Origin of the sequence: Cupriavidus sp. DF5525 (assembly GCF_040149425.2) — a bacterium.
Classification (GTDB): domain Bacteria; phylum Pseudomonadota; class Gammaproteobacteria; order Burkholderiales; family Burkholderiaceae; genus Cupriavidus; species Cupriavidus pickettii_A.
Map to the genome: position 1 here is coordinate 2,934,022 of NZ_CP168265.1, position 57,671 is coordinate 2,991,692.

Below are 57,671 nucleotides of genomic sequence, written 5' to 3' on the forward strand. Positions count from 1 at the left end.
ATCATATTTTCCTATTCCGGGCACGGCTATTCTGATCAAAGAAGCCGATTTTATCTCGTTCCATCTGACTCAGGCCTGAGCGATAACGTCGATCTGCGAAAGTTGATTTCGGCGGACGACATCGCTACGTGGACAAAAGATATTGACGCCGGAGCAATCATAATGATAATCGACGCCTGTTACTCAGCGGCAGGAATCCCCAAAGAATTCAAACCTGGTCCTATGGGCGATCGTGGCCTCGGTCAACTCGCCTATGACAAGGGCATGCTGATTCTTGCGGCGACGCAGGCAAACAATGTGGCTCTCGAGAGCGCGCAACTACAGCATGGATTGTTGACTTACGCTCTGGTTCAGGAGGGGCTGAACAACAGACTCGCGGCAACAGATGGCACCGACCGCATTACATTAACAAATTGGTTGCAATACGGCGCGAAACGAGTGCCAGAATTGTACGGCGACATTGTTTCAGGCAAGCTACGGCCCCTGGAAGCGCAGCCTCAGTTAGCTGGAAGAGGATTGACACTAGATCAGACAGCGATCTTAGAAACAGTCCGACGTGCGCAAACCCCTGCAATTTTTGATTTCCGAAAATTCAGCGATAACGTCGTTTTGCGCTGATATGACACTGTTTCAGCTTCGATCTCGATAGCGTGAACGCGTTTGTGAAAGAGCAAGCAGGCCGCTCCCGCATTCCCCATCAGCTATCGATTCCGCTCGGGACGGGTTGCCGATCGGCGCACTATGTAGGATGCTGCAGGCGGGGTCGGCAGGGATGCGCCTGACGCTGACGATACTCGACCCGCCATCATGGCTGCGGCGCATCGGTCCCCCCGAACTCGATTGCGCGGTCGAGCTGCGAGCGGTACCGAGTACTTCGCAGTGATCGACGCGCAGCGCGGACCGAATTGATCTCTTGGCCCAGGCATTACTACATCGGTTGAATGGGTGCGACGGGAGCCATCGGCACCAGATGTGGACTCTGTAGGGCCAAAGCCAGCAACTGCAGCACAAAGTTCTCCAGTACCGGATTTCTGATGTCCGTATGCCCCGCACTGACGTCTTCGGTGGTGCGAATGTTCATGATCGGCAGTCGATATGGCACATAGCCTTGCGCCATGAGTCCCCTGCGGATGTAGTGATCGCCGGCGACGACCGCGCACTGGCCGGGTTCGTCGCAGCGTTGAAGCTGCAAGGGAATCGCCCCATCGATCATGGCCAGAGCCGGCACGCACCAGGTGGGTTCGTTCTTGTCGATCAGCGCTCGGGTGGAATTTGCAATCATTTCAGGCGCGGTGGGCGATTGCAGTTGCGGTGTGGGCGGTATGTCCGTGCGCGCCTTGGCGCCGTCGCACATGCCGCCCTGCGGCTTCGTCAATTGGTGCGTCACATACGGGATGTAGTGGCCGAGCGCGGTCGTGTTTTGGGACGGGGCTTGTGCATCCGCGTAGGCATCGAACAGCGTGCCGAACGCGCGCCCCAGCGGAAAGGCGCTCGCGGTCGCCCAGTCCGCCTCGGTGGTCACAATGACCAGTCGCGGCGGGTTATCCAGCAGATATTCCTGGCTGCGTGCCAGATCCATCTGCGGTCGTAATTTCATCGCCTCGAAGGCCGGATTGACCAGGAGGACGAGATCCGCCACGCGCGGTGGCGTGTCCGGCGATGCGACCCGGTCCAGTCGGATCTGATCCATCAATGTATGGGACAGCGTAGAAAACACGACGGCCGCGCCAAAGCTGTGGCCGTGGATCAACAGTCGGGACTGGCCGTGTGTCTCGCGCAAGGTACTCAATCTCGAAAGCAGATCGTACACGCCGCCGCTGGCACCGATATCGTGCGCGGCGCTCTTGCGATTCCAGAACGTCAGCAGATAGCTTAACGGTGTCCAGAACCCCGTGCTTGGAATCGAATCTCCGCGCCATCCGACATAGATGCCAAGGATCTTGCCACTCCCATCGTGATTGGGGCGGAAGTTCCGGTCGATCTTCGAAGCGCGCTCGATCAATTCCTTGAAACCTCCGACGTTGGGAGCCTTGTCTTGTGCATCGTTATGCCAACCATGTACGTAGACAAGTACCGTGCCACCCGCACTTGCGAACTCGCTGGCTGCATCGACAGCCCCCAGCATTTGCGCACGATTGAGGGGATTGCCGTAGTCGTCGAATTCGACGAAGACCACGCATGCATCCGTAGTGGGGCAGAACCGCTTGTGTTCGGCGGGTGCCGGCGGCGGCAAACGTCCATCCACCGCCGGCAAAGAACCCTGCGTCGTCTGATAGCTGCGTGCGCCGACACATCCACCAAGTAGCAGGCATAGTCCAAGTCCGAGGGCAGCCAGCGAGGCTAATGTTATCCGCATGTTCTTCTCCTTTTCGTCTGCCGCGTGCGGCCACATCGCTTTGCGTCCGGGACTTTCGGCATGTTTTCACGCTTCTATGAGGCCCGGTGATCACTTAAAGCTTCCGCACCCACTTGTGGGCAGCTAATTCCCCCAGGCAGGATCGGCAAATTATGAGCCGGCTTTCTTAGAAACAACAGGCTTGGTAGCGACCTCTTTAAGGCGGTGGCTCTTGCCTTCGATCTCAAAAGGAATCATCGTCACCTCCACCCGCGCGGTGCAGGACCGGGGGCGGTACCTCTGCGACAACACCATGGCTACCACCGTCCTTGACCGCCTGATGCGGCGCTCCACCGGACGAATGGTTCGGATGACAAGTGTCAATCCAACCGCGTTCGTCAACTTCAAGCTCGGGACGGCTCGACCGCAGATGAAGAGCTATGTCTCTTGCCGAGAGAACGGCTGCCCATAGTGAATCACGCGACCTATCGAACAACTTTCGAGCGCCTCGTGCTCTCAATTCGTTCGGAGGGAGAGTACGACCGCTTAGGCAACAATGACCGGCCATCTACCTTAGAACTTCTGAAGGACGCAAACGGGTCGACTTCTGCCTCCCGCGATCAGTTCGTCGAACCGCCAGGTGGATCAGGCGCTTACCGGCTAGAAGCGGACTTCACGGACGGGCGGCGGGCGACCGCCCCAGGTTCAAATGCAGTTGTCGCGTGACCGGCAACTCCCAACCCAACAGCTTCAGTCCCTATTACGCTTACCCGCCTGATCGGGGGTACAAATGCGCATGATCACGTCGATATCCTCTTTCATGGCGTCGAACTACATATTCACCCTGTGCTCGCACGGTTCGAGCGAAGGCAGCCTTCCGTCTATGCACAGGGGACAACGATTGGTCCGGAAAGAGCAGACTGCCTGCCTCCTTAGGTGCGGAGACATCAGGGAAGCCTGCCGTCCCAGAAAACGATGCTCTGCCGGGACCATTACCAATAATTGCCGTCAAACAGGTTTGCAAAGGTTAATTCTGCTGGCGATCGACGAGTTCTCGGATCGACCAATGGCGTCATTTGGAGGCGTGCCCCACCAACCTGCGCCAGGGTCCTGGTCCTCTGTTTGACCGTCCATCGCTATTGATAGAAGCGGTTATCAATAGCGCGATCGACGTAACCCCGGCCCTTCAGGAGCACCCTCCCCGGGACCGACTGGATCGACCAGCGAAGGTTGGTCGAGCCCCCAGCCTGCGGCAGACCGCGTCGAAGCAAACTGCCGAATTGACAGTTGATTGCCTGGCGAACAAACCTCGCGATTGCCCCCTGGGTTTGACCGACCTTCCCGCGCACCACTTCTTCGGATCCCACATTTCCCGACGACACCATGGGCACGGTGCGGACACATTCTTGCTTGCAAGACCAAACTCGATACAGTCATGTCACGTGGCATGACCGGGAAACTTACCTCGGTTGCCTGCAGCAGTCCTTCAGGATTGGAAAATGTCTGACGCCCGGCCTCCCACACGCACGCAGTCAATATGTCATGCCGAACTCGATCTCGGTCCGCGACTCACCGCCGCCCGGTTCCACGAGCTTGCCGCGGCACCGCTCACTGTCGAGTGGTTCGCGAACTTGGGCAACCTACGCACGCGCCGCGCCTACCGACTTGACCTCTCTGAGTTTATGGCCTACACGGGCATCGCGGAAACTGGGGAGTTTCGGCTGGTCACGCGCGCTCACGTACTCGCGTGGCGGGCGTCCCTCGAGGCCCGCTCATTGTCGGGATCGACAATTCGTCGCAAATTAGCCGCTTTGTCCTCCCTATTCGACTACCTGTGCGATCGCCATGCGGTGTCCAGTAATCCAGTACGAGGTGTGCGCCGCCCGAAAGTCGACTGCACCGAAGGCAAGACGCCAGCACTGGCTGACCACGAAGCGCGTGCCCTGCTCGACGTGGCGCCGATCGATTCAGCCAAGGGAACGCGCGACCGCGCACTGCTCGCGGTGCTCCTCTTTCACGGGCTGCGCAGAACTGAACTCTGTGCGCTGCGTGTGCGAGATGTCCTTCTGCGTAGCGGCCTACTTCACTTCCGTGTCCATGGCAAGGGCGGAAAGATACGTCATTTGCCGCTACACCCGCAGGCCGCCGAACGTCTGTACACCTATCTGGAATTGGCGGGCCATGGCAGCACCCCTGACGCACCTCTGTTCCAGTCCTTGCGTACCGCAGGTGCAACGCTGACACCGGATGGGGTATACAAGATCGTGCAGGCTTGGTCGGCACGGGCCGGCCTGTCCGTATCCGGCCTAGGCGTACATGGCCTCCGTGCAACCGCCGCGACTTGTGCGCTTGAGCATGGCGCCGACCTGGCTCAGGTCCAGGCGTGGCTTGGGCACGCCAACATTTCCACCACGCGCCTCTACGACCGCCGGCACCAGCGGCCTGAGAACTCACCGAGCTTCAAAGTGAATTACTGACACGCCATCGGGGAGGTGCCAAGTGGCGTTGGCACCGGCGCCGGGGTTATGCGAGGCGCGACCTGCCGCATGCCTTCGCCGGGAGCTTAGCCAGCGGCGCGTCGCACTCCATGCCGCGCAATGACCACTTGATCGGATAGGAACGTGCTGCCTGCCCACCTTCGGCAACGCAAACGGCAACACTGAGCATCATCCTCGCCTCCAAGCTCTAGCACCTGACTGGAAGCATCGCACTGACATTCCCGAGCGGGCGAAAGTACCGCACGAGTATGTCTGCGGGACGTCAATGAAGTGACTGCAAGGGGTTTGACGGTCAGTTTCCAGGCCGCGCGTCCAGTTGACGTCCTATTGCAGTACTTCTCGCGCCTTGGGCAGCATAACCGGCGCAATCCCGCCACGTGATTGATGTCTTTTTGAAGTACTTTCCCGCACTGGAGAAGTACAGCGCCGCGACTCCAGCGCTGGCTGGCCGGCCGAGGATGGTCGGCCGGCCATAGAGATGAGCGGCTTTGAAGAGACGCACACCAAGTGCGGCTCGAAGGCCCTTGGCGGCAAGCTCCACGCGGAGCTCGGACTTGAAACCCCGAGAATCGCCGTCGCGGATTCGCGTCAAAGGTCCATTTCGGCCGCTACGCGCTCAAACGCTTGCTTGAAGCATGGAATGAGGACACCTTTGTCCAGGTTGTACGCGGTATCCTCGCGAATCAGTCGCATGTAATTTCGTACATCCAGATCGAAGCCACACGATTCGAAATACCGTTGCGTTTCGGCGACCAGGAACGCGACGAACCGAGGCATCCGCGAGACAGCTTCCTTTGTATCGATTAGCCCATCTCTTTCTGGCGCCCAGAGCAGGTACAGGGGGTTCTCATGATGAGGGCCGAATCCGCTCCAGCCAAACTTCGGAAATCGCGTCCGTGCTCGCCACTTCGGATACAGGTCACGCCGGTACGTATAGAGGCACTGGTCCGTCAGTGTGATCATGAAAAGACTGTGGACAAAGTTCGTACGATGACCCCGTGGAATGCCCGCCAAATCGGTAACCACGCTGGCCCATGCCTCACCGCCGAAGAAGAGGGCATGGTTGTCCTCCATGATCTCGCGCGCGACGATCCCACTCGGACGACGCAACGTGAGACGCGCGAGCTCTCGAGGAAACGCGTTGTGGAAATATTCTTGCATGTCTGTGGTAACGTGCTCGGCGGTCATATTGGTTACCCAATGGGTGACTCCAGATGGCGGTCGACGTTGCTAACGGCACGCCGCGAACCTTCTTGAACGGAAAGGTGGCCATTGGGACAATGCTTGCTGGTTGGCGGAACGGCCACCTCGAAGCCCTTTGCATTCACTGCCGCAAAGAGTTGGCATTCCTTCTTCAGTGCGGCGGATATTTTCTCCAGATGTGCTCGGCAAACGATTCGTCGACAGCGTCAATGCCAACGTCCCAAGAAGGGAATCGAGCCAGATCATCAGCGAGCTCCGCTATAACGTCGCGTAGCTCAAGCTGCTCGAGCCACGCGGGTGGAATCGCCTCCACGCCAAGTTGGGCCCCCAGCAGATTGCCGGTAATTGCACCTGTGGAATCCGAGTCGCCATCGTGATTCACAGCCAGTATTACCCCCTGACGAAAGTCCCGGGCAATCAACGCGCAATATATGGAAATGGCCAAGGCTTCCTCCGCAACCCATCCTTCGCCAAGACTGTCGACGGCGCTAGCCGGCGACACATTGGAAGCGGCCAATGCCTCTGCGTGCTCGATCGCCTGCAAGGTCTCCTCGTGGCCAGCATGCTGCATCAAGTTAGATTTGGCGACCGCCAGCGCGGCGCGTAGCGTGGCCCCATTCGCCAGCTCGTAGATAAGTACGGCCAGTACGCCTCCCGTCAACGATCCGGTCGGGTGCCCATGCGTCAGGGCAGCGAGTGCGGTGCCCAAGCGAAACGCCTGCCTGGGCGATCTCATCGAAGGCCACCGAAGTGTGAACAGACCGACGGGCGCGACGCGCATCACGCCGCCGCAGCCCTTGCTTTTGTTGGTCGCGGGGACGCCCCGGCGCTCCATGTCGCGCAATGCCGATAGACAAGTATTGCCGGGCGCGCGCCGACTGTGCAGTAGCTTCTGCTCGAATAGCCAGCCAAGTCCACCAGGGCCGGGGGTCATATCGCACGTGGGCTCAACTTCTTGCGTTTGCAGCCATCGTAAATACGCGCCGGCGACCGGGCCTTCAAGTCGGCCCATGCCCCGCGTGACGCCCCGCACCCAGCCACCTATCAGTCCCGACGCCGTGAAGAGCGTCATCTGTGTGTCGTCGGTGATGGTGCCAATGCCACCGTAGGCCGGTGCGAATTCGGTAATTCCGTCAGGCCCGAACGTGCCAAGGATTTCCTGACGCGACATGAATTCGACCGGCGCCCCCAGGGCGTCCCCAACCGCGCCGCCCAGCAGGCACCCGCGATAGCGGCTGGTCATACTCAGGTCGGCAGCGTTCGCAGCTTGGTTTGGCGTTTCGTTCTTGATGGCAGTCGTCATATGATCCCAAATTGAGCCGACCGGCGCCCGGTCGGCTGTGTCTCATAAGGCAGTCGAGGGATGCGGATTGAGGCGCTAGATCACGGCCTCCCAGGGCAGATCAAGATCTTCACGGCCAAAGTGGCCGTACGACGCCGTGGGATAGTAAATGGGGCGGAGCAGGTTCAAGGTTTCGATGATCCCTTGCGGCCGCAGGTCGAATTCCTGCGCCAGTACAGCGGCGATGTCGCGCCGGCCGGAGGCTTCGGTGCCGTATGTCTCAATGGAGAAGCTGACCGGATCCGCCACGCCGATGGCGTAACCGACCTGCACAAGGGCTCGCCGCGCCCAACCACGGGACACAACCTGCTTTGCCAGGAAGCGGGCCATGTATGCTGCCGAGCGGTCTACCTTGGAAGGATCCTTGCCGGAGAACGGGCCCCCGCCATGCGGCGCTGCGCCGCCGTATGTGTCCACGATGATCTTGCGGCCGGTCAACCCGGCGTCCCCTTTTGGGCCTCCCGTCACGAAGCGTCCCGTCGGATTGATCAGGCAGCGCAGGTTTCCAGCGCGCAGGTGTTCAGGGATAACCGGCGCAATGATGTTCTTCCACACCTCGGCGCGCAACTCCTCTAACGCGATGTTTTCGTCGTGCTGAGTCGAGAGCACGACGGCCTCGATTCGCGTCGGTTGACCGTCGACATAGCGGAAGCTGACCTGCGACTTCGCATCAGGCTGCAGCCAAGGCAATGTGCCGACCTTCCTCACTTCAGCCTGTCGTCGAACGAGACGGTGTGCATATACGATTGGTGCGGGCATGAGCTCCGGCGTCTCGTCCGTGGCATATCCGAACATCAGGCCCTGGTCTCCCGCGCCGAGCACGCCATCCGCACGATCGACACCTTGATTGATGTCCTGCGATTGCCCGTTGAAGCGAATCTGGATCTCGCAGCGCTGCGGGTCAATGCCCGTCTCGGCATTCGTGTACCCTGTCTCGTACAGTACCTCACGCACGAGACCCTCGGCGGACTCGCGCACAGCGGTATAGTCAGCCGAATCTTTGGTCCGAAACTCGCCAGCAACGATCACGCACTGATCCGCGAGAAGCGTCTCGCAGGCAACCCGAGCGTGACGATCGCGTGCCAGGAAGGCATCGAGAATGCGGTCGGAAATGCGGTCAGCAAGTTTATCGGGATGACCCTCGGAAACGGATTCCGAGGAAAACAGACCATTTCGGATGGACATGCCTATCCTCCTGTGTGCAAGCAAGCCGGGTATGGGGCGGGGGACAACACTCTCGGCTTTGCATCAATTGAGCAAGGCCGCTGCCGGTTCCCTTCTGTACTTGTCAAAATCGATGAGCTCATCGTCGTTCTGCTTTCTTACCAAGAAGTCAAGCATGGCCCCGAATCGACGAGCGATGGCCGCAAACTGACCGGCAATCAATCCGTGGTGGTAAGGCAGCATATACGACACACCCAAGTCGTCATCGTCATCGAGACGGAACGACGGCAAGAGAATATGGCCGTTCAGACCATGCGCGTAAGCTACCTTTTCATCTTGACTTGCATCAGCCCGTAGCGGCAGATACGCACGCAGAAGCAAAAACTTCTGGTCCTGCAGCACTTCCAGGCAATAGGCAAGCCCGCCTTCGGTGCGCAATTCGATGCGATCCGGGTCCGGCGCCTGCATCGAGAAACCGCTATCGCTCAGATGCTGCGAAAGTTTCTAAATGGAAACTTCGTCTTCACACCAAATTAGTGCCATGGGCGTGTCTCTTATGAAAATGGGTGTCAAAGCTGATGCAGTGACATGGCGCCCATACGCATACTACGGCCGCTACTCCCGAGTCGGTCGGAGCGCTTCCACCGTTGGTATTCCTCATTTGCGAGGACAGTCGCGATGCGACAAGCAAGACGCCGTTGTCGAACGTCGTGTTGATCTAGCGAAGAAGAACTAGCTCGGGCACAGCATCGGCACCCGCCCAAACGATGGCATTCTGGCAATATTCAACGCCCAGTTGCCGTGCTTCGCTCGATGACAGGCCAAGAACAAGGAAGCTTGCTTCACCTGGCCAGCCATTGGAGGGATGTTGGCCAACCCCTGCCAGAATGGTGAATCCGCGCTGCCGCAAGCCTTGTTCGAGTGCGGCGTGGCGCTGCGCATTCGCAGCGTCGTCCAGTTGTTCACTAAATGGATTGCACGCGGAGATGAACGCGCTGCAATCCACCTCGGCGGCGCGGTGCAAGACAAGAAGCGCCGAGCAGAACTCTCCCACTTTCAGCGTCGCCAATGGATCTTCACCGACGTGATAGTGGGTTTCCCGATAAGCCTCGATCGTATCGAGCGGAATTGCTGATGCAGAAAACATAAAACCCTCCTTAAAGGAGGGCCGACGCGTCGCCCGATTGGTTGCTCTTTGCAGAGCCACATTCGCTTTCGCGATCCACCTTGCCCGGGAGGCAGGTTGGCATGGGCGTCGACGTCGACCCAATTCTGAATGCAGAATTCATTAGATCACACGGGGTTGACCCATGTCAAGAGAAGGCAGGCTCAGCGCCCCTTGATCAACTGACCGAGGGCGCTTTTCTCTAAATTCAATGGGCATCATGGCAGGGTGTCCAGACTAGAGACATGCAGGCCCGAGATCCAAGTGCCTGCCTGGGCCACAGCTCAACAGCTTCGGATTCCGCAGGAACGACCGTGTGACCGCTTCGCCCAGGTGAGCGGACGCCTCGCTTACGTTGCGCATTTCGTCGTCGGCCTCAATCAGTCGTATGATAATGTTTGTTTCGCGTCGAGTAGCGGCAGGTGTCTAGTGCCCCGCAGACCGCGGCCCCTACGGGACGTTCGAATTGGTAATCGTCGATCTCGACCCCTCATCGCGCCAGCGCGGTGTTTGGCGATTTTGAAGACCTGGACGCCAAAAGTTTGACAAGCTAGCGCACCAAGTCACAAAAAATTGGCAGGGATCGGGGTGGTCGGGCCCTTGACGGCCAGAAGCGGAAGCTCATCTGCCTGGCTCACGCATCCAGGTATTTCGATTTACCGCACAATGTACGCCGCAGCCCCGCCAGCATTAAGGGCATTTCACAAAGCCTATAACGTATTGTTTCTGAGTAGCCTTGACCACCATGAAGATCACCCCAACCACGCTCACGCTTAAGCAGTTTTTCTCAGTAGGCAACGAGCAGTTCCTTATCCCCGCCTACCAACGCCGCTATGCATGGGGCCAGCGCCAGCAGCGTGAGTTGTTCGATGACCTGCGGCTGCTTGCCTCAGGAGACACGCACCTTTTGGGCACGGTGCTGTTCCTCTCGGACACCCACAAGCCCGACATCAACCAGCTCGAACTCGTGGACGGCCAGCAACGCGTCACGACCATCACAATCTTGATGAGGGTACTGGCGCGTCGATTTGAGCAAGAACAGAAGGAGAACACTGCGCAGAAAATTGCGGAGTTGCTGCAGTGCGAGGACGTTGAAGGGCAAGTGATGCCGAAGCTTCAACTGGGCGATCTGGATCATGGTGACTACGTGCGCATCATGGATGGAGGCGATATCTCGGAGGTCGAGAACTATTGCCTGGCAGGCGCTCACGAGTACTTCACCGAATGGGTTGGGCAGTTGTCCGTGGATGAACTGAATGCGTTTTTCCACAAGCTCATGAACAGTGCGTCAATCATTCGGTTGGACGTTGGTGCAGCCAAGGATGCCTACAAGCTGTTCGAGACGATCAACAACCGGGGGTTGCGGCTGAAGCCAACAGACATCATCAAGAACTTCCTGCTGGGGCATGCATCTTCCCTGCCCGCTGGCACGCTGGACAAGGTGAAGGGCGACTGGCGCAAGTTGATCGTGGCGCTTGACGGGCTGGACAGCGATGACTTCTTCCGCCAGTGGCTGGCGGGCAAGTTGCACCGAAAGGTCACCAGGAGCAAGCTGGTGACCGACTTCAAGGCCTACTACCTGCGTCATGTGCAGGAGGCCGAGAGCATGACCGAGTTCATGTCTTCCACCATAAAGGACGACGAGGACGAGGAAGACTCCGAGGATGTGGCTATCCTCGGTGAGGAGGATGAGGCCACGGAGACACCAGTCAAGGTCAAGAAGGTCAAGCTAACGGTGTTTGCCACGGCATTGCGCCAGTCGGCCGAGCTGTACTCCAAACTGCTGTGGGGCACGACCACGTCCGCCAAGGTCAATCGGCACATTGGCAACCTGTGGCGAATCAAGGCGTTCCCTGCCTTCACGTGGCTGCTGGACATGTTCGGACGCAAGAGTTTGGACGAGAAGGCTCAAGTTCGATTGCTGAAGGCATTGGAGGCCTTCATGATGCGCCGGCATATCTGCGAGAAGCGCACCAACGAGTTGGAGACGATCTTCGCACACCTGAGCAGCATTGCCGACAAGGACTACGAGAAGGCCGTCTTCGAGATTCTGAGGGGACACATGCCCGAAGACGATGAGTTCGAATCCTCCTTCGCCTCGTTCCCTTTTGTGCCCGCAGTGATCGACCGTGCCCGCTATGCGCTGGAGATGTTCGAGTACAAGGCTATCAGGCACAAGAACGAGTACTACCTAGCCGATCCGGATGATCTGGAGCTTGAGCACATCATCCCGAAGGCAGCCGACAAGGCCAGCACCAAGAAAGACCTCGGCGACTGGCCAAGCTACTTGGGCGACGGCTGGAAGGCCAAGCACGCGAAAATGCTTCACCGCATCGGCAACATGACCTTGTTGGCCGACGAACTGAACGTGGTGGCGTCGAACAACCCGTTCCTGGCCAAGCGCACGGAGTACGCCAAGTCCAACATCCGGCTGACCAACCAACTGTCGACCCTCAACCAATTCAAGTTCAAGCAGGTGGACGACCGATCCAAAGAGTTCGCCGAACACGCCGTGCAGATGTGGAAGGTCTAAAAACACCCCCCTATATTTTTGGTTCTTATATGAACGCGCCTCGTCTTGCTAGGTGAACGCCAGGGTCAGGCTCGACAGAGGGTTGGTTGCAGACTTATATCCGGCCTCATCGCGCAGGCCATGCCTGCGGGCCCTGATGGAATTCGCCAAGAGCGCTCTCATCTTCGCCACGTGCTCGAAGCACCAGAACCAAAGCAGGCTTGCGCTCTTGCGGTCCAACCTGTCACGCCATCATCTATACGCTTACCATCGCAACTTGCTGACGAGGATTCGTCACGTTAAACCAATAGCCACGTGTCAGAGGAGCCGGCGTACGAGCTACGCCGGCCTCACTGACACGTGGTTCTTTTCGAATGCAGTTCCGTGCACCAGCAGCGCCCAAGCAGTGCGAACCATTTTGTTGGCTATGGCCACGGCGGCGACGTTAGTCGGTCGTCTCTGGCGCAGACGGTCGCACCAGATTCCCTTCTCTTTCGATCGGAATAGCACCGTGCGCGCTCCGTGGATCAATAAGGTGCGCAGGTAGACATCGCCGCGCTTGCTAATGCCTCCGAGCCGAACCTTACCCCCTGTGCCGGTTTGGCGAGGTACCAGGCCGAGGAAGGCGGCCAGCTCTCGTCCTGACTTGAAGGCTTTGGCGTCTCCGACGGTTGCAACCAGCGCAGTGGCCGTGAGCATGCCAATACCCGGGATGGCGGCGACCGTTTGACAGTCCACCTGGCGCTTCTGGCAATCAGTCAATTGCCGTTCTAGGCCGGCAATCTGCTTGTCCAGGTCATCGATGCGACTGAGTTGGTCGCGCAGGGGGTCAAACAGACAGCCGGGCACCACTTGTTCGATCTGATCAAGGTGCTGCCGGATCTCCGCCAAGCCAGCTCTGCGCCCGGTCTTGAAATGTGTGCCGTACTCGTACAGTAAGCCCCGCAGTTGATTGACCTGCATGGTTCGCATCTTGACCAATAGTGCGCGCATGCGATGCAGAGACAGGACGGCTTGCTGATCCTCGGTCTTGGGCTCCACCGTTCGCATCGCTGGTTGCTGTGCCGCGGTCCAGATCGCATGCGCGTCAGCAGCGTCCGTCTTGTTGGTCTGGACGAACGGGCGAACGAATTTGGCATGCAGTAACTTGACCTCGTGACCCAGCGACGCGATTCGGCGAGCCCACCAGTGAGCGCTGCCGCAGGCCTCCAGCGCCACCTGACCTGGCTTCCGCTGGCTGAGGAACTCGATGAGTGCCTGTTTCCCAAAGCGCCGGCTCCCGATCTCACCGGTCTCGGCTTCAACCCAGTACAGGTGGAATACCCGCTTTGCGATATCAAGGCCGTATGTCGTAGTATTCATTTTGGGTCCCTCCGTTCCTCTAGTGGTGGCGACACCTACCACTCTGGCACATCGATGCCGTTCGGTCCTGGAGGGGCCCCATCAGATTCATGAGGCCTCAGCCTTCTCGCTACGGCTCGGGACGGAGCGCGTTCATACCATCTTCGCCGATCTGCGTGATCGTTTAGAAACAAAAAGGGCCAACCGCCCACCGCTGGTATCTTGGAGTTGCGACACAACAAGAATCAGGAAGGTGGAGGTTGGCCCCACGCGATTGTATGGCCCGGCTCGGCTGCTGGGAAGGCTATCGCTTGCGCGATAGCTGGGAGGAGACCCGTAATGGGCAGCGTTTTTGCGTCATCTGGCTGGAACCCAAGGCACGTCGGAGGCGGTGCTGCGATGGCTGTGGTCGAGGTGTTAGCGGTATCCACGACCGAGTGGAGCGGCGCGTGCGGGATCTTCCGGTGTTCGAGATTCCGGTAGAGCTGGTCGTGCCGCGGCTTCGTCTAGCTTGCCGGCGATGTGGCCCGAAGCTGGAGCGCCTGGACTGGCTCGCACCCTATGCACGGGTCACGACGCGGCTAGCGGCCAGCGTAGCGCGACTGTGCAAGGTTATGTCATTGCGCCATGTCGCGGGTTTCTACCGGTTGGCCTGGACTACGATCAAGCGCATCGATCTTCGTCATCTGGAGCAGGAACTGGGGCCGGTCGACCTACGTGGCATCACGGTGATTGCGATGGACGAGTTTGCTATCCAGAAGGGCCATCACTATGCCACGGTCATCGTCGAGCCTTCGAGTAAGCGGGTGCTCTGGGTTGGACGCGGGCGCTCGCGTGAGGAAATCCGGCCTTTCTTTAAGCTGCTTGGCCCTGAGGGCTGTGCCCGACTGCGCGCCGCGGTGATGGACATGAATACCGCCTACGATCTCGAAGTACGGATGCATTGCCCGCAAGCCGAGGTCGTTTGTGACCTGTTCCATGTGGTGGCCAAGTACGGCAGGGAAGTCATAGACCGAGTCAGGGTCGATGAAGCCAATCGGCTGCGCGGCGACCGGGCCGCCCGCCAGGTGGTGAAGTCATCTCGCTGGTTGCTGCTGCGCAATCGGGAGAATGTCACGCGTGAGGCCGATCAGATCCGGCTTGAGGAAATACTGGCTGCCAATAAGGCACTGATGACCGTCTACGTGCTCAAGGACGACCTCAAAACGCTTTGGGCATATCGGCATCCCGGCTACGCCAGGCGCTTCTGGCATGACTGGTACGGCCGGGCCATGGCCAGCGGCATCGCCCCGCTATGCCTCTTCGCCAAACGGCTCAAGCCATACCTGCCAGGCATCCTGGCCCACAGCCGCTGGCCACTGGGGACCAATCTGGTGGAAGGCATCAACAACCGGATCAAGGTAATCAAACGCATGGCCTACGGCTTCCGCGATGACCACTACTTCTTCCTGAAGATCCGGGCAGCCTTCCCCGGAAATCGGTGAAGAACCATATTTTTGCGCCCTACAGGCCAAAATATCGGGGGGCACTAGTCCGCTGCGTCATTGAAATGGCACCGGGCGAATTCGTCGCGATGGATCGTCGTACTTCCACTTGATTGGCTTGGGATCCTTGTTGTGTTGACGGATATAGCGCATGAGCTTGCGAGCCAGATCATTCACCGAGGTGAAGATCCCACGTGCGATGACATCGCGCTGAATGCGCGCGAACCAGTTCTCCACTTGATTAAGCCAAGACGTGTAAGTCGGCATGTAGTGCAACCGGACGTTGGGATGCTCACTGAGGAAGGTACGTACGAGATCCGTCTTGTGGCTGCTAACGTTATCGCCGATCAAGTGGATTTCCTGCTCCGGCCCTTGACTGACGACAACGTCAGTAAGGAACGCCACGAATTGCTCGCTGGTATGGCGTAGTGCGGTCTTGCCGATCACCTGCCCATTTGTCGTATTGAGTGCGGCGAACAGGCTGAGCGTGCCGTTACGTTTGTATTCAAAGCCGTGACTCTCGGCGCGCCCTGGCGACAGCGGCAACATCCGGTCCTTGCGATCCAGGGCCTGAATTGCGGTCTTCTCATCCACGCAGAACACCACTGCATGCGCTGGCGGGTTCAGATACAGGCCGATGACGTCCGCGGCCTTGATCTCGAGTCCGGATCGTTGGAGATCATGTGCTTGTCCAATCGATGCGGGCGCAAGCCATGTTTGCGCCAGATGCGCTGCACGGCCGTGACCGACACATCTCCCAATTCCGCCGCAAGCTTGTAGCTACTCCAATGCGTGGACCCATCCGCAGGCTTGCGTTTGAGCGGGTAGTTCAGCACGCGCGCTTCAAGTTTCTCGGGCGGCTGCAGCGGCGCTCGTCCAGGGTGGCGCGCGTACAAGCCGGACAGTCGCTCGGCCAAAAACCGACTCGACCATCGCGAGATGAAGCGCGAGTCGCAACCGAGCCGTTGCATGATCGCCTCACGCGATGTGCCTTCGTCAAGCAGCAGGATCAGCCTTGCTCGACGCGCATCTGCCGCACGTACGGTGCGGCTCCGAGTCGCCGCCTGCAATTGTTCACGCTCAGACTCGGTCAAGTTCATCTTTTCCATGCACCTAATTCAATCACAAACGGGTGCTTTTTCAATGACGCAATGGACTAGTGGATCGTCTGACCCATCTTTTCGATCTTGGCCAGGAGTTCCTCGCCCGTCATAGCTTCCGACCACTCGCCAGCGCGTTCCGCTTCAAGAATCTGCTCGGCGAGCTCAGGGTCGACCCAGTCATCGTTGTTATCGGATTCCATACCTTGTCCCCTCCCGTTAAAAATCCTCCGCCCGCTTTTCCCAGTAGCCCGGGGCGTCATGGTGGGCATTGCGCATCGCGAACCCAATCGACAGCGCCCAAAACCTCATCTTTGGCAGCCGGAGCGTGCCGTCCGGGTTCTCCAGAAAGTGTTCCAGCTTCAGATAGAGGGGGTCATCGCGATCGTACGCCATGTCGATGTAGATCGTGCCGCGATAGCCCATGACCATCCAGTCATTACTGGCAATCTCCCCGCATTTCTTCCAGGTGTACCCGTTGGCATCCAGCCACCCAATCACCTCTTTGCGAGATTCGTTCTCCTCCCAGTGCTCACGGACCGCAACCCCCGCCGAATCTTCAAAGAAAGTCAGATACAGGACGTCCCGCCCCACCTGGCGGGCGATCGCGTCGATATGTTCGATGAGTCGAGGCATGGCAGTTTTCTTGAGATGCGGACAGCGATGATATCCAGGAATCTGGTCAATTCGTGGCCAGATTGTTAAGATGTCTGCAGGACCCAACACACTCCGCCATGAACAAAAACAACAACGACCGCAGCCAGCTCAGTGAGTTGGCAACCGCCGCGCTTGAGTTGATGGCAACCCGCCCCGATGGATTCCCGTCCAGCGAATTGCAGGCGGCGCTTGGAATGCACGGCGAAGTACGAACGATCCGGCGCGCATTACGGGAACTCGAGGACAAGGAGTTCGCTCGGCCTACCGGCGCCACGAAAGGACGCGTCTGGAACGCTATCAAGCCGGTACCGTCTTCCCGCCGGCCCACCGTCAATGAGTCCATCGCCCTGCTCACCCTCCGGCATCTGGCATACCACCACCTCCCTTCGAGTGTCGTGGGATCGCTTGAGCCCGACTTCGCAGCAGCGGAGGGCGTACTGAAGGCGCACCCCACTGCATCGAACCTGGCCGCCGCCCGCATCTGGATGGACAAGACCGCCAGGCTGCATGGCGGCTACCCACTCATTCCGCCGGCGATACGGGAAGATCATTTCCAGATTGTTGGCCACGCGCTGTACAACGACGAGTCTCTGGACATTACCTACCGAACCTCCCTTGAAGCCGAACCCAAACAATACCGGGCAATCCCGCACGCATTGATTGAGAAAGGACCGCTCTGGTACCTCGTGGTCAAGAACCGGCGAAGCTCCGGGAAGCCTGCCACGCCGATCCCTTTGCGCATGGACCGGATCGTCGACGTGAAGCCGGCTGGCATCGACCTGCCCCGCGACAAGGCGTTTAGCCTGGACAAGTTCATCCGGCAGGACCGGAGCATGGAATTCTTCGCCGGCGACCCGGTCCAGATCCGGCTTCGCGTCAGGGAAATCATGGAGGATGGCCAGCGGGTCGAACACGCTTTCCGTTCGCTGAAACTCAGCCCCGATCAGACTATTGAAGACCTCGAAGGCGGGTTCATGCTGACGGCCACCGTCGTGCCCTCCATTCCCCTGACGAACCTGTTGCTCGAGAAAAGCACCACTGTCGATGTCATATCGCCGCTTAGCATGCGGCAGGACATGATCAGCCGACTGAAGCGGGCCTTGATTCAATACGAAGATCCCTCGGAGGCCCCGGAGGTTTCTGGACACCAGCCGTCCAGTTAGCTTCCTACTATTCAGATCGTTCTCACTTCTCGGAGCATGTCATGCCCCTCGAAACGATCCGTGATGTACATAACCGCGTGATGGGCTATATCGCCATGGACGATCATGATAACGGCCTGGCCCGCGACGCTCACATGAAGCTGCTCGGCCGCTACAACGCCGAGCACGACTTCACCTACGACTCCCACAACCGCCCCTTCGGCCGCAGCAATCAGTTGTCGGCCCTGATCTACCGCGCCGCAGACTGACGCATGGCCATGTGGCTCCCCTCTTACGACGTCTTCGACGCGATCTACGCGGGCACGACGGGCGTCGGTCACTATTTTGTGCCCGCCGATCGTCCCGGGCCCACGTCTCTGGAAATACACCTTCAGGATCTGGACCCGATCCTCGCCGTGGGAAGGCGCTGCATTTTTCGAGCATGCACCGATCTACAGCATGGCGGATTACAACAAGCTCAAGACTCCCTCATCACCGCCGGCGAACACTTCTTCGTCTACTGCATTCAACGCCCGCGCCTGGGCAGTTCTGCCGAGCAGAAGCTCCCGCATTGGCCGCGCATGGTCTTCGCGCCGGCGTACGAAAACGACTCGGGTCCCATTTGGCACGGACACAAGTAGCGGCAACAAAGCGATCACGCATATGGGACGACAGCAATGTGCATACCACCGAGAGACATCTGGGTGCCAAGCCAGCGCGAGTTCGAGAAGTGTTGGGCCGGACAGGAACCAGCCGGACACTACTTCGGCACGCCGCTTCACCCCGATCCAGCAGCCTACAAAACGAGCTGGCGTATTTGGACGCCCGGGTATCGCTATGAGGGCACGGCGTTCTTCGTCGATGCTCCCGTGCTGTGCACGGCAGAGTTCAAGACGCTTGAGGAACAACTGCGCAGCTTCCGGGTGCCGTACTTCGTCTACAACATCAGGAGGCCGCGGGTACGCGATCGCTTCTGCGCGGCATCCAAGTCAGCGTATCCAGTCGGGCGATCGGCACTAGGACCTTCTCACAGTCTTTTTCGATGCCGCAATGTTCGCTTTCCGCATCCGCCATCTCCTTGTAAGACAGCACAAGCTCGGCTTCCTTGGCGTGCGCGGCGTAGATATGATTCTCTGCCGCAAGCCGCAGGCGCCCGTGTTCGGTAGCCGATTCGCCGATATCCCTGATCAGCGCGGACATCAGCGCCGCATTGAATTCCCCAAGACGTGGCTGAACGCTGTGAGATTTGATCAAGAGCGATGAGGGAAGCCGGAGAGCTTCCCTAAAGCGTAGTGCACGCGCCCCCCCTGAGGGAACCATGCACGAAACCCTGAAATCGCGCCGGCCCCTGTGTGAAATCGAAGTCACCGCCCTGACTCTGATGGCCAGCCGGCCTGAAGGCCTTCCCTCCGGCGAACTAATTGAGGCGATCCTTGAAGCAAGGCCCCTCCACGGGAAGCCACGGACGGCCAGACGGGGCACTGCTCGCCCTCAAGGAGACGGCGCTAGCGGACCGGACTGGCAGAAGCAAGGGACGGATCTGGAAAGCCAAGGCGCCGGCGCCCAAGATCCTGCGGCCATCCGTTGACCATTCGATCGCGCTCCTGACCTTGCGGCACGTCGCACACTGGCATCTGCCCGTAAATCATCGGCGCCCTCGAGGACGGCTTCGCTGCGGCCGCCCAGGTGTTCAACGAACACCCCGACCGCTTCGAGCCTGGCGCCGGTGAGATATCGGTTCAGCATCTTGACGCCCGCCTTCGACGCAATACAGGTCAGCCCGCCACATTAGGGAACTTCGGGGACGACCACTTCGCCGCGCCGGCCGAAGACTCACGGGCATCGATGCTCTGGCAACAAAGGACGGAGTGCTGCTGCTTGTTTCAAGCAAGAGCAGGATCTACGACCGCGAGTACGACCGGGATACCTATCGCGTCGTCGAAAATGCGCGCTCTAGAATCGACGAAGCTGTAGCCCAATGGGATTCCGTTGTGGAAGACCTCAAGCGAGAACCTGCGGGGGACAACTTCGATTTTTCAGCCTTCACAGAGATTGTCGGCGTCGTATGCACGCCCTTCCCAATTTATACCTGCAGCGAGCAAAGCTTGCGATTTGTTAAAGAGGGACTGCGGGCGAGCTGCTCCGCACACGAGTTGCGGGACTGGCTGCAATGACGATCAACAGGTTGCCGCATGGCACCCCCCAAGGATTGATACATGTCCGATGCCCCGCTCCCCTCGTTCATGCTGGCGCCCCCATCGCATCCGGCCGCCAATCTGCGACTCAGCGTCGCCCAGTTCGATGCGCTCCCCGCCGCCCCGGCTACGGCCGAATGATTCGCCAATCTGAGCAACGCCCTCACCCGCCGTGCCTACCAGCTTGACCTCGGCGAATTCCTGACCTACGCCGGTATCGCGCGCCCCGAAGACTTTCGCCTGATCACGCGCGCGCATGTGCTGGCGTGACGCGCGTCGCTCGAGGCCCGGGCGCTTTCCGGTGCCACTATCCGCCGCAAGCTCGCCGCCCTGTCCTCGTTATTCGAATACCTGTGCGATCGCCATGCAGTCGCCGGCAATCCAGTCCGAGGGGTGCGCCACCCTCTAGTCTAGCTGCTTGATAACACAACGCCATTTTCGCATTTCCCCGTCGGATCGGAACTACATAAATTGTCTTCCTGACCCCTCTCGTTTGCCCTTTAGTGGCGCGAATGTGCGATTTTCTTTACAATCGATGCGTCATTTGTCGCACGTTTGTATTGCGGCAAATCAGTGTCAGTGAAACCAAGCGCGCTTCAGGTCTGGTTAAAACCTGTTGTTCTCATTTGGCAAGATTGCCGCGGGTATGTTGATGGCCCTTTCTACCTCGCCTCACTTTAGCGCGCGAATCCTACACCGTTCGCGCGCCAGCGCGTTTTAAGGTTGTTTGGCACTCTCGCGTCTGCGCCCCCTTCCCCCGCGTTTCGGCGCCCTTCTCCCCTTCGCGTCGGCGCTAGTTGTCGCGACCCCGTGCCGTCAAGCATGGGGCATAGTGCCGCCCGCGTCACTTTTCCCGGAGGTCGCGCCTAGCAGAATGGAAAGCCCCAGCCTGAACTGGCGACGAGACCTTGTATTCATAAGAGTCGGACTATGGCAGCCACACCTCAATCCTCTTTCGCTGAGTTTTTTGCCGTATTTTTTCTGGCACGCGGAACCTCCGGTCCTGCGGGAATCCCACTTTATGGTTACCAGGTGTCCGCGAGTGAACTTGAAGAGCTCGTCGCCATTTTGCGCAAATTCTCGCGACATGTCGTGCCGCCGGCCAACCGCCGCCTTTGGGATGCGGCGTTTTGTTTGTTCGTCTCCGAAAGATTCAGGCGCGACTACGATGCAGGGCCGGATGGGTGGGCTTGGGGTCCGTTCGAGCAGGAACTGCGCTGCCAGCTCACCCCTGCGGTGCGCCGCGACATTGTTCACAATGGTCTCACGTACTGGAAGCGGACCGTACGTCAGCATGAGAGCGGGAATGACAACTTGCTCGGGTCGCTTTTTATCGAAGGTGGGCTGCCCTGGCCCCTCGTCAAGAGCGAGCATCACGGCTTTGGGCGCGTCGTACGCCGGGGGCTGAAAAACTACTACCGCGCCCAATCCGGGCTGAAAACGCTCGCTGAGATGTTGGACGACGGCAAGGATGACCTGCCGCAAACGTTCCGCACTGTTGAAACGCTCGAATTACTCGCTGGCATTGTTGAGCATCTTATGGATCTGGCGACTCGTCACGAGTTGCAAGGCAGGCCTGATCCGGCGGGGTATCTCGACGAACGAGATCCGAGTTGGCGGCGCAACTTCCCGCTGCCGTTGGACGAGGACAACGCGCGCACCTTGATTAACGAATGGCTGATCGATGCAAGTCGCCAACGCGCAACCCGCGAAGCACAGCAAAGGGAGGATGGATACTTCTCCTGCATGCATCGACTTCTCGACGATGGTGATGTCTGGTGGTATCAGACTGATGTCACCATTCCGCGCACCGCTCGGTTCCAAATGGATCCGAGTATCGTCAACCCCGGCCGTCTTGAGCTCGCCTTCTTCGAGGGCGACCGTTTGTTGGCGCGCGCGGGCACGGCGTATGGCTGTCGTGACCCTGAGACACAAGAGGTTAAGGTTCGCTTCTTGCAAACGAACCTGTCCCTGCGTCGTTCAAACCTGGGCGACCGGCTGACACTTCGCCTGCTCGCAAACGGTCGCGTCGCTTGTCTTGTTCCCTTCGATAACGGGTCCTTCGCACTGAACGATGCGCCTCTGGTTTTCGAGTTGCGTGGAGATGAATGGTGGTTTGTCGCGAGTGCGTCCTGTTCCACTGCGGCGAGCCGTGTGCGTGTCAGATTACCCCAGGCATTGGCCTACGTGGGTGCCGATGTGCGCGTGGTGCGCGAGGAAGACAGCGGACCCAGGTGGATCGAGGCCGATTCGGACCTGACAATCCTATCTGCTAACGGTGACGGCGGCGAACGTTACTCGGTCCGTCTCAGGGGTGCTGGACAGTCTCCGTGGACGCTGTCGCTTAAGGGGCAAATGGCCTACTACGAGTCGGTGCCGACCGTCGTTCACCGTGGCTGGCCGCGTCTGGAGGTAACGAAGCAGCCGGACGCAACTAACCCAGTACTTCGTCAATACAGTAACCGGCTCCCCGTCACCAACGCGAATCGTTCGGAGCAATTTGGAGCGATCCGATACTATGTTCGCAACGAAAATAACGACATACTGCTGCAACGCCGCATTGGGGTAGTGCCTGCCGGGTTCAGGATCGACTCCTACCCGGAGGTCGCGGAGCGGCGAGCACGTCTGGTTATAAGGGAATCGCGGCAACTCCGATTGCATGTAGTCGATGCGGAGATTCAATACGAAACAGAAGTCTCGGGCCAGGACACGATGTTGTGGTTGAAGCCTGTTTCGGGACAGCCCCCCTCGTTCTTGGCGCTGGAGGTCTACGGCCAGTCCACCAGCGAGCCGATTCGTTTCAAACTTCCGTATCCATACCTGGGTGCCCGCCTTCTCGATGCTGAAGGTGGCACCCTGACAGACCGAAATCTGACCATCAACACCTTGATGGGTTTGCGCCTGGCCGTGTCCACCACACGAACGGCCCGCACGCTGCTTAGGTTTGAGTTCAACAGCCGGGATGACCGATTCGCGCGAACCTATCCGTTGGGCTTTGATGCGGGCACGAGGCTTATCAGTCTGTTCGGGTACTTGAACGACATTCAGCAGATGCTTGGCTCGGTCCGAAATCAGGACGCCTACCTGACGGTCCAGGCTATGGCAGAAGATCAAAAATTGCTTGAGTTCTACGTGCGTCGCTATAACGGCGTAGCGAATCGCGAGGGTGATGGCTGGGAGAACTTTTACCTGACCAAGCCGACAAGTGCTCAGGTTTGCACGGACGCACGCGTTCAGGCGATGCTCTTGACAGACCCCAAGCAAGCCCCGGTCACGGTGCCAGAGATCACCACGCAAGGCGTTGGCACCGGCCGATTCGGACTGCCTGCATCCATGCACGACGATGGGCCGTGGCTGATCTACCCGGCTCCCGACTCAAGCACACAGTTTCGCCCAGAAGTTCAAGCGGCCGAGGTCAGCCGGACCGACGGCGCCAAATGGAAGGTCGGTGAGATCCGCAGTCTGCATTCGGCGGCTCGCGCCTTTCACCCGGTGCACAACCGGGATGCTTTCGCCGGGCCGATCGAAGCGATGGCTGAGGACCTCGATCATTCTGGTTGGCAGTATCTCGCGAATCTGAAGACGAACTATCACCATTTGCCGTTGTCAGCGTTCGAAGCCTGGCTGGCACTAGCACGTAATCCATCCGCGCTTGCCATGGCGGTCCTTCGCCTTGAGATGATGGACGAAGCGTTCTGCGAGCGCATTCGCGATGAACTCGCCACACTCTGGGAGTGCATCCCGCTTCCACAGTGGCCCGTCGCCTACGGAAAGTTCAAGGCATGGCTCAATACAAAAGGATTCTCGGAGTCGATCACGGAAAGTGTCTTGCAATCCCGCCTCGCGGTGTTGCGTCACGTGGTATCAGAGTGTGAAGAGCTTGGGCGCTATTTGGAGACTGGGGATGCTCGAACCCTCCCACGCGTCCCGCTGGAATCGGTTTTACCTGGGTGGTACCAGACCTTGCGGCGCACCCATGAGGCAAACGACCGCTGGCCGCAAGACTTGGGTCTCCACCTCAAGGAGTGGATTCGCCGGCAAAAATTGCCGGCAGCAGTGATCAATCTGTCGTTGGTGGACTACTCCGATGCGGTGACAATCCTGCCGATCTTCATGGCGTACGTTAGCGCCGGCCTGGCAAAGATTGAGGATTTGCCCGTCTCCGAAGCTCGCCTTAAGTTTTCGATTCGGTTACTGGCCGATTTTGACCGTGAGGCGTGGTACGCCCCTTGTCACGGCATGGTCGTGTCCTATCTCCTGCATTCGCAAAAAAACTGAGAAAAAAGATGCGCTACTTTACGAATTTGATTGAACAAAGCCTGAGCCGCACTCGGGAAGCGACTCTAAGCGTCCTTGGCATCAGCAACGCCAGCTTGCGTCGCCACCTGAGTGAGCAGATGAGCGACACCCTTGGCGCCGAAGGCTGTTTCTTGGCCCCGCCTGTGTTCGAACACACTTTCGGTTGGCAAGAGTCTGAAGATGCGACCTTCGCTGGGCTGAGTGGGGATTTGCTTACTCCTCGACTGGTTGAGACGCTGGCCAATGCCATCGGCGACTACAAGTTCGCACCTCACATGCACGCCTATGTGCACCAGATTCACGCGTGGAAGACCTTGCTTGGTCAGACGCCGAAATCCGTCGTCATCACGAGCGGTACCGGCTCGGGTAAGACCGAGTGCTTCATGGTGCCCATACTGAATGACCTCATCGACGAACACGAACGCACCAAAGAGCAACTCGTCGGGGTTCGCGCGCTATTCCTATACCCGTTGAATGCGCTCATCAAATCCCAGCGCGAGCGGTTGCATGCGTGGACCAGGCCTTTCAACGCCAACATCCGCTTTTGCCTATTTAACGGCAATACCGAAGAAAATGCAGCGGCTGTGCGCGATGAGCAGCGCCTCGTGCCAAACCAAATTCTGTCGCGCGAAGAGTTGCGCAGGGCACCGGCACCGATGCTCATGACTAACGCCACCATGCTCGAGTACATGCTGGTGCGGCAAGCGGATGCTCCGATACTCCAAATCTCGCGTGAAAAGAAGTCCCTCAGGTGGATCGTTCTGGATGAGGCGCATACCTACGTGGGTTCTCAAGCAGCGGAATTGTCATTGCTGCTGCGTCGCGTCGTTCAGGCTTTTGGCAAGAGCGCCGAAGAGATTCGCTTTGTTGCGACCTCAGCAACCATCGCAGATCGCAATGCAGAGGAAAAGTTGCGGGCGTATCTGGCCAACATCGCCGGCGTTGGTACGGATCGAGTTGTCGTCATCGGCGGGACGCGTAAAGTTCCTGACATCCCGCAAGGTGATCCGATTTCTCGCAGCTACTCGGACATCCTCGCGATCGACCCCGATGCCGAAGTGTCGGCTGAGCGATTCGGGGCACTTGCCCACCACCCCGTCGCGGCGAGTCTTCGGCACGCCATTGTCAGCAAGGGTCGTCCGCTTGACCTCAACGAGCTGGTCGACGTTGTCGCGGATCGCATCGCCGACGCCCCTCAAGCCGATCGGCAGCGCGATGTCCTCGGCTGGCTCGACGTGATGACCGGCACGCGCCCGGCTCCTGGCGTCCAGCCATTCGCCAAGCTGCGTATCCACATGTTCCAGCGGATGATGCATGGTTTATGGGCTTGCGTGGATCCCGAGTGCAGCGCCAAGCCAGCGGGGATGAAGGAATGGCCATTTGGTAACGTGTATGTCACACAACGGCCTCGTTGCGACTGCGGAAAGCAGGTCTTTGAACTCGCGCATTGCGAAGAATGCAAGACTCCGCATTTGCTGGCAGAAGACCGCCATGGATACATGGTGCAGCGTAGCCCCTACGCGGAAGACGACTTCGAGATCAGCTACGAGGCCCCAACCGACGATGAGTCGGATGCTCCCCGCCAAGACGCGAGCTCACGAGTTGAGAAGTATGTGATTGGATCGCTTGCTTCGGAGAAGGAACCTTACTTTCTGATGGGTATCAACTTCGACACTGGTGAGATCGACGGATCTGGCACAGGTCGTCAGATCGCTGCAGCGCACGACGGACACGCTAGCTGCTGCCATTGCGAAGCGCCGTTCTCTAGCGTTCAACGTGGGTTGCGGCTGTCCTATCTTGGTGCGCCCTTCTACGTGGCCAACGCCGTCCCGACCGTTCTGGAGTTCTGTCCTGATCCGTCCCCCGCGGATTGCGAGGGCGATTCGCCTGAAGAGTTGCCTGGCCGCGGCCGCAAGCTGATCACGTTCACGGATAGCCGCCAGGGCACCGCGCGCATGGCGGTGCGTATGCAGCAGGAGGCGGAACGTTCACGCTTGCGCGGCCTCGTGTTCGCAACGCTTCGCAACGCTTTGGCAAGGTCAAATGCTGAGCCGCAAGATGATCTTCCGAAAGATCCGGCGGAGGCGCGCCGGCAAATTGCTGGGCTCGAAGCTCTTGGCATGAAAGCGGAAGCGGACAAACGCCGGAAGCAACTGGAATTGCGCGAAGCTGGGGTCTCGCTGCAGCCGGTTTGCGAGGTGCCCTGGCACGACATGGTGAACGCGCTTAGCTCGACACGGGATATTTCCCATTCGATTCTGAACTACAACCGCTACGCCAATCCGGAATTGCTCGGTACGCCCACCGCATTGGCGGTCGGCCCCTCCACGATGGCAAGACTTCTCCTTGCCCGAGAGTATGGGCGTCGGCCGAAGAATCAGAACAGTACGGAAACGCTCGGGCTGGTTCGAGTTGGCTATCAAGGTCTCGCCCGTATCAATAGTGCGCCGACAGCGTGGCTCAACCGCAAGCCGGGCCCGATGACTGCCCCCCGCGACGGATCCGCAAACCTGACGGTTCAGGACTGGAAGGACTTCCTGAAAGTTGCGCTCGATTTCCATGTGAGGGAAAACACGTTCGTGCGCCTCGACCAGACGATGCAGCGCTGGATGGGGTCGAAATTCACGCCCAAAACTCTCCGGAATCCGGCGTGGAACGGGGTTGAAAGCAACCAGATCAAGAAATGGCCACAAGTCAAGACAGGCGTAGCCAACCGTCTTGTTAAGCTGCTGGAACTTGGGTGCAATCTCGACCGCAAGCGCGCCGCTGATGCTGATGTGATCAACCATTTCCTGGTCGAAGCGTGGCAGGCACTCGTCCACGCCAACATCCTTCAGCAGAACCAGGATGGGTTCGATATCGCCCTCGAATCCCTGACGTTTTCGCTGCCAACACAAGCGTGGGTCTGTCCCGTCACGCACCGCCTGCTTGACACCACGTTTGTTGGCCTTACTCCGTATTTGCCGCACAAATTCCGCGATAGCGACTACCGCTGCCGCAAGCTGGATCTGCCGGTCTATTCCGGGTTCGCCCCTGGCGCTGACGCCATCTCGATGCACAACGAGATCAGGGCGTTGGTGAATGCCAACGAGCGAGTTCAGAATCTGCGGGCCGAGAATCTCTGGTCTGACATCAGTGATCGCACCGTCGAAGGCGGCTTTTATTACCGCACGGCCGAGCACTCCGCGCAGCAGTCCTCCGAGAAATTGGAGGCTTACGAGGATATGTTCAAGAAGGGCAAGATTAACGTCCTGAACTGCTCGACGACCATGGAGATGGGGGTGGATATCGGCGGCATCTCAGCCGTTGTCATGAACAACGTCCCTCCCCACCCAGCCAACTACTTGCAGCGAGCTGGGCGTGCCGGACGGCGCAGCGAGGCCCGCGCCATTGGTTACACGCTGTGCAAGGGGGACCCGCACAATCAGCGCGCGTTCCGCAACCCCACGTGGCCATTCGTGACCGCCATTCCGGCTCCGAGCATCACCCTGAGTTCCGATCGAATCGTGCAGCGGCATATCAACTCGATGCTGCTCGGGAACTTCCTGCATTCGCTTCCTGATACAGGCGAGGATCGTCTTCGGCTGACCGTTCAGTGGTTTTTCGACGGGAAGGAGAACTCCTTTTGCCACCGCTTCATCGACTGGATGCAATCTAAGCCGGCCGGTTTGCCGGCAATGGTTCAGCAATTGACCGTCGGGACGAGTCTCACGACGCGACCGTTTGATGCCATTGTCGAGGCGACCGTGGCGGCAATACGCCCGCTTCAGGAGCGATGGGCGGATGAGAAGGACATGTTGGATCAGCGGCTTAAGCTCGCTCCGCCAAGGTCGCCATACAGCAAAGCCCTTGCCAAAGAACTGCACCGACATGAGGCGGAGTACCTACTCCGTGACCTTGCTGGTCGAGCTTTCTTGCCCGGTTACGGCTTCCCTACCGATGTGGTTAGCCTTAAGGCATACAACATCGAAGACTACATGGCCCAAGAACGAGCCAAGGAGAATAAGAGTCGCGAAGACAACATATTCTCATTGCGCGAGCAACCCTCGCGAGGCCTGAATATCGCCATCAGGGAATACGCACCGGGGTCTCAAATCGTCATTGACGGACGCGTGTTCCGTTCGGCAGGCGTCGCGCTCCATTGGCATTCGGGAGGTCGTACCAATGAAGCCCAAAGATTTGACACCGCCTGGCAATGCCGGGCATGCGGGACATCGGGCGTCAACGAGAACCATTACGCCAACAGTGGTGAAGTTTCCTGCTCGCAGTGCAACGCGCCTATCGATCGTCGCGACAGCAAGCAGGTCCTGCGTCCTGTTGGGTTTATCACCGATTTTTGGGAGGGTACGACCAACGACGTAAGTTCGCAGAAGTTCGTCCGCGTGTCGCGACCGCGCATTCAACTCGATGGCGAGATGATGTCGATGCCAGACAGTCGCTGCGGCCACTTCCGTTTCGGGCATCGTGGCAAGGTCTTCTATCATTCTTCCGGCGAGCACGAAAATGGCTACGCGATTTGCATGACCTGCGGCCGTGCAGAATCGATGACGCTTAACAATGAGCGCCCCTATCAACTGAAGCTGGACGTCCCGCACCGCCCGGTCGGTGGACTGGTGGGCGGAAGTACCAAAGAGATGGCCTGTCCTGGCACAAATGTGATGGAGAACATTCACCTCGGCTATCACAGCACGACGGATGTGTTCGAGTTGGTGCTGAGAAGCCCAGTCACAGATCAATGGCTTGGCGTCACGGAGTCCGAGCGCGCAATTGCCACGACGCTGGCGGTCGCTATGCGCGAGGCCATCGCAGACGAACTTGGTGTGGCGAGCACCGAGATGGGCTTTGGTACCCGCCAGGAAAAGGACCTCGCAACTGGACATGTGCGAACGGTCATCCAGCTATTCGACCAGGTGGCTGGTGGCGCCGGCTTCGTTTTGGCTGGTGTGCCCAACCTCGTCAAGTTGCTGAACGTGGCCGCTCGGAAGTTGCACTGTCCCGCCAACTGCGACAACGTTTGTTCGTCGTGCCTTTCTGGCCAGGACAGTCAGGTTGAGCGCGAGGAAATCGACCGCAAGGCCGCATTGACATGGATGCAGGAACACCAGTATCTGGAACATCTCGTACTTCCCGCGGAATTCAACGCCATTCCGGGCGCGAACTACTGCTCGTTTGGGCCCGACCGATTCGCTCGTGAGCACATCAATCGCGGCGCACGTTCGCTCAGCGTCATCCTCAGTGGAGATTCGCATGCGTGGGATCTGGATCATCCGGGCTTCCGCGATCGCGTGCATACCTGGCTCTTCAGGGACAAGATCACGGTGAACCTTTGTCTGCCGGCAGGCGCAGAACTGACAACCTCGATCAAGCGAAGCCTCGGCTTCCTGGGCCGGTTGGGCGTCAAGATTGGGGAGGCAACAGGTCAGCGCCCATCACTGGCTATCCCCGTACTGCAACTGCATCATGACGCGGTGACGCAGACCCTGCTGAGTATGGACGAGGCCCATACGGTCCCGGGTGAGCATTGGCTGGGCACCACGGCCGAGACTATCTGGGTGTCGTCGGGCCAGATTGCAGCATTGCGGGGGCGCGACATCGACACCAACGGTTGGGATACCAATGAAGCCGGCACGACAGTGGTAGAGGTCTTGGACGAACTTAACGGACAGGTGTCGGGCGTGACTTCGCGCCTGAAGGCTCTGTTCGATAAGCATTGCCCAGAACTTTCGGCGCTTCTGCGCGATGATCAGGCGGTGGAGATTCGATACTGTGACCGCTACCTCCGGTCGCCATGGTCGATCATGGTCCTGGGTGAGTTCCTGTCGCTATTCAATGGCGCCGCGCTACAGCGTGTGGAGATCGCCACCCTTAGCCCCAGGGAAGAACTTCCAGGGCGACACGTCAAGCATGACTGGAACATCGCCGGTGCAGCAGACTTGCAACAAATCATGACCGAGTGGATCAAAGCCATGACTGACGTTGCGCCGCAACTGAGCTTCGTGGATCGGACCAACGACCTGCAGCACGGGCGCGTGCTCTCGGTGACGTGGGCATCGGGACGGAAAACCCGAATCATTCTCGACCAGGGTGTGGGTTACTGGCAGCCGAAGACCCAGTATCGTGAGCAAACCGATTTCAATTTCGGTGCGATGCTGGAAAAGCAGATCGAGCAGATGGCCGAAAAGTACAAGGTGACCAATATGGCAAACGCCGCCGACTGGAAGACGTTCATCTACATCACGAACGATCCGGCATGATCGGGTAACATCGAGGCCGCGGACTGCTCCCGTCCTGCGAGGTAGGTGGCTGAGCCAGTGCAAAGGGCTCATGCCACCCTGCCGAGCTAGTTCGGATAAAGATGGCCTCTTGATGCAGATCCTCTCTTGTTACGCCATGCAAGTCACCTACCTCGACGTTCCGTTTCCCGAAAAAGACGCTGCCAAGGCGCTGGGCGCGCGCTGGGACGGGCAAGCGCGTAAGTGGTTTGTCCCGCCAAATCAGCCCATGGAGCCGTTCGCACATTGGCTACCGGCCGCTTTCCAAGTCAACAAGGACCGCGCCGTAGTTGCGCCGACCACCTCCGCCGAGCAGCCTCGCGGCGTGCCGCTATCAAGACTGTTGGCGGGAGTCGCTGCGGCGGTGGCGAACGCCTATTCGGCGGGCGTATGGACGACCGCGGAGGTCTTGAAGGCGACCCTGGCCAAGAATGGACACGTTTGGCTGGAGTTGTCTGAACGCAATGCGGACGGTCGTGTTCTGGCAAAGGCAAGTGCTTCGATCTGGGCGAACACTGCCCAGCGCATTCTTCCGGAATTCGAGCGCGCGACCGGGGCAAAGCTTGGCGAGGGCATCAAGGTGATGGTTCGCGCCCGGCCTGTTTTTAAGGCCGAGTACGGATTTTCATTGGAAATCGATGCAATCGATCCGAACTACACCCTCGGGGATCTCGAAGCACGTAAGCGAAACATCCGGGAGCGCTTGAAGCGGGAGCAACTGTTCGACCGAAACAAGCGGCTCGACCCTCCGTGGGACTTTGTGAAAGTGCTGGTCGTCTCTCCACCTGGGGCGGCTGGGCTGGGTGACTTTGCAGCGGAAGCGAACCGCCTGGCCAAGTACGACGTTTGCCAGTTTCACTACGTTCACAGCCCGTTTCAAGGCGAAGGGGCGCCGGCTGCCATTCGCGAGGCGCTGGTTGGCGCGTTGGCAAAGTTTCCCGCCGGCTCGCTGGATGCCGTGATCATCATTCGAGGCGGCGGCGCCGTGAATGATCTGGCTTGGTTGAATGACTACGACCTGGCTCGATTTATTTGCGAGTGCCCGGTGCCCGTCCTTACAGGCATCGGCCATGAGCGCGACGACACGGTTCTGGATGAGGTGGCGAATACGCGCTTTGACACCCCCAGCAAGGTAGCCGCAGGCATCGAGCAACACATCCTGCGGCGCACCCGTGACGCTAAAGCAAGTTTCGAGAGCATCATTCGCGTGGCATCAAGACAGGCAGAGCAATCGACTCTTCGCGTGGAGCGACTTGATCGCGAGGTAAAAACCCAGATTGCGTCGTCGGTGTCTCGTACGAGAGCGGACATTGCCGGAGTGATGGCGAATCTCCGTCTTGCGTCTATCCAGACTGTTCATCGCGCCTCCCGTCTCGTGGGCGACCAGTTCGTCGAAGTCCGAACCGGAACGATGCAATCCTTGATGGAGGCGAGGCGAACCGTCCCGGCCGCCATGAGCCTCGTGCAAACCGGAGTTTTCTCGACCATAAACTCTTTCCGTTTGCGCCTGGATTCCGCGCTGCCCGCCACGTTAGACCGCGTAAAGCTTGAGTTGCGCCGGTCCCGCTCGGATATCGAGGCGGGCATGCAGGGCGCTGTCGAGCAATCGTGGCGTGTCATCCATCTATCCAATGCGGGCTCGACCGCCCTGCTCCATACCGTCAATGCTGGCGCCGTCGCTGCTGTGCGAACGGCTGGCGCACAGCTTCAGGCCGTGGCGCCCGCCATGTTGGATCGGGCCCGTGTTGACTTACGCCGCGCGCGGTCGGATCTCGCCACGTCGTTTTCTGGCGTTGTCGAGCAATCTTGGAAGACGCTCGGCGTTGCAGAAGCGAATTCACAGGCGATGCTACACAGCGTGCAATCGGGCGCCGCCGGTGCCATACGGACTGGGAATGCGCAGCTCCGTTCGATGATTCCCGCCACCCTGGAGCGGGCAAAGCTCGATTGGCGCAGCGCCCGCTCAAAGTTAGACGATTCGATCCAGGGTATCACCGACAAAGCTCAGCAGAGCACACGGGTCGCCGCATCAAACTCCGAAGCGTTGTTTCGCGAAATTGCCGGCCAAGGTCCGAAGAGGACGTTGGTACGGGGCTTCGCCATGGTCCGCAACGGCGAGGGAAAAACCCTCACAAGTGCGCAAGCGGCCGTGGAAAGTCGTGATATCGAAGTGCAATTTTCGGATGGTAGGATTGCTGCAACCGTGACCAATCAACTCATAGAAGTTGACGACATTAAAATTTGAGGGAAAAACCATGACTGAATTTAAGAGCTTCAAACAAGCCTATGGTGTTTTGCAGAAGAACGCGCAGACCTTGCGTGAGCAGACCGAGCCCAATATCGACGATCTTCTCCCGATCGTTAACGATTCGGTCGCTGCCTATAAGGTTTGCAAGGAACGGCTCGATGCAGTCGAGTTGGCGCTGAAGGCAGCCCTGACTGATCTCGGCGGGGATACCAACGGTCGAGGCGCAGACGGTCAGGACGACTCCTATGCCCAATCTGGGTTCCGCCAGGATGCCACTGAGGTCCCTCCGTTGAGTAGCTATGAAGATATGGAGGAAGGGGACATTCCGTTCTAAGGCTTCTGATGAGTCTTTCCGGCCATCAAACTCGGCGCTGACGCGACAACGCAATTCGCGGAAGACTCTGGCAAGCCTGCGCTAGCGATGAAGACTAACCACGATCGCCCGCCGGCGCTGGCAGCCCATTTGGCGTATCCCCTGACCTCGTCCTTCATCAGGGCGATATGTTGGTGTGGGCGCTCGATGCGACAGGCACGGTGCTTTATGTGGACGACGTTCCAAATGGCAAAACGTGCGGCTGCATCTGCCCGGCGTGCAAGGAGGCGTTAATCGCTAGTACTACTGTGTTAACAATCACTCAAACAGGATGCCGTTCAGCGCTGCTCGGTCATCCACGCTGGGCTGGCCACGTCCACTGTCGGCAGCAGCGACTACAATGCCTTCCACAATTCGTTGTTGATCCTCTTCCGCGCCATAAGGCATGACAACGTTTAACACGTTCGAGTAAAGTTTCGGTTGAAAATTGACCCGGCGCTTGGATCGGCATCAGATATCCCAAAAGAAATCGGGGATACCGGGGAAACCAGCAATAACAATCGAAATCAGCCAAAAAACAGGCAGGAGAACCCTTGATCCCCACCCTCACCGCGAAAGAGCAGTCGCTGGCGAAAATCTTCAGCGACGACTTCGTCTTCACGATTCCTGGCTATCAGCGCCCTTACTCATGGGGCAGGGAGCAGGCACAGGAACTACTGGACGATCTGCTGGCAGCACTCGCGTCGGCACCGGAGCAACTGAACAATGCCGCGCCCTATTTCCTTGGAAGCATCGTGCTCATCAAAGGCGAAGGGCTGCCCGATGCGACGGTGGTCGACGGGCAGCAGCGCCTGACCACGCTGACGCTCTTGCTCTCTGCGATTCGTGCCACGGTGCATGATGGCGAGGTGCAGAAAGGCATCACGAAGCGGGTCTATGAGCACGGCGACGTCGTTTCCAGGACGCAGGCGCGCTACCGGTTGTCATTGCGGGAGCGCGATCGCGACTTCTTCCGACAGTACATCCAGCACGAGAACGGGCTGCAAACACTGGCTCAACTCAACACGCCGCTCCCGGACGCACAGGCGCGCCTGAAGGCCAATGCCCAAGTGTTCATGGAGGGGTTGGTAAAGCTGTCACAGGACGATCTGTTGCGCCTGGTGCAATTCGTCATCACGCGCTGTTATCTCGTAACGGTCGCTACGCCGGACCTCGATTCTGCCTATCGCATCTTCGGCGTGCTCAATAGTCGCGGCCTGGACTTGAGCGCAACGGATATCCTGAAGGCGGAGATCATCGGTGGCATCGATCCGGCGCTACGCGATGCCTACACCAAGAAGTGGGAGGATGAGGAAGAGGACCTGGGGCGCGACGAGTTCGGCGACCTATTCAGCCATATCCGGATGATCTATCGCAAAGCCAAGCCACAAGGCACGCTGCTCAAGGAGTTCCGCGAACACGTCGCCCCCGAGTTGCAGCCCCGCCGCTTCGTGGATGACGTCCTGCTGCCGATGGCCCAGGCGTTCAGCGAATTGCGCGAGGCGGACTATGCCAGCCAGCGGCATGCGGAGCAGGTGAACGAGCACCTGCGTTGGCTCAATCGACTGGAGTTTAAGGACTGGGTACCGCCCGCGCTTGCCTTCTTCGTCCGGTATCGCCAGCAGTCCGATGCCGTGTTGCATTTTTTCCGCGATCTCGAACGGCTGGCCTATTCGATGCTGGCGCGCAAAGCCGGCGTCAATGAACGCATCGAGCGTTTCTCCGCGCTGACCGGCGCGTTCGAGAGCAGCAGTGACCTTTTCGGCGCCGCTTCGCCGCTGCAGCTTACAGCAGACGAGCAGCACCGGACGTATGCGGCATTGAGCGGCCCCCTGTACGATACCCACTCATCGCGCGCGCTCGCTCTACTGCTACTGCGCCTGGACCGCCTGATGTCCGACGCCAGCGCAAGCTACCGGCACGATGTCGTATCGGTCGAGCATGTCATGCCGCAACAGCCCGCGCCGAGCAGTCAATGGGCCGCGTGGGTTCCGGACAAAGCCGTGCATCAGCAATGGGTCCACCGGCTTGGAAACCTCGCCCTGCTCAGCCGAAAAAAGAACAGCGCAGCGAGCAACCGCGAATTCGCGTGGAAGAAGTCGGCGTACTTTACCAAGGGCGGCACCACCGCCTTTGCGCTAACCACCCAGGTGCTCCAGCATGAGGATTGGACGGTCGACGTCATGCAGCAGCGGCAATCGAAGATGTTGGGTGTATTCGAATTGCACTGGCGCTTGCAGGATCGGTTGAGCAAGGGCGACGTGGCTGCCGCCTTGTTGTCCTGAGTGCAAGCTGCCACTGGTCGACGAACACCGGCGCAAGGCGTCATCGTGACGCAGCGGCAGCATTCCGATGGCACGGATCACGCGCCATCTGCGTTCGTAAGCAGGCGGAAACGGCCTGAAAGGACAGCCATCGTTTCTCATAGGCTCGCGAAGCGGTAAGCAATCTGCCACCCCAATGAAAGCACGGAGATGCCGGCTACCAACCCCAGCGTCAGTCGATGCCTTTTCGTGGCTCTTTCCTGCGCCGATGCCAGGCTCGCAAGTCCGGATTCGATTTCGTTTAGCGCCTGGACCTTGCCATTCAATTCAGCCGCAGTGGCCTCGATGTGCGCCTGCAGTTGCTGCTCGATGCCGGCCGTGAAGCTGTCGGCATGACTGGAGAACTGGACGAGCTTTGCCTGCGTAGCCTCCAATTGCTCGGAGACTTCGGTCATTTGCTCTCCGACGACGTCATGCCGCTGATGAAGCTGCGCAATGCTCGCATCCATGCCATTCAGTTGCGACGTGGTGGCATCTAAATGTGCTTGCAGTTGCTGCTCCACGCTGGCTTTGATGCTGTCAGCCTGTTTGGCGAATTGCGCGAGCTTCACTTCTGTGTCTGCCAATTGCCCCGCAAACAAATCGGCGATCTGCTTGCCGAAGGCGTCGTGCGTCCGATGAAGTTCCGCAACGCTCCCATCCACTTGTGCGATGCATTGCGAGATCGATTCGCCAACGCGTTGCTCCACCGCGGCACGCAGGGCCGCGTTGGCACTATCGATTTTCTTCTCGGCCTCGGTCACACGAACGACGCATCCGACTAGCTTTTGCGCATGTTCCTGCGTGATGCCCTTGGCCTCCATCAAGCCTTTGTTGGCCGCATTGAGCCCAATCTGCTGCTCCGAGAGCTGGTGCTGCTGATCCAGGATCTTCTTGTTCTGTTCCTCCAACTCGTCGGCTTGCTGCTTCAACAAATCCTGTTGCCACAGCAGCATGCGTTGCTGGTCGGTCAGCACTTTCGAAATCGCGGTATTCACCACCAGCAATTGCGAGGACTTCTGGGTCAGTCGGCCGATAGATCTGTTCAGGTCGATATTGGCGTCTTGGACTTTCTCGTCGCGATCGTTCCATACGTTGCCAAACCAGTTCCCATCTTTCCTTTCCTGACGTAGCCGCTCCAGGCGCCGGGCGTCATTCTGCACCGCTTCCTGTTCGGTAAGCATGGCCTTGATCAGCTCTTCGATATTGCTGTCACGCATGAGCTTTTCCGGGACACTCACCGAGGAAAACGCCTGGACAATCTGCAACTCATGCTTGTTCAACGCACTCATGGTTTCTTCTGTTCCTCTATCAAATAGTTTTCAGGAAAGCCTCGATCTCCGACTGGCTTTCGTTGATGAATTCGATCATATCGACGCTCTTGGCCACTTGCTCACGCGTTGCGGCGACCGTCTGCTCCAGGCTTGCCAGCGTCACGGCCGAGGTGATACCAGCGGCGCCAAACGTCGCGCCGATTTCCCGATAGCGAGTGATGGATGTCAAACAGTTCCCGATATTGCTGAGCGAGTTTTGAGAGAGCCGGGTCAGCTCGTTGGCAAACTCGTCGCGCCGCCTGGCATCCGCCAGCACTTCGTCGATGAACTTCTCGTCCATCGAATGACGATAGCGGTCGAACATGCAATCGATCTGGTAGGCAAGGAACGCCGATAGCAGACCGGTCATGATGCCGATCAGCACCGGCGTCAGAACATCGGCGAACGGCTTGAGGAACGGCACGGTCGCCATGAAGGTAGCGATCGACTCGTTGATCAGCATGCCAACGGAGGTGACGACAACGGTCGCGAGGATCTTCAGTCCTTCCTGCAGGGCCTGGTCCTCCGTCATGTGCTTGGGCGGGAAGAAGATCGTCTTGAACGCCCGGAACAAGCCAAGCAGCCCTTCGCGGATCACGGTAACGAAGCGCTTCGCCGTCGACAGAAAATTATTCAGCAGGAACGTCAGCAGATTGCTCGCGAAGCCACTGACGCCGCCATGGAACATCTGGGACACCGCATCCGGAATCGACTTGACGACCGATGCGATCACCCGCGCCAGGCGCTCCCGGATTTCCTCGAACAGCGTCTTGCCGAGCTCCGCGCCATGCTGGATCAGCACCTTGAGTTCGTTGAACAGACCATTCACCAGTTTGGTCAGCAGCAGCCCCAGCGCCTGGCGCAAGCCCATCAGGGCCGATTGTTTGGCACCAGTCTGTAGCAATTCCGTTGCTTGCTTCTTGAGCAAGGCGCGGTTCGCCGTGCTGTCAAGGTGCTTCTTCGCCTGGGCATGTTTCTGGCGCAACCGCTCTTCATCAACCTCGAATTTCTCGGCGTTGGTGGAACCGTCCTTTCGTTTCTTATCTGCCCACTGCTGCAGATCGTCGTCGCTCTTCGAACCGTTCAGCGGTTGATTGGTGAGTGCGAGGTTGTCGTCATGGTTGACAGCTTCGCGGATGCGGCTCACATCCACAGTGATTGCACCGGCGTCCTTGCCTTCCACCGCGGTGCCCAATGCAAGATGCATCTTCGGGTCCTGGTGGACTTCACTGACCGAGACGACATGGTCCAGCTCCGCCCGGACCACCCGACCATCCTTCAGCTCGATCGTTCCATCCGTCGATACTGCGCGGCCTGTATATTCGTCCTGTCCCAGATCGATCCGTTCCGCCCGCTTCTCTTCCCAGGTTTTTCCGCCGGCGTTCTGCGCCTTTGCCTTGGTATCAACCTCATACTCCGCCCTGACCTCGACGTTGTACTCCTTGCGCGACTGCCCGTGCAACGCCTTGTCGGCGTCGGTTGCTACGTAGTCATTGTCCGCCCGCTTGAAGTTGTGCAGCGTCGTCACATTGCCGCCGTTCTTGTCCTCGAACATGGCCATGGACAGTCCGAACGGACCGATGATCTGGGAGATCACCTGCTGCTGGCAATCGGCGAACAGCTTCTGCAACCGCTGCTCGCGAAGGTCAGAAAGTTTTTGCTCCATCGTCTACCTCGTGTAATCCTGATCAGTCCAGCTTGCGACTGACAAAGTTGTCGAACCAGTCCCCGAAGTCCAGCGAAAGTAACCGTCGCTCAGGGAAGTCATGAAAGACCTCGATCACCTGCCCCGCGCGCCCTTGAGGAGACGGGCTCATGTCCAGGCAGAGGTAGTCGCCGCCGCCATTCGAAGCGAACGGGATCCAGCCCTTCATCCACCAGGCGGCCTGCACTTCAGCGTCCGACCTAGCGATACGACCATCGAGATCGCCCTCGTCAAGCAGATCGTTCCATGTCGACCAACTCATCAGGACATGGCGGATCGAGAGGAACTCGTTTCCGTCGAATAGCCATTCCGCCTTACCCTTCTGCCCCATATGGACCTTCAGACAATCGATATAGGCAGCGGGCAGGCTTACCCCTAGCTTTTGCTCCAGATCCTGGATGTCGGCATCTGTGGCGGGCGGATTAAGGTCTGCGAATAGTGCGGAGTTATTCGCCTTGAGCCAAATCTCGAGTTGTTCCCATTGTTTTTTCACGGCGAGCCCCTTTTATCAGAAGTACAAACGCTGTTCGAACGTAGGTTCAGATTGCGCAAGGATAGCGGAATTCTACTGAGGTATTGCGACAGATAGTGTCGCAACTGCGCTGGACGCCAGCTTCTCGCTGAGTCCTGCTCTCGCCCGGCTCACCCTGTCCACTCTTGCCCACCCCTCAAGTCGAAGCTCAAAGGGTCGTTATCTTCCGGAAGTACAGAATCCGCCGTTCCCGACATTCGATATCCCATCAGCGAGAACGGCCGGGGCAGGAAATGTCCTGTGGTGCGCTTAACCCTCAAGACGTTGGAGGCCAAGACAGTTGTATCGGCAACCAACAGAAGGAATTTATGGGGACGGCCGTCATACCCCACGATATGAGTAGATCTATAAGCTGAGCTCCCGAAATCCCGGCCGGCCACGAATGGCATATCTGGGCTTCTCGGAGACGATGCAAATCTGCATCGAGCACTGTATGGGCCAATGGGTCACGCGCCCATTGGTGCTTCGCGCTCGATCTCAAATTGGCCACGAAACTTTTGCGCAAAGAGCCAGACCACGAGCCAGAGCTCACCGAGGACGAGCAGGCCTTCTTCGAACCGCTCATCCAGCAGCTTGCCCGCACCGGGCTCTCGTGGATGGCATCGCTTGGACAAATGCTCCTTCGCGGGGTTTCAACACGGTCAAGCGACAGGCTTGTTCGCAATCCCGAACGGGATATGCACCATCGGGATGGTGCCGGCCTCGGAGCGCAGATGGCCAATCTGGTCATCGAAGTAGATGTGAGGGCGCAGTACGTCCAGGATGCGGGCTTTCTCCATGCCGCCCAGTAGGAACGCTTGGTCGGGGGTTACGCCCCAGCTCTTCAGCGTGGTCACCATCCGTTCGTGCGCGGGTGCATTGCGCGCCGTGACGATCGCCATACGAAGGATCTTCCGGTAGTCGGGGTCGTGGGCAAGGCGCGCCTCCTCCAGTTTCCTCAGGGCGTCAAGCTGGCGGAACAGGTCGGCAAGCAGGCCGGGGCGATGGGGAATCTGGCGGCGGCTCTGCTCGTGAGCTTGAAATTCGCCCACATCGTTGTTGCGCTTGAACACCGTTTCGGATTCGTCGTCCGCGATCACGCCGTCAAAGTCGAAGGCCACGCGGAGTTCCGGATCGTGCTCGTCGTCGTAGACCTTCGACGGCAGGACAAGACCCGCCGGGTAGTTCGCGTCGATCGCAGCCCGGACGTCATTGTTGTTCGCGGTCAGGAACAACGATCCGTTGAAGGCCGGAATATAGGAATGGGGCGCGCCGCCAGCCGTGAAGGCCGCGCGCGAGATGTCGAGCTCATAGTGTGCGATGGACCGGAAGATGCGCAGCCCCGTTTCCGGCGAGTTGCGCGACAGTAGCACCACCTCTACCGGCCGCTGCTCGGCGAACACGTTGTTGATCCCAAGCAGCCGCCGGATGAACGAGAACGCCACTCCCTTGGCAAGCGGCACATCGAGGTTCTGTTCTTGGTGCAGCCGATAGGCTTCCACGCCTTGCGCCTGGTAGATGCTATCCGACTCGGTCAGGTCGAACAGTGCACTGGACGCAACGCCAATGACCAGCTTGTCTTCAATTGCGTAAGCCATGCCTAGAAATCCTCCATCCGGCGCTCCCAATACCCGGGTTCGTCGTGGTGCGCGTTCCGCATGGCCAAGGCCAGCGATAACGCCCAGAAACGCATCTGCGGCAGGCGTAGCGTACCGTCGGTATGTTCGAGGTAATGCTCGAGCCGACGGTAGGCATCGAGCCCAGGGTCGAATGGCACGTCGATATAGATCGACCCCCGGTAGCCGCAGACCAGCCAATCGTCACTGGCCACCTCCCCGCACACCTGCCACGTGTAGCCGTTCGCGTCCAGCCAGCCGACGATGGCCTGACGCGAGGGGTTGTCCTCCCAATGCACTTCCACCGGCGCACCAGACGGATCCTCGAAGAACGTGAGGTAGAGGACATTGCGCCCTGCCTTGCGGGCAATAGCGTCGATATGCTCGTTGAGTTGGGGCACGGCTGGCTCCAGGCAGGTCTAATGGAAGGAAGATGGTAGCGCCACATCTGCGCAAATCATGCTCAGATCGACGGCGTTCGGTGGCGGTCTGTTAAAGCAGCCAGTCAATCGCCAAGCCGACGGCGATCGCGGGGGTGCACCACGCGGGCTCCTTCTGCAAACGGTCCCACCGTCGACTCGCCAAGTGCATCGTGCGGATGCCAGCCGCGCTGGTCGTCCAGCGAAAGGCCGAATCGGACCTTCTGCATTTCGGTATCTCCTACCCTGCTATCAGTCAAACCAAGCTTTCTGCCCAGCGCGGCGGGAAACCGTCCCCGTCGGATGACAACGGCGGGGAAGCCGACATGCTGAAGCGACCGCTCCATGCGCCTCCCCCGCATAAGGGAAGATGCTATCTCACCCCTCTCGCCACCACCCTCTTGTTGATCTGCAATAAATCTCGAGATCTGCGCATGCGATGCGCAGATCTCTGGCAACAATGCGTTCCCATCGGGACTTTTCAGGAGGACACGCATGCACGTCATCTCGAACTTCGCAGCCACCGTTGGTTACCGGCAAGCGTCTGTCAGGCCACGTAGCCAGCAGGTACTGCTGCGTCATTGGGGATTTTCCGAGCAGGAGGCAGCCAGCCTGCTGCCCGACTTGCCCGACCTCGACGGCCGGTTGAAGTGGACGACCGATGCGCGGGCAACGCCGCGCCCGGACCTGGTCATCCACCTGGTGGACGCCACGCGGCTGAGCGGCGTATTCGGCGGTGCCCGCTGGAACGCGATGGGCCCCGTCGATGCCATGGAAAAGGCGTTTCGCCGAGGCACCAGCGAACTGGCGTTGGTACTGGGCTCGACGCAGCATCTACCACAGCACAGGCATGGCTGCTGGATTTTGTCCGGAGCCAACAGCCTGGCCGGATCGATCGACATCATCGCTCGCACGATGATCGAGCCATGGCTGGCGGCGCCAGACGAGCGTCCGTGGAGCGTGCACGACGTGGCCGCGACGAACACGCTCTGCCTTCTTTCGAAGGAAAGGGCGCTTGACCGCGACACACTTGCGCGCCGCCTGGCCGCTGCCGTCGGCACGGCCCTGAGCTTCGGCTATGCCACGCCAGCACGGGTGGCGGTAGCCGCGGAGGCCCAGGTCATGGATCACGCGATCTCGCAGAACCTGCTCATGCGCGACCGCTTGCGAATGTTCCGTCGACGGCCTTCCGATGTAGATCTGTCGGCCGAAATCCTTGTGGCCTATCCATGGCCCACCGGGCTCACAAAGTATGCCGAACTGTAACCAAGGCATAATCGAACCGGCCTGCCTGGCAGGCCGGTCACTCATAGCGGCGGCTCGCCGCTCGCAGGTTCTCGGCGATTTCTTGCCGAAGGTCGGCAGGCGCCAGCACTTCCACGCGCGCGCTCCGCTCCATCAGCAGATTGCGCAATGCGACGGACAACATCACCGTGGCGTGAAGCCGGAAGCCGCCCGGTTCGTCGATGATCTCCTGGTCGGCCGCCAGCCACTGCTCGCGGAACAGGTGCCGGTACGCATCCTCCTCGCGCACGCGAAGCTCGAGTCGAATTTGGCGTTCGGGTAGGAACGAGAATGCCTGGTGGTCCCGCACATAGCCGTTCAGGTCGAAATCGGGATCGATCACGGCGGGCGTTTCCGAGCAGACGGCGGAGACGAACCGATCGAGCCGGAGCTGGTAGAGCTTGAAGTCGCCGCCGCGGCGCTGGCGGCTTGCTACCAGGTAGAGGACGGGGCCGCGCTCCACCAAGCCGAGGGGCACCACCTTGTAGGTCTCGGGCGCATTGTTGTCGAGCTGGGAGTTCTGGTAGGTGACCTCAAGCACCCGCGACAGATAGAGGGCCTTACGGATGGCATTCAGGATATCGTCGCCGACCGGCGGCGATATCAGCGGATAACCGGCATCGACCCGGACTGTCTTGTTGGCCCATGCACGGGCATGGCTCAGGGACATATCGGTCGGACTCTCACCTAGCACTCGTTCGGCCCCGGCGAAGAACGCCTCCAGTTCGCCGACGACATGGCTGGGCAGATGATGGCGGGCGTGGCGCTTCAGTGTGATCAGCGCGATAGCGAGCTCCAGCGGCGGTCGGCGGGCAAGTTCGGAAGGTGCGTGCTTTTCGGTGCGCCACCAGACCCGGTCGCGGGAAGTTCCCGCCTTACCGACCAACCCATCGATCTCCATATCCTCGAGTGCGCGCTGGATCGTGTGGCGGCTCGGCGGTTCGCTGGCGAACCTTGCGCAAACGGCTGCAATGATCTGCCCCGAAGCCATCGGCTCCTTCGGCACCGTCGGCATGCAGGCCAGGATCTCCGCCTGCAGACGCGGCCACTTCTTTGAACTCGACATAATGTGTCGTTGATTGCCTAGATTTTCGTGGGCTCCATGGTAGCGGATGGCGCGACGCTAAAGGCGGCGCGGACGCCCCACTCATGTGGGATGTTGGGCGCGGCTAGCGGCCCTCGGCACCAACCAGCAGATGGCCCAGCATGGGCGCAACGATGTCATGCCCTCGCAATGTCTCGAGCCAGCGCAAAGGAATGCCCCCGACCCCAAAGCGGATATCGGCTAGGCCGCCCGCAACGCATGCGGTCGTGTCCGTGTCGTTGCCGAATGCAATGGCGGTTCGCACGAAGTCGTCGAAGGTGGCCGCATCGAGAGCCCCTCGCGCCGACCGGAGCGTGTCGACCACGTACCCGGTGCCGCGCGGCACGTCCGACGTGGCAAAGCGGCGCAATACATCGAGTTCGCGCAGGAACGTCCCCCAGCCAGTTGGCTATGAGCGTCCTCGACGCGGCCTGTAACGCTAGGGTTTGGCCCCTGTCAACAGTCTTCAGCCTCGGTCAGCGGCATCACGTTCATCGCCACCGAGGAAGGCTATGCGCACGGGTTCCCATTTCAAATGGTTGCGTCAAAGGGCAACGATAGTAGATTTTTTTCACAACAACAACGGAGCCCGACGTGGTGAACCTCCCCCGAAAGATGCGCGACGCTATTCGCCGAGCCGTCAAAGCAATCAAGCGCAATTTTGCGAGCATGCCCGTCAAAGAGCGAAGGCTCTTGTACGGTATGCTGGCGGCCCTAGTGCCGATGCTCGTGACTGCCGATCTGGTGACCCAGCATTTCTTCCTCAGCCATGAAACCACGAAATCCGTTCTCGCCCAGGCCACGGAAGTCCCGGTTGGCAGCATCGTGGCGAATCGAGACGGAATCAAATCGCTTGATATCTTCCGAAGCAGAGCCCTCGACAACGTGGCAATCGTTACGTACTGGATGAATGGTCAAATCACCAAGTCAATCCTGCCGCCGGATAGCTACAAGGCCTTCGAACAAACGGTCCTATTCGCGAGTACGACGCCGATTCACTATAAGCAATCCAACGGCGAGTCTGAGGCCTTCCTAGTCGGTGGGGACAAGTTCGATTTCGCATCGCTCCTGAGCACGACAGTTTCGTGCATGACGATCTTCCTCATCGCTCAGCACTTCCTGTTCCGCCCAAAGCCGTTCCAGGTAATCCATCCAAAGGACATCGCCGTGTCGATGGACGATCTCATTGGCAGTGACGACATCAAGGACGAGGTCACGCAACTGGCCGATCTTTGGGAGCAACGTAGTACTTTCGAACGACATGGAATTACCCGCACTTGGCATGTCCTGTTTACAGGCCCCGCGGGTACCGGAAAGACAAAAATGGCGTCCGCTCTGGCCAGGCGGTTGAACGCATTTCCTTATACAGAAGTCATGACTCTTCCCGCAGTGCTTGAATGGTGAGCGCGGCGTCCATGGTTCGCTGCATGCCGATCCAGATCGTCTTAGCGCCGGGCTCGCCATCGCTCTTGCGCCCGAGGAACCCACCCAGGGAAGCAACCAACCGAATCATCTGATTGAGTGTGACTGGTGTCTTCGGGCGGGCCTTCTTGGCGAGCACATATGCCCCCCGAATCTCGTCGGCATCGAAGAACAGGGACGCATCCAGATCCGGGCAGGTTCTGCCCAACCGCATCAAGCGGGCAATGCGCCACGCCACCACCATGTACAACGCCAAGGCCCGCTCTACACGGTCCATGTGCGAGAGCTGTAGCGCTTCGACCTTGCAGCCGGTCTTCAGGACATGGAAGAACATCTCCACTTCCCATCGGGCTCGGTACCAGTCGACGAGCTCGATGACAGCATCGGCGTCCTGCGCTTCTCGGTTCGTCAACAGCCGCCAAACCACTGGCTTGACGCCTGCGGGCGCTCCGATCTCCCTGGCCTCTACACAGGTGAGCGCAGGGCCATCCAGACCGGGCAGCCTCATGCGTTTTGCGCGTAGCTCCTGTTTGACCTCGCGCGCCTTCTGGCCTGCACGCCCCGGCAAGATAAAGGTGATTTCCCCGAGTACCGGGCTGGCGTCGACGCTATCCCACAACTTGCCGCCCTCGGCAAGGTTGCGGTTGTGTTGGCTGCGGATCAGCCAGTCGGCCGGTTGGTCAAGTTCCTGGGCGCGCGCCATCAACTCGGCAATATCACCCTCGCGGTCCGTCACATACACCAGCCGTGTCTGGGGCAATAGCGCGGCTTGCTCCGCAACGCGTTCATACCCTTCAGTCCAGCGTACGCTTTCCTTGATCCCGCCGCGGTTGCCGTCGGCGTCCTTTGGTTCCCGAGCCCACATCCAGGCATCGATCACCCCCAGCGGTTCACGGTCAGGCGTCACCGCGTAGGTCGGATGCAAAAACATGCCCCGCTGGGCTTCGTAGCTCAGCGGCCCCAGCCCCTCCATTTCCTGGCCATTGAAGTTCAGCTCGGTCGTATCAGCGATGCACAGCACCACCGGAAACTGCGCGACTCTTTCCGCCGTGCGCTCCCAATGCGGCTGCATCACGTCCCGCCAATCGATCTGCTCATTGCCGAGAAACCGATACGCCGCAATGGTTTGCGACCAGTCATCGCACGCACCGGGAATGCTCGCCGTAGGCAGGGCCGCAAACCGCTTGAGCAATTCCTTGGCCCGCCGATCCCGCCGCGGATCGCCAAGATCCAGACTCTCAAATTCCTCGTCCACCCATGCCCCCGACTCGTTGCCCATTGCTGCCCAAAATCCGAGAGTAAACGCGAGTCTGGCGAAGTTAACAACCCCTTACCTCGAAATTTCCGCGGCCTCAGGCTCCATGCCCCGCTGCCGAGACGGTCCTACTTCTGTATAAGGGGATGGGTTGAACGTCCCCCTCCTCTATATGGACGCGTCGCAACTGGAAACCGGCCTGGTTGGCGGGGGCTCCCGGACGCTCGAGAAACTTAGCCGCTGCGCCAATGGGATCGGCCGTTGTGTTGTCTTTCTCGATGAGGGACAGCGTCTGCTCATACAACGCTCGACTGAGAATAGTCGACGTTACGACGACGACACCCCGAACACCTTGCTCTCGATCCTGGACGGCGTTCGCTCCAGGACTGACAAGAACGTAATCTGGGTCGTTGCAAGCAACTTCGACCAGCATACGTCCTCCATGGACGATGCGGTGCTACGCCGATTCCGCACCAAGGTCAATTTCCGGCTTCCCAATCTCCTTGAACGGGAAGCTCTGATTCGTCATTTCCTGGCCCGTCGAGATAACTCCGTCAAAGAGAACGATCTCGACTACAAGGCGATCGCCGCAGTGACCTCCGGGTTCTCTCCGGCCCACATCGAAATGGTTGTGGACAATGCCTCGCTGATCGCAATTCGGGAGCACACACCGCTTAGCAATAAGATCCTGATGCGTGCCTTCGAACGCACGATGATCGGACTGACTGATCGCGCGCAGATGAAGGATCAGGTGGAAAAACGGGAGATTGTTGCCACACATGAAGCCGGACATTTTCTGGCCAGCGTGCTGCGGCATGCTGAGGCCGGCAGATCGCTCGATGAGGCTCGCGTCCTGGAGCAGACCCAGAAGGTATCGGTAGAGTCGGTGTCCCATATGGGTGCACTCGGCTATGCTCTGCGCACGGGTAATGAGGTACCGCTCTACACCCGGGAGGATCTCCTGTGGCAAGTGCGTGGCCTTTACGGCGGTCGCGCGGCCGAGTCGGTGGTCTATGGCGAAAAGCTGATCACCAACGGGGCGCTCGGCGACATCAAGTCTGCGACACAGATTCTGGCGAATATGGTCGGTCAGCTTGGCTTCGCGCCTTCCGGCATTAAGAAGTCGCCGGTTAACCTTACCCTGCATCGCGATGCCTCGAACAAACCGGTTCTGAGCCAGGAAGAACAGGTTTACGTGGAAATGATGGCCAGCCAGGAATATGAGGCGACTGTATCCCTGGTCAGTCGTTACCGCCCCGCTCTCGACGTTATCCGCAGGTCATTGCTGGAACGCTACACCCTTTCGCGCGATGAGCTTTTTACCTTACTGGCGCCCTTTTGGCCGCAAGAAAGACCTGCCTTCGGCGCGGTGGAATCAGCGCTTTGTGGGAGAGTCAATCGTGCTGCGCACAGTCCGGTCCTTCGTAACCCGAAAGCAACGGCGGAGGAACGCGGAGCCGGCGAAAGCTGACCAGGGCGCTCGTCCATATCGAATCCAGCCGCACCCGCCCAAGATCCATGGATTCGCATCTCTCACATCCAAGAATGGCCCGTTGCTTGGAGACGAAGGGCTTTTCGCAGACCAAGCTCCGCGCGATAAACGCTTCATGCGAATTGTTGCGATCCGGATGTACTTCGTCATGCTGTGTCCACTACCAACACGAAGGAAGACACCATGCCGAAGGGAGAATCGATAAATGCCAAGGAACGCCAACCCAAGACCAGCAACGTAGGCCTCGGTCCGCGACTGGACCTCACGGCGCATTCAGCAATTCGAAGCCAACAACGCGGAGTTCCGCCCCTCGTGATTGACTTGCTGGATCAATTCGGAGCCCGTCGGCCAAATGCCCGTGGCACCGAAATCCTGTTCTTCGACCGCCGCGCCCGCGCACGAGTCCTCGCTTACGCCGGCGGCCTAATTGGCCGGCTCAGCGAATACCTTGACGCCTATGCCCTCGTCGCAGATGGCAGGCTCATCACTGTCGGCTGCAGGTATAAGCGCATAAGACAGGAGTAAGCCTCCTGACGCCGACGAGACACAATGCACTGGACGATGGTCGCCACCCATGTCGGAAGGATATCTGCTCAGCGGACCGCCGATAACCTCTGGTTGCGGTACGGTTAGCCACATTGATCTATCGCTATTCTTTGCGCGAAATCGCCGGAAAAACCAAGCCAGTAGCGGATCTCCGGATACCTCTATTTCCGTCTATTGTCTAGCCTAGCGCCTTCTCTCCCACTTGGCCGAAAACGGCGCCCCATAAGCGGCGCAAGCATTCCTTGTTACGGAATGGCGCGAATTCGCACCTGGACGCAGCGCGACCACTCTCGCATTCCCACATCGTCATACTGCTCATTCACAAAAGTACCACTGGCGTACGCCTATCGGACGACAAAAATCATCTACCGTTGGGTTTGACGGCCAGATCTGACTCGCCTTGGCGCGCAGACGTCCTTTTGCAGTACTCTTCGCGCTCTGAGCACCGGCCAGCGGCCGCGCCTGACCATCAACCCGTTACCGCCTGCCCCAGACAGACCTGGCAGGTGCTGGACATGGCAGCGGATCAAATTGTTGCGCTGTCGGCGAGAACTGTCACAGTCGGCATACACCTTTCCAACAGGAATATGCGATGCGACTTGCAGATCCTCCTAGGACACCGATGCATGGCACCAGCCTAAAAATGGCCGACTACGCGTGCCATGACCGTCGGAGCGTGCCGGCCATGCTGCGTGGTCGGGGCGATGGCCGCGAAGAGAAATATCTACGTTTCGTTAAGGACCAGCAGCGGCGAGATCCAACCCGATCTCTATCGGCGATCGACGCAGCATACCAATGCCGCTGCGAAATCGAGGCGTGGTGCGAAGACCTCGGGCCACGTTGGTTAGTCTGGCCGATCGTGTCCTGCCTCATCTGGTGGCAGATGCGACCAGCCTATGTCTTCGCTCAACGCCATTCACCTAGCCGGACCTCTCATGACTGAAGCCATAGAGCGCGCGTTTGGCCTCTTGCTGCTGAGCCTGCTGTTGTTGGCCCTCGCCATCTACCGCTCCCTATCATTGGCCGTCACTCCTCCGACGACCTCCCCCGTGGAGAAGGCTACGAGCCAGCCGGATTGCCGTCAAACCCAAGCGAGGGAGCGATGTCTCCGACATCGCCCCCGGAATGCCTACTAAGCATTGCCCGGGAGCGATCAGATGACGCGAGGCCACTCGGTCGCGCTTCAGACCTGCCCCCCTTCGGACCGTAGGTCCGCAAGCCCACAGGGTGGTTCGCCCCCCCCACAAACTACGCGGTCGATCAGTATGGCTACGCTAGCGAAAATCCAAACAACACTCCTGGTAACGGCAACCGCAGCAGCAGTCGCTTCGGCTTACCAACCTCTGCCCAACTCAGCGCGCATTACCATGCTCGCGGTGCTAGGTATCGCGGCATTGGTCATCGTCCTCTTCGATCTCGGTATAAGCGCAATGGGAGAGCGCTTCTGGGCTTCCATTGCTGCTTCATTGATACTGGTTGCCGCAGCCATGGTGAATCGGGATCTGGACGCCATTGTCCTATGGCTGCTCTTCGGCGCCGCCGTCATGGTCTGGCTGGCAGCCGGGCAAGGTCTACTGGATGATGAGGCTTCCGCCAAGAAGACGCTCCAAGGCCCACAGGGCTTGACCGAAGGCCATGGTCCTCGGTCAGCGCAGCGTCCCATTTATCCGGCTCGCCGAGCGAGCAAGACCTTTGACAACGTCTTGGGCATGAGCAAGCTCAAGGCCGAACTCCTGTCGATCGCACGAGAGATTTGTCATGCGTACCCCGGAAAGCGAAGTTCCATGAACGGCATCCTGCTATATGGCGAGCCTGGCACCGGCAAGACGCTGATCGCTGAAGCGCTGGCTGGCCAGATGGGATTGCCCTTCCTGCCCGTCACGATCGGCGATGTCGCAAGCCGCTGGGTCAATGAAACAACGGAGCAACTACAGCAGGTCTTCACCTCGGCCATCGCGCAAGCCCCTTGCGTCCTATTTCTCGACGAGGTCGATTCCTGCCTGATCGATCGGAGTTCCGTTGTAAACGGGGATAGCGAATCGACCCGGATCACCAATGCCTTGCTAACCAATCTCGTCGATGTTCGGGGCAAAGGTGTCATCGTGCTCGCGGCTACGAACTATCTGAACAAGCTCGATGCTGCAGGCATTCGCGAAGGGAGATTCGACTACAAGGTAGAAGTCCCGCCGCCAGACAAGGAAGCCCGCCTTCACATTATGCTGACCCGGGTCGCCGGTGCACTCGACCATGCCGAATTCGACTATGACGCAGCAGAAATTCTCGCGGCGCGGTGGGAAGGATTCAGCGCGGCACGGCTTGCGAGAGTCTGCGATGAGGTGCTCAAGCGGCATGGCGACGTGCCGGATGCCGTCTACAGCTTCGACGAATGGAGCGCGGCATTGCGAACGGTCCAGGGCACGCTCGGCGATGCCTTGCCCGAATCGGCGGTCACGCTGGGCGAACTCATTCAAACACCAAATGTGTGTGCCTATCTGACAGGGTTGGCCCGTCGGATGATCAATTCGGCCCGCATCGAGGCACTCGGCGGTTCCGTCCCCAGCGGCCTGCTCCTCCTGGGAGCGCCCGGCACGGGGAAGAGCAAGGCAGTCCAATCGCTGGCGAAGACCACCGGTTGGGCCCTGCTCAAAGCCACAGGCGGCAACCTGCCCAATCCGGACGCCATCGACCGATTGCTGCGTCGTGCCAAAGATATCCGCCCGGTCATCATTTTCGTTGATGAAGCGGATGATTTGCTCGGAACCCGCGCCTATGCGGCTGACAGATCGCTGCGAAACCACCTCCTGACCGCTATTGACGGCGCCGGCGGGCAGATCAAGGACATTCTCTGGATCGCTGCGACGAACCATCCCGAGTTACTCGATCCTGCGGCGTTACGCGGGGGACGATTCACTGACAAGCTGCTATTTCCTGCATTTGACCGCCAGACGATGACGCGCTTCGTCTCGTCATGGCTCACCGAGTCCTCAGCCAGGGTCGCCACGAATCTGACGGCACCGGCCGTCGCCGACCTCATTGGACCGGAGCCGGTGGCCAACGCCGCGGCAATCCTCGGGGCCGCGGTTGACATCATGCTTGACCGCTCCGCCAGTGGCAGCGCGAGGGTCATCTGCAAAATGGACATCACAGCGGCGCGCACCAGAATCCTGAGGCCACTGTTGCAAGCCCCGGATGACTGTCAACTCCCGACCTAGATCCGTTTCGAAACTGCGTTATTTTGGAGCTACCCAGATGCATGAATTCGTGGAAGGTTTTTGCTTTGGCGTTCGCGCGACTGTTTTTGGATATTTTTCACCGGCCGTCTCGCTCTGGAACGCCGTGTTAGCTGCGGCCCGTCACCTTTTACACCGGAAGCGATGAATATCCGCGAGCTTTCCGACTACCAGTTAGCGATGCAGAGGCATAAGACGGGTTTGACGGCGAGCTAATATCGGCCGCGTAGCAGTAACGCCGCAATCGAAACATTCGCGGCCCTGTGCTGTCAGTCGACTGCCACCAAAGTTCGCCGCTGTCACGCAGTGTTCTCCCTGACATTATCCAAACCGCCCGACCTCACCGGTGAGCGAAAAATCTCTGGGTAGATATGCAATTGCGCCATTCCCCCTACGAAACGGGGCGTACCGAAAATACGGGAATACGTATTTCTGATACACAACGGCAGAAGTACAGCAGGTGCACTTTTGTGGTCTTCTAGTCCGATGGCTGATTAACCAAAAATTATCTGACACCTATTCAAATTCAGATGATTTCCGTGCCCTATTTCAGGCTGTCTCCAGTTTTCCACGCTCGCAAACTTAGAGAATCGAAGTGCGAGTGGCTTCGGCCCCAACCGGTATAGTGCGTCCACAGTGGACTAACGGATATTTGAACCATGTTCGCGACCAATCGGGTAGCACAAGCCTTTCCGGCACTGGAAATTGCCATGAGTATAGCCAGGCTCACACAATCCGATTAATGAAGACCGTCACAGCTTCACTGCCAACTTAACCGTCAGCCTCCTTCTGATTTAACTCGCATGCACAAGGGTGAAATGACCACCGTTTTTCTGTTGCTGGCACAGTATGGCGCCACTGCCGTGATCCCGATTGACGTGGTGGCCAAGGACTACTTCCCGCACCTGAGCGCCGAGAAGCTGCTCCGCAAGACTGGTCAAGGTGAAATCCGCCTACCTGTTGTCCGCATCGAGGGCTCCAACAAGAGCGCCAAGGGCGTGCACGTCCACGACCTAGCGAAATACATTGACGATCGACGCGCTGCTGCCCAGAAGGAATGTGCACAGCTCTGTGACTGACGGGTCGGCGCTACATGAGTGCTACATGGAATGCATGGACACCCATCTAGCCCTTTCCCAGCAACGAATCCGAGCCATCAGTCGATCCAGTCCATCATCGGGGCCACGGAAACGCGTCGCGGGCTCATGGCAGGCGTCTTGCCTTGCAAATCAGTCATTTCTAAGTGGGGTCGGCGTAGGGCACACGCTGTGGTGGCGGGCCTGCCTGCCGATTGGGCTTGTGTGCGGGGCGAAAGCAGGCAATTTTACCACTCGGCGCCCGCAACGTTTGAGTGGGCCCAATCCAGACTTCGCAGGGAATTGGCGCCTGCAATACTGCCCTCAGCCATCGATTATCGGTAGTGTGGAACGCATCGCGGCGCCGGGTGATGCCGCAACAGGCGGCACAGCAAACGGCCACGACGAGCATCGCCGTGGCGCGCGTTGGCGGCGCTCAGCGCGGCGCGGTGCGGTCGATCCAACTGGCGAACGTCGTCAGGTACTTGCCGAGAAAGCCCTTGGTCGATTCGTTGGCGATGCCGCCCTGCTCGTTCAAGAGCTTGTCGACGCCGGCGATATAGGCCTCGGGCTGCTGCAGGACCGGGACATTGAGGAACACCAGTGACTGGCGCAGATGGTGGTTGGCGCCAAACCCGCCGACTGCGCCGGGCGAGGCGCTGATGATGCCGCCGGGCTTGCCGTCCCAGACGCTGCTGCCATAGGGCCGCGAGCCCACGTCGATGGCGTTCTTCAGCGGTGCGGGCACCGAGCGGTTGTATTCCGGCGTCACGAACAGCACCGCATCGGCACGGCGCACGCGGTCGCGGAATGCGGTCCAGGGCTGGGGCGGCTTGTCGTCCAGGTCCTGGTTGTAGAGCTGCAGTTCGCCGATCTCGACAATCTCCAGCTTGAGTTGCGCCGGCGCCAGCGCGATCAGCGCCTTGGCCAGCTTGCGGCTATACGACTCCTTGCGCAGGCTTCCCACCAGTACAACGACATCACGAGGATTGCTCATCACGGCTCCTTTGTCTGTGTGGACGGAATGGCACGGCAGACGCAGGCACCCATGGGTGGCATGTGCCGGCCCGTGCACCACTCTACCCGACTCGGGGCCGGAATGCCGTCAGAGCTGGCAGATAGCCTGTCAGGCCGCCTTGCCTAGCGCCGCCAGCGGATGGTCTTCCGCGCGCCAGGGGCTGTCGAAGAACGACAGCACTTTCTCACGGCCCACGTCGTCCAGGCGCGCATGCTGCCAGCGCGGCTTGTGGTCCTTGTCGATGGCCAGCGCGCGGATGCCCTCGACGCCGTCGCCCTTGCGGAACACGAGGTGCATCATGTCCAGCTCCATGCGCAGCTCGTCCTCCAGCGACATGCGGCGCGCGCGGCGGATCTGCTCGAGTGTCACGCACAGCATCAGCGGCGAGCGGCTGCGCAGCATGGCGGCAGTTTGTGCGGCCCAGTCGCCCGGCGCGTCGCTGACCGCGGCCAGGATCTCCTGCATGGTGTTGCCGGCGAACAAGGCGTCGATCTGCGTCGACAGGCCTGCGAGCGTGCTTTGCGCCGGCACGCAATCAGCGCGGTGCGGCGCCGTGAAGCCCTCGATATGCGCCAGCACGGCATCGCCGCCGGCGAACTGCTGCGCGCGCATCGAATCGACCAGCTCCGCCAGGCGGTTGCCCGGCAGGTAGGCATCGGCCAGCCCGGCGTAAAGCGCGTCGGCCGCGCCGATCACGGTGCCGGTCAGCCCCAGGTATTCGCCGATGCGGCCCGGCGTGCGTGCCAGGAACCAGCCCCCGCCCACGTCGGGGAACAGGCCGATATTGGTTTCCGGCATCGCCATCTTCGTGCGCTCGGTGACCAGGCGCACCCGCGCGCCTTGCGAGATGCCCATGCCGCCGCCCATCACCACACCGTCCATCAGCGCGATATAAGGCTTGGCGTAGCGATGGATCAGGAAGTTGAGCGCGTACTCTTCCACGAAGAACTGGTCGAGCAGCGGATCGCCCTCGTGCGCGGCCTTGTGGAAATAGCGGATATCGCCGCCGGCACTGAACGCCTTGCCGCCGGCACCGGTCACCACCACCGCCACCACCTCTGGCGCCGCGGCCCAGTCCTGCAGCGTCTGCGTGATGGCGCGGATCATGTCGAGCGACAGGGCATTGAGCGCCTGGGGGCGGTTCAGCGTCAGGTATCCGATGCCACCGCGGACCTCTGTCGTGACGAAATCAGTCATGTCGTACTCCTCCAATGCAACTGGCGATTTTACGCCAGTCACACCCGCAGGCACACCCGCGTGGGCAGCTTGCGGCGCATGCGCAGGGCTGTGCGCGTGCGCCGCCCTGCCGCGTCAGGCCAGCCTGAACGTCGCCACCAGCGAAGTCAGACGCTGAGCCTGGTCTTCAAGCGAAGCGGCCGCGGCAGCGGCCTGCTCGACCAGCGCCGCGTTCTGCTGCGTCATGCTGTCCATTTGCGACACCGCCACATTGACCTGCTCGATGCCGTTGGACTGCTCGTCCGAGGCTGCGCTGATATCGCCGATGATCGCGCTGACGCGGCGCACCGCGTCGACAATGTCCTGCATCGCACCGCCCGCGTCATCCACCAGCCCGGTGCCCTCACGCACGTTGGCCACCGAAGCACCGATCAGCGTGCGGATTTCCTTCGACGCGCCGGCGCAACGCTGCGCCAGCTCGCGCACGTCGCCCGCCACCACCGCGAAGCCGCGGCCGCGCTCGCCGGCACGCGCGGCTTCCACGGCGGCGTTCAGCGCAAGGATGTTGGTCTGGAAAGCGATCTTCTCGATCACGTCGATGATGTCGACGATCTTGCCGGCGCTGGCGTCGATCGCCTGCATGGTATTCACCACGCGCGATACGGCTTCGCTGCCGCGCTCGGCCAGCGCGGTCGCATCAGTGGCCAGCGCACGCGCTTCGCGCGCGCTGTCGGCGTTCTGGCGCACGGTGCCGGTCAGCTCTTCCATGCTGGAGGCGGTCTCCTCCAGCGATGCGGCCTGCTGCTCGGTGCGCTGCGACAAATCCGCGTTGCCGCTGGCGATCTGCTTGCTTGCCGAGGCGATCGAATCGGCGCCGCCGCGCACCTCGCCCACCATCGCCACCAGGCTCTGCTGCATGCGGCCCAGCATGCCAAGCATGCGCGCGGTCTCGTTGCGCGCCGACGCGTCGGCCAGCGCTTCGCCGCCAGACACCGCCGCGGCGCTCAGGTCGCCACCGGCGATCTTCTCGAAGCGCGCGATCGCGATATCCAGCGGCTGCACCACTGAACGGCGCAGGCGCCATGCCACCACGGTGCTGAACGCCAGGCCCAGCACCAGCACGCACACCGACAGCGTGAACAGGTTGCGGTAGCGCTGCTGCGACGCCTCGTAGACCAGCTTCGCGCTGGCCACCTGCAGCTGGTTCAGCTCCGAATTGACGGCAGTGAAGGCAATATCGAGCTTCGGAATGGTTTCGAGCACGGCCTTCATCATGGCCTCGCGGTCGCCCGCATGCAGCGCGGCAATCATCGGCGCCACGCCCTGGCGGAAAAGGGCATCGCGCTTGGCAGTGACGTCTTCAACCACCTTCGCTTCCTCTGCCGAGCGCGGCAAGGCGAGATAGGCCTTCCACGCCTTCTCGGATACGCGCGCAAAGCCTTCGGCGGTCGCGGCGCGGGCCCTGGCATCGGTGGGATCGGTGGCCAACGCCGCCTGGTCGAGCAGCACGCGCACCAGCAGCTGGTTCGAGCGCGCCTCGGCGAGGTTGACCGCGGCCGACAGCTGCTGCTCGTAGATCTGGTGCGTGGCGTCATTGCTGCGCGACATGCCGAGCCAACCGACCGCGCCGACGATCAGCAGCAACAAGTTGGTGACGATGGTGAGGAACCACAATCTGGCTCCGATGGTAGTGTTCCTGAACATTGAGGCTCCGGAGGGATAAAGGAATCGGGGCATGCGGCGCACCGCTGCCCTGCTCAACTACGGCGCCCCCGACGCGTCCTTTACCCGCTTTGACCGCCCTCGCATGCGCGACAGAATTGCGTTCCGGTACATCAATCGTCAATGTGCCGAATGGGGCGCGACAGCCCTCCGCGCAGTCCGTTTGGAGTAACCCCTCGTGGCAATTCCGGCCGGAATGTGCACACTGGCGGCATGAACCCTGAATCGCCCGACCCCGGCCTCGTGCTGCTGGCGTTTGCGCCAGTCTTCCTGCTGACCATCGCCGCCGAAGCCCGGTACTGGGCGCGCCGCAACCCGACCGTCTACAGCCTGCGCGACACCGTCTCCAACGCGGCGCTGGCGCTGATGCACCAGGCCTCGGACGCGTTCTTCCTCTGGCTGATGATCCGCACCGTCTACACTTGGTGCTACCAGCATGGTCTGCGCGCGATGCCGGAAACGCTGGGGTCATTTGCCTTGCTGCTGTTGCTGCAGGACTTCCTCTACTACTGGTTCCACCGCGCCAGCCATCGGGTGCGCTGGCTGTGGGCTTCGCACGTGACCCACCATTCGTCGGAAGGGATGAATTTCTCGACGGCGTTCCGGCAGAGCCTGACGTATCCACTGTCAGGCATGTGGCTGTTCTGGATCCCGCTGGCGTGGATCGGATTTACGCCGGACTGGGTGATCCTGGCCGTGGGCCTGAACCTGGCGTTCCAGTTCTTCGTGCATACGCGGCTGGGGCGGCGCTGGCCGCTGGTGGAGACGATCCTCAACACGCCCTCGGTCCATCGCGTGCATCACGCGAAGAATGCGCAATACATCGACCGCAACTACGCCGGCGTGCTGACCATCTGGGACCGTCTGTTCGGCACCTTCGTGCCCGAACACGAGGCGCCGGTGTACGGCATCACGCGCCAGGTGCGCACCCACAACCCGCTGGTGCTGACCTTCCATGAATGGCGCGACATGTTCGCCGATGCCTGGCGCGACCGCGATCTGCGCTACCTGTGGAAGCCGCCCGAATGGCGCAGCCCGCGTGCGCCGGCGCCGCAGGCCATACCGGGAGCGCAATAAGAAACATCCCAGGAACACGCGTACAGAGGCCACCTCGCAGGCCCGTGGACATATGTCCAAATAAATAAGACCATTAATTTCTGCACTGAAAATACGAAATTGACCAGCCGGTC

At 59.7% G+C, this 57,671-nt stretch carries 42 protein-coding genes, 2 pseudogenes and 1 riboswitch (1 of these 45 running past the window's edge); of the genes and pseudogenes, 20 read left to right on the top strand and 24 right to left on the bottom strand.

Annotated elements, in window-relative coordinates; translation table 11 throughout:
• A protein-coding gene (locus ABNX08_RS13720; protein WP_349606861.1) for a caspase family protein crosses the window boundary here: on the top strand, positions 1–618 show its end. It extends 2,754 nt beyond the left edge of the window; 618 of the gene's 3,372 nt are visible here — the last part of the coding sequence; the start codon falls outside the window, past its left edge; the stop codon is at positions 616–618.
• 310 nt (positions 619–928) lie between these two features.
• Here ABNX08_RS13720 and ABNX08_RS13725 read toward each other — a convergent pair whose 3' ends face one another.
• Positions 929–2,176, bottom strand: a complete 1,248-nt coding sequence (locus ABNX08_RS13725) for a hypothetical protein (RefSeq protein WP_349606863.1) — start codon at positions 2,174–2,176, stop codon at positions 929–931.
• Between the two features lie 412 nt (positions 2,177–2,588).
• On the opposite strand from ABNX08_RS13725, the pseudogene ABNX08_RS13730 reads away from it, so the two are divergent.
• Positions 2,589–2,687 (top strand): annotated as a pseudogene (locus ABNX08_RS13730) (ATP-binding protein); the annotation flags it as partial.
• A gap of 1,147 nt (positions 2,688–3,834) precedes the next feature.
• Positions 3,835–4,812 carry a tyrosine-type recombinase/integrase gene (locus ABNX08_RS13735; protein ID WP_349606865.1) on the top strand — a complete coding sequence of 326 codons (978 nt, stop codon included), beginning with the start codon at positions 3,835–3,837 and terminating at the stop codon, positions 4,810–4,812.
• A 609-nt stretch (positions 4,813–5,421) separates the two neighbouring features.
• Here the strand turns inward: ABNX08_RS13735 and ABNX08_RS13740 are convergent.
• From ABNX08_RS13740 to ABNX08_RS13760, 5 genes are all read right to left on the bottom strand, one after another.
• The gene (locus ABNX08_RS13740) at positions 5,422–6,021 is read right to left on the bottom strand and encodes a hypothetical protein (protein WP_349606867.1); all 600 of its coding nucleotides are present in this window, start codon (positions 6,019–6,021) and stop codon (positions 5,422–5,424) included.
• A 166-nt stretch (positions 6,022–6,187) separates the two neighbouring features.
• Positions 6,188–7,339, bottom strand: coding sequence for an ADP-ribosylglycohydrolase family protein (locus tag ABNX08_RS13745; RefSeq protein WP_349606869.1), 1,152 nt, complete (start codon positions 7,337–7,339; stop codon positions 6,188–6,190).
• Positions 7,340–7,414: 75 nt separating this feature from the next.
• Entirely contained in the window at positions 7,415–8,563 is a 1,149-nt protein-coding gene (gene metK / locus ABNX08_RS13750) for a methionine adenosyltransferase (protein WP_349606871.1), read from the bottom strand.
• Positions 8,564–8,626: 63 nt separating this feature from the next.
• On the bottom strand, positions 8,627–9,010 hold the full coding sequence (locus ABNX08_RS13755; RefSeq protein ID WP_349606873.1) for a hypothetical protein: 384 nt from the start codon (positions 9,008–9,010) through the stop codon (positions 8,627–8,629).
• 250 nt (positions 9,011–9,260) lie between these two features.
• Entirely contained in the window at positions 9,261–9,689 is a 429-nt protein-coding gene (locus tag ABNX08_RS13760; protein ID WP_349606875.1) for a DUF3293 domain-containing protein, read from the bottom strand.
• Between the two features lie 27 nt (positions 9,690–9,716).
• Positions 9,717–9,827: riboswitch (SAM-I-IV-variant riboswitch) on the bottom strand.
• A gap of 625 nt (positions 9,828–10,452) precedes the next feature.
• Between ABNX08_RS13760 and ABNX08_RS13765 the strand changes: the two genes are divergently transcribed.
• Positions 10,453–12,240: a DUF262 domain-containing HNH endonuclease family protein gene (locus ABNX08_RS13765; protein WP_349606921.1), complete on the top strand. Its 1,788-nt coding sequence runs from the start codon at positions 10,453–10,455 to the stop codon at positions 12,238–12,240.
• Between the two features lie 318 nt (positions 12,241–12,558).
• Here the strand turns inward: ABNX08_RS13765 and ABNX08_RS13770 are convergent, their stop codons facing one another.
• Positions 12,559–13,581 carry an IS110 family transposase gene (locus ABNX08_RS13770; RefSeq protein WP_349606877.1) on the bottom strand — a complete coding sequence of 341 codons (1,023 nt, stop codon included), beginning with the start codon at positions 13,579–13,581 and terminating at the stop codon, positions 12,559–12,561.
• 239 nt (positions 13,582–13,820) lie between these two features.
• Between ABNX08_RS13770 and ABNX08_RS13775 the strand changes: the two genes are divergently transcribed.
• On the top strand, positions 13,821–15,044 hold the full coding sequence (locus ABNX08_RS13775; protein ID WP_374063610.1) for an ISL3 family transposase: 1,224 nt from the start codon (positions 13,821–13,823) through the stop codon (positions 15,042–15,044).
• A 57-nt stretch (positions 15,045–15,101) separates the two neighbouring features.
• Here the strand turns inward: ABNX08_RS13775 and ABNX08_RS13780 are convergent.
• The 3 genes and pseudogenes from ABNX08_RS13780 to ABNX08_RS13790 all read right to left on the bottom strand — a co-directional run bounded on the left by ABNX08_RS13780 (position 15,102) and on the right by ABNX08_RS13790 (position 16,780).
• Positions 15,102–16,153 (bottom strand): annotated as a pseudogene (locus ABNX08_RS13780) (IS630 family transposase).
• 47 nt (positions 16,154–16,200) lie between these two features.
• On the bottom strand, positions 16,201–16,347 hold the full coding sequence (locus ABNX08_RS13785) for a hypothetical protein (protein WP_349606881.1): 147 nt from the start codon (positions 16,345–16,347) through the stop codon (positions 16,201–16,203).
• 16 nt (positions 16,348–16,363) lie between these two features.
• Positions 16,364–16,780 (bottom strand): hypothetical protein, encoded by a 417-nt coding sequence (locus ABNX08_RS13790; RefSeq protein WP_349606883.1) that lies wholly within the window; start codon positions 16,778–16,780, stop codon positions 16,364–16,366.
• A 98-nt stretch (positions 16,781–16,878) separates the two neighbouring features.
• Here ABNX08_RS13790 and ABNX08_RS13795 point away from each other — a divergent pair, with 98 nt between their 5' ends.
• The 3 genes from ABNX08_RS13795 to ABNX08_RS13805 are packed head-to-tail and all read left to right on the top strand — an operon-like array spanning position 16,879 to position 18,584.
• Entirely contained in the window at positions 16,879–17,964 is a 1,086-nt protein-coding gene (locus ABNX08_RS13795; RefSeq protein ID WP_349606885.1) for a WYL domain-containing protein, read from the top strand.
• Between the two features lie 41 nt (positions 17,965–18,005).
• A complete protein-coding gene (locus ABNX08_RS13800) occupies positions 18,006–18,212 on the top strand; it encodes a hypothetical protein (protein ID WP_349606887.1) in 207 nt (68 codons plus the stop codon).
• 3 nt (positions 18,213–18,215) lie between these two features.
• Positions 18,216–18,584: a hypothetical protein gene (locus ABNX08_RS13805; protein ID WP_349606889.1), complete on the top strand. Its 369-nt coding sequence runs from the start codon at positions 18,216–18,218 to the stop codon at positions 18,582–18,584.
• A gap of 304 nt (positions 18,585–18,888) precedes the next feature.
• Here the strand turns inward: ABNX08_RS13805 and ABNX08_RS13810 are convergent, their stop codons facing one another.
• Positions 18,889–19,143, bottom strand: coding sequence for a hypothetical protein (locus ABNX08_RS13810; protein WP_349606891.1), 255 nt, complete (start codon positions 19,141–19,143; stop codon positions 18,889–18,891).
• Positions 19,144–19,811: 668 nt separating this feature from the next.
• On the opposite strand from ABNX08_RS13810, the gene ABNX08_RS13815 reads away from it, so the two are divergent.
• From ABNX08_RS13815 to ABNX08_RS13840, 6 genes are all read left to right on the top strand, one after another.
• The gene (locus ABNX08_RS13815; protein WP_349606893.1) at positions 19,812–20,117 is read left to right on the top strand and encodes a hypothetical protein; all 306 of its coding nucleotides are present in this window, start codon (positions 19,812–19,814) and stop codon (positions 20,115–20,117) included.
• Between the two features lie 951 nt (positions 20,118–21,068).
• Positions 21,069–24,416, top strand: a complete 3,348-nt coding sequence (locus ABNX08_RS13820) for an STY4851/ECs_5259 family protein (RefSeq protein ID WP_349606895.1) — start codon at positions 21,069–21,071, stop codon at positions 24,414–24,416.
• An 8-nt stretch (positions 24,417–24,424) separates the two neighbouring features.
• Positions 24,425–30,691, top strand: coding sequence for a DEAD/DEAH box helicase (locus tag ABNX08_RS13825; RefSeq protein WP_349606897.1), 6,267 nt, complete (start codon positions 24,425–24,427; stop codon positions 30,689–30,691).
• 112 nt (positions 30,692–30,803) lie between these two features.
• Positions 30,804–32,954: an exodeoxyribonuclease VII large subunit gene (gene xseA / locus ABNX08_RS13830; protein ID WP_349606923.1), complete on the top strand. Its 2,151-nt coding sequence runs from the start codon at positions 30,804–30,806 to the stop codon at positions 32,952–32,954.
• Between the two features lie 10 nt (positions 32,955–32,964).
• The gene (gene xseB / locus ABNX08_RS13835) at positions 32,965–33,291 is read left to right on the top strand and encodes an exodeoxyribonuclease VII small subunit (RefSeq protein WP_349606898.1); all 327 of its coding nucleotides are present in this window, start codon (positions 32,965–32,967) and stop codon (positions 33,289–33,291) included.
• A gap of 572 nt (positions 33,292–33,863) precedes the next feature.
• Positions 33,864–35,594, top strand: a complete 1,731-nt coding sequence (locus tag ABNX08_RS13840; RefSeq protein WP_349606900.1) for a DUF262 domain-containing protein — start codon at positions 33,864–33,866, stop codon at positions 35,592–35,594.
• 137 nt (positions 35,595–35,731) lie between these two features.
• On the opposite strand, the gene ABNX08_RS13845 is transcribed toward ABNX08_RS13840, so the two are convergent.
• The 7 genes from ABNX08_RS13845 to ABNX08_RS13875 all read right to left on the bottom strand — a co-directional run bounded on the left by ABNX08_RS13845 (position 35,732) and on the right by ABNX08_RS13875 (position 41,406).
• Entirely contained in the window at positions 35,732–36,904 is a 1,173-nt protein-coding gene (locus ABNX08_RS13845) for a hypothetical protein (protein WP_349606902.1), read from the bottom strand.
• A gap of 19 nt (positions 36,905–36,923) precedes the next feature.
• Positions 36,924–38,591: a hypothetical protein gene (locus ABNX08_RS13850; RefSeq protein WP_349606904.1), complete on the bottom strand. Its 1,668-nt coding sequence runs from the start codon at positions 38,589–38,591 to the stop codon at positions 36,924–36,926.
• Between the two features lie 22 nt (positions 38,592–38,613).
• Positions 38,614–39,123: an SMI1/KNR4 family protein gene (locus ABNX08_RS13855; RefSeq protein ID WP_349606906.1), complete on the bottom strand. Its 510-nt coding sequence runs from the start codon at positions 39,121–39,123 to the stop codon at positions 38,614–38,616.
• 485 nt (positions 39,124–39,608) lie between these two features.
• Positions 39,609–39,776: a hypothetical protein gene (locus ABNX08_RS13860; protein WP_349606908.1), complete on the bottom strand. Its 168-nt coding sequence runs from the start codon at positions 39,774–39,776 to the stop codon at positions 39,609–39,611.
• Positions 39,777–39,803: 27 nt separating this feature from the next.
• The gene (locus ABNX08_RS13865) at positions 39,804–40,739 is read right to left on the bottom strand and encodes a 5'-nucleotidase (RefSeq protein ID WP_349606925.1); all 936 of its coding nucleotides are present in this window, start codon (positions 40,737–40,739) and stop codon (positions 39,804–39,806) included.
• Between the two features lie 2 nt (positions 40,740–40,741).
• A complete protein-coding gene (locus ABNX08_RS13870) occupies positions 40,742–41,158 on the bottom strand; it encodes a hypothetical protein (protein ID WP_349606910.1) in 417 nt (138 codons plus the stop codon).
• A gap of 104 nt (positions 41,159–41,262) precedes the next feature.
• Complete coding sequence (locus ABNX08_RS13875; RefSeq protein ID WP_349606911.1) at positions 41,263–41,406, bottom strand: hypothetical protein; 144 nt, start codon at positions 41,404–41,406, stop codon at positions 41,263–41,265.
• 265 nt (positions 41,407–41,671) lie between these two features.
• Here ABNX08_RS13875 and ABNX08_RS13880 point away from each other — a divergent pair, with 265 nt between their 5' ends.
• Complete coding sequence (locus ABNX08_RS13880; protein WP_349606913.1) at positions 41,672–42,442, top strand: hypothetical protein; 771 nt, start codon at positions 41,672–41,674, stop codon at positions 42,440–42,442.
• A 37-nt stretch (positions 42,443–42,479) separates the two neighbouring features.
• Here ABNX08_RS13880 and ABNX08_RS13885 read toward each other — a convergent pair whose 3' ends face one another.
• Both ABNX08_RS13885 and ABNX08_RS13890 read right to left on the bottom strand, forming a co-directional pair.
• Positions 42,480–43,526 (bottom strand): WYL domain-containing protein, encoded by a 1,047-nt coding sequence (locus ABNX08_RS13885; RefSeq protein WP_349606915.1) that lies wholly within the window; start codon positions 43,524–43,526, stop codon positions 42,480–42,482.
• Between the two features lie 103 nt (positions 43,527–43,629).
• On the bottom strand, positions 43,630–43,914 hold the full coding sequence (locus ABNX08_RS13890; RefSeq protein ID WP_349606917.1) for an ADP-ribosylglycohydrolase family protein: 285 nt from the start codon (positions 43,912–43,914) through the stop codon (positions 43,630–43,632).
• Between the two features lie 224 nt (positions 43,915–44,138).
• On the opposite strand from ABNX08_RS13890, the gene ABNX08_RS13895 reads away from it, so the two are divergent.
• On the top strand, positions 44,139–44,948 hold the full coding sequence (locus ABNX08_RS13895) for a hypothetical protein (RefSeq protein WP_349606919.1): 810 nt from the start codon (positions 44,139–44,141) through the stop codon (positions 44,946–44,948).
• Here the strand turns inward: ABNX08_RS13895 and ABNX08_RS13900 are convergent.
• Positions 44,917–46,200: an IS4 family transposase gene (locus ABNX08_RS13900; RefSeq protein WP_374063676.1), complete on the bottom strand. Its 1,284-nt coding sequence runs from the start codon at positions 46,198–46,200 to the stop codon at positions 44,917–44,919. The genes ABNX08_RS13895 and ABNX08_RS13900 overlap by 32 nt on opposite strands.
• Positions 46,201–46,372: 172 nt before the next feature.
• Here ABNX08_RS13900 and ABNX08_RS13905 point away from each other — a divergent pair, with 172 nt between their 5' ends.
• The 3 genes from ABNX08_RS13905 (at position 46,373) to ABNX08_RS13915 (ending at position 52,568) form a co-directional block, all read left to right on the top strand.
• Positions 46,373–47,692 carry an AAA family ATPase gene (locus ABNX08_RS13905; protein ID WP_349604306.1) on the top strand — a complete coding sequence of 440 codons (1,320 nt, stop codon included), beginning with the start codon at positions 46,373–46,375 and terminating at the stop codon, positions 47,690–47,692.
• A 1,934-nt stretch (positions 47,693–49,626) separates the two neighbouring features.
• Entirely contained in the window at positions 49,627–51,471 is a 1,845-nt protein-coding gene (locus ABNX08_RS13910) for an AAA family ATPase (protein WP_349604303.1), read from the top strand.
• An 836-nt stretch (positions 51,472–52,307) separates the two neighbouring features.
• Positions 52,308–52,568, top strand: a complete 261-nt coding sequence (locus ABNX08_RS13915; protein WP_349604301.1) for a pyocin activator PrtN family protein — start codon at positions 52,308–52,310, stop codon at positions 52,566–52,568.
• A 433-nt stretch (positions 52,569–53,001) separates the two neighbouring features.
• Here ABNX08_RS13915 and ABNX08_RS13920 read toward each other — a convergent pair whose 3' ends face one another.
• The 3 genes from ABNX08_RS13920 to ABNX08_RS13930 all read right to left on the bottom strand — a co-directional run bounded on the left by ABNX08_RS13920 (position 53,002) and on the right by ABNX08_RS13930 (position 56,463).
• Positions 53,002–53,562: an NADPH-dependent FMN reductase gene (locus ABNX08_RS13920; RefSeq protein WP_022535697.1), complete on the bottom strand. Its 561-nt coding sequence runs from the start codon at positions 53,560–53,562 to the stop codon at positions 53,002–53,004.
• Positions 53,563–53,691: 129 nt separating this feature from the next.
• Positions 53,692–54,780 carry an enoyl-CoA hydratase/isomerase family protein gene (locus tag ABNX08_RS13925; RefSeq protein ID WP_022535698.1) on the bottom strand — a complete coding sequence of 363 codons (1,089 nt, stop codon included), beginning with the start codon at positions 54,778–54,780 and terminating at the stop codon, positions 53,692–53,694.
• A 114-nt stretch (positions 54,781–54,894) separates the two neighbouring features.
• The gene (locus ABNX08_RS13930) at positions 54,895–56,463 is read right to left on the bottom strand and encodes a methyl-accepting chemotaxis protein (RefSeq protein ID WP_022535699.1); all 1,569 of its coding nucleotides are present in this window, start codon (positions 56,461–56,463) and stop codon (positions 54,895–54,897) included.
• A gap of 231 nt (positions 56,464–56,694) precedes the next feature.
• Here ABNX08_RS13930 and ABNX08_RS13935 point away from each other — a divergent pair, with 231 nt between their 5' ends.
• The gene (locus ABNX08_RS13935; protein ID WP_022535701.1) at positions 56,695–57,558 is read left to right on the top strand and encodes a sterol desaturase family protein; all 864 of its coding nucleotides are present in this window, start codon (positions 56,695–56,697) and stop codon (positions 57,556–57,558) included.
• Positions 57,559–57,671: the final 113 nt, after the last annotated feature.

Coding starts and splice junctions, on each gene's coding strand:
- ABNX08_RS13735 (WP_349606865.1), top strand. CDS start 3,835: ATGTCTGACGCCCGGCCTCCCACACGCACGCAGTCAATATGTCATGCC.
- ABNX08_RS13740 (WP_349606867.1), bottom strand. CDS start 6,021: ATGACCGCCGAGCACGTTACCACAGACATGCAAGAATATTTCCACAAC.
- ABNX08_RS13745 (WP_349606869.1), bottom strand. CDS start 7,339: ATGACGACTGCCATCAAGAACGAAACGCCAAACCAAGCTGCGAACGCT.
- metK (WP_349606871.1), bottom strand. CDS start 8,563: ATGTCCATCCGAAATGGTCTGTTTTCCTCGGAATCCGTTTCCGAGGGT.
- ABNX08_RS13755 (WP_349606873.1), bottom strand. CDS start 9,010: ATGCAGGCGCCGGACCCGGATCGCATCGAATTGCGCACCGAAGGCGGG.
- ABNX08_RS13760 (WP_349606875.1), bottom strand. CDS start 9,689: ATGTTTTCTGCATCAGCAATTCCGCTCGATACGATCGAGGCTTATCGG.
- ABNX08_RS13765 (WP_349606921.1), top strand. CDS start 10,453: ATGAAGATCACCCCAACCACGCTCACGCTTAAGCAGTTTTTCTCAGTA.
- ABNX08_RS13770 (WP_349606877.1), bottom strand. CDS start 13,581: ATGAATACTACGACATACGGCCTTGATATCGCAAAGCGGGTATTCCAC.
- ABNX08_RS13785 (WP_349606881.1), bottom strand. CDS start 16,347: ATGGAATCCGATAACAACGATGACTGGGTCGACCCTGAGCTCGCCGAG.
- ABNX08_RS13790 (WP_349606883.1), bottom strand. CDS start 16,780: ATGCCTCGACTCATCGAACATATCGACGCGATCGCCCGCCAGGTGGGG.
- ABNX08_RS13795 (WP_349606885.1), top strand. CDS start 16,879: ATGAACAAAAACAACAACGACCGCAGCCAGCTCAGTGAGTTGGCAACC.
- ABNX08_RS13800 (WP_349606887.1), top strand. CDS start 18,006: ATGCCCCTCGAAACGATCCGTGATGTACATAACCGCGTGATGGGCTAT.
- ABNX08_RS13805 (WP_349606889.1), top strand. CDS start 18,216: ATGGCCATGTGGCTCCCCTCTTACGACGTCTTCGACGCGATCTACGCG.
- ABNX08_RS13810 (WP_349606891.1), bottom strand. CDS start 19,143: ATGTCCGCGCTGATCAGGGATATCGGCGAATCGGCTACCGAACACGGG.
- ABNX08_RS13820 (WP_349606895.1), top strand. CDS start 21,069: ATGGCAGCCACACCTCAATCCTCTTTCGCTGAGTTTTTTGCCGTATTT.
- ABNX08_RS13825 (WP_349606897.1), top strand. CDS start 24,425: ATGCGCTACTTTACGAATTTGATTGAACAAAGCCTGAGCCGCACTCGG.
- xseA (WP_349606923.1), top strand. CDS start 30,804: ATGCAGATCCTCTCTTGTTACGCCATGCAAGTCACCTACCTCGACGTT.
- xseB (WP_349606898.1), top strand. CDS start 32,965: ATGACTGAATTTAAGAGCTTCAAACAAGCCTATGGTGTTTTGCAGAAG.
- ABNX08_RS13845 (WP_349606902.1), bottom strand. CDS start 36,904: ATGAGTGCGTTGAACAAGCATGAGTTGCAGATTGTCCAGGCGTTTTCC.
- ABNX08_RS13850 (WP_349606904.1), bottom strand. CDS start 38,591: ATGGAGCAAAAACTTTCTGACCTTCGCGAGCAGCGGTTGCAGAAGCTG.
- ABNX08_RS13865 (WP_349606925.1), bottom strand. CDS start 40,739: ATGGCTTACGCAATTGAAGACAAGCTGGTCATTGGCGTTGCGTCCAGT.
- ABNX08_RS13875 (WP_349606911.1), bottom strand. CDS start 41,406: ATGCAGAAGGTCCGATTCGGCCTTTCGCTGGACGACCAGCGCGGCTGG.
- ABNX08_RS13880 (WP_349606913.1), top strand. CDS start 41,672: ATGCACGTCATCTCGAACTTCGCAGCCACCGTTGGTTACCGGCAAGCG.
- ABNX08_RS13885 (WP_349606915.1), bottom strand. CDS start 43,526: ATGTCGAGTTCAAAGAAGTGGCCGCGTCTGCAGGCGGAGATCCTGGCC.
- ABNX08_RS13910 (WP_349604303.1), top strand. CDS start 49,627: ATGCTCGCGGTGCTAGGTATCGCGGCATTGGTCATCGTCCTCTTCGAT.
- ABNX08_RS13915 (WP_349604301.1), top strand. CDS start 52,308: ATGACCACCGTTTTTCTGTTGCTGGCACAGTATGGCGCCACTGCCGTG.
- ABNX08_RS13920 (WP_022535697.1), bottom strand. CDS start 53,562: ATGAGCAATCCTCGTGATGTCGTTGTACTGGTGGGAAGCCTGCGCAAG.
- ABNX08_RS13925 (WP_022535698.1), bottom strand. CDS start 54,780: ATGACTGATTTCGTCACGACAGAGGTCCGCGGTGGCATCGGATACCTG.
- ABNX08_RS13930 (WP_022535699.1), bottom strand. CDS start 56,463: ATGTTCAGGAACACTACCATCGGAGCCAGATTGTGGTTCCTCACCATC.
- ABNX08_RS13935 (WP_022535701.1), top strand. CDS start 56,695: ATGAACCCTGAATCGCCCGACCCCGGCCTCGTGCTGCTGGCGTTTGCG.